The 56,655-nt window shown below is 71.4% G+C and carries 48 protein-coding genes, 2 tRNA genes and 1 pseudogene (1 of these 51 only partly in view); 25 read left to right on the top strand and 26 right to left on the bottom strand.

Translation table 11 applies throughout. The features are described from left to right. The 4 genes in view from ABZ810_RS00255 to ABZ810_RS00240 are tightly spaced (at most 1 nt apart) and all read right to left on the bottom strand, a layout consistent with a single transcriptional unit that may run on beyond the window. On the bottom strand, positions 1–447 hold the beginning of the coding sequence (locus ABZ810_RS00255; protein ID WP_358397248.1) for a VWA domain-containing protein. It extends 885 nt beyond the left edge of the window; only the first 447 of its 1,332 coding nucleotides appear in the window; it begins with the start codon at positions 445–447; its stop codon lies beyond the left edge, outside the window. After that, positions 444–1,619: a protein phosphatase 2C domain-containing protein gene (locus ABZ810_RS00250; protein WP_358397246.1), complete on the bottom strand. Its 1,176-nt coding sequence runs from the start codon at positions 1,617–1,619 to the stop codon at positions 444–446. Before ABZ810_RS00250 ends, ABZ810_RS00255 begins: the two co-directional genes overlap by 4 nt. Position 1,620: 1 nt before the next feature. Beyond that, positions 1,621–4,158: a tetratricopeptide repeat protein gene (locus ABZ810_RS00245; RefSeq protein ID WP_358397244.1), complete on the bottom strand. Its 2,538-nt coding sequence runs from the start codon at positions 4,156–4,158 to the stop codon at positions 1,621–1,623. Further along, complete coding sequence (locus ABZ810_RS00240; RefSeq protein ID WP_358397242.1) at positions 4,158–5,366, bottom strand: hypothetical protein; 1,209 nt, start codon at positions 5,364–5,366, stop codon at positions 4,158–4,160. The genes ABZ810_RS00245 and ABZ810_RS00240 overlap by 1 nt, the downstream gene beginning before the upstream one ends. A gap of 310 nt (positions 5,367–5,676) precedes the next feature. On the opposite strand from ABZ810_RS00240, the gene ABZ810_RS00235 reads away from it, so the two are divergent. The 3 genes from ABZ810_RS00235 to ABZ810_RS00225 all read left to right on the top strand — a co-directional run bounded on the left by ABZ810_RS00235 (position 5,677) and on the right by ABZ810_RS00225 (position 11,001). Further along, complete coding sequence (locus ABZ810_RS00235) at positions 5,677–7,041, top strand: hemolysin family protein (protein WP_358397240.1); 1,365 nt, start codon at positions 5,677–5,679, stop codon at positions 7,039–7,041. After that, positions 7,029–8,042, top strand: a complete 1,014-nt coding sequence (locus ABZ810_RS00230) for a hemolysin family protein (RefSeq protein ID WP_358397238.1) — start codon at positions 7,029–7,031, stop codon at positions 8,040–8,042. The genes ABZ810_RS00235 and ABZ810_RS00230 overlap by 13 nt, the downstream gene beginning before the upstream one ends. 904 nt (positions 8,043–8,946) lie before the next feature. Beyond that, positions 8,947–11,001 (top strand): hypothetical protein, encoded by a 2,055-nt coding sequence (locus tag ABZ810_RS00225; RefSeq protein ID WP_358397235.1) that lies wholly within the window; start codon positions 8,947–8,949, stop codon positions 10,999–11,001. A gap of 71 nt (positions 11,002–11,072) precedes the next feature. On the opposite strand, the gene ABZ810_RS00220 is transcribed toward ABZ810_RS00225, so the two are convergent. Beyond that, positions 11,073–11,456 carry a phage holin family protein gene (locus ABZ810_RS00220; RefSeq protein ID WP_358397232.1) on the bottom strand — a complete coding sequence of 128 codons (384 nt, stop codon included), beginning with the start codon at positions 11,454–11,456 and terminating at the stop codon, positions 11,073–11,075. A 101-nt stretch (positions 11,457–11,557) separates the two neighbouring features. Beyond that, entirely contained in the window at positions 11,558–12,058 is a 501-nt protein-coding gene (locus tag ABZ810_RS00215) for a hypothetical protein (protein ID WP_358397229.1), read from the bottom strand. 215 nt (positions 12,059–12,273) lie between these two features. On the opposite strand from ABZ810_RS00215, the gene ABZ810_RS00210 reads away from it, so the two are divergent. Beyond that, positions 12,274–12,957 carry an HAD family phosphatase gene (locus ABZ810_RS00210; protein WP_358397227.1) on the top strand — a complete coding sequence of 228 codons (684 nt, stop codon included), beginning with the start codon at positions 12,274–12,276 and terminating at the stop codon, positions 12,955–12,957. 95 nt (positions 12,958–13,052) lie between these two features. Here ABZ810_RS00210 and ABZ810_RS00205 read toward each other — a convergent pair whose 3' ends face one another. Both ABZ810_RS00205 and ABZ810_RS00200 read right to left on the bottom strand, forming a co-directional pair. After that, positions 13,053–13,712, bottom strand: a complete 660-nt coding sequence (locus ABZ810_RS00205; protein ID WP_358397225.1) for a response regulator transcription factor — start codon at positions 13,710–13,712, stop codon at positions 13,053–13,055. Next, positions 13,709–14,824 carry a histidine kinase gene (locus tag ABZ810_RS00200; RefSeq protein ID WP_358397223.1) on the bottom strand — a complete coding sequence of 372 codons (1,116 nt, stop codon included), beginning with the start codon at positions 14,822–14,824 and terminating at the stop codon, positions 13,709–13,711. The genes ABZ810_RS00205 and ABZ810_RS00200 overlap by 4 nt, the downstream gene beginning before the upstream one ends. Before the next feature lie 229 nt (positions 14,825–15,053). Between ABZ810_RS00200 and ABZ810_RS00195 the strand changes: the two genes are divergently transcribed. From ABZ810_RS00195 to recQ, 5 genes are all read left to right on the top strand, one after another. Next, positions 15,054–15,818: an SPFH domain-containing protein gene (locus ABZ810_RS00195; RefSeq protein ID WP_358397220.1), complete on the top strand. Its 765-nt coding sequence runs from the start codon at positions 15,054–15,056 to the stop codon at positions 15,816–15,818. 3 nt (positions 15,819–15,821) lie between these two features. Continuing rightward, positions 15,822–16,196, top strand: coding sequence for a hypothetical protein (locus ABZ810_RS00190; RefSeq protein ID WP_358397218.1), 375 nt, complete (start codon positions 15,822–15,824; stop codon positions 16,194–16,196). Positions 16,197–16,267: 71 nt separating this feature from the next. Beyond that, positions 16,268–16,750 carry a CBS domain-containing protein gene (locus ABZ810_RS00185; protein WP_358397215.1) on the top strand — a complete coding sequence of 161 codons (483 nt, stop codon included), beginning with the start codon at positions 16,268–16,270 and terminating at the stop codon, positions 16,748–16,750. 385 nt (positions 16,751–17,135) lie between these two features. Beyond that, positions 17,136–18,422: an ArsB/NhaD family transporter gene (locus ABZ810_RS00180; RefSeq protein WP_358397213.1), complete on the top strand. Its 1,287-nt coding sequence runs from the start codon at positions 17,136–17,138 to the stop codon at positions 18,420–18,422. A 62-nt stretch (positions 18,423–18,484) separates the two neighbouring features. Continuing rightward, positions 18,485–20,470 carry a DNA helicase RecQ gene (gene recQ / locus ABZ810_RS00175; protein WP_358397210.1) on the top strand — a complete coding sequence of 662 codons (1,986 nt, stop codon included), beginning with the start codon at positions 18,485–18,487 and terminating at the stop codon, positions 20,468–20,470. A gap of 179 nt (positions 20,471–20,649) precedes the next feature. Here recQ and ABZ810_RS00170 read toward each other — a convergent pair whose 3' ends face one another. Both ABZ810_RS00170 and ABZ810_RS00165 read right to left on the bottom strand, forming a co-directional pair. After that, positions 20,650–21,408 (bottom strand): MBL fold metallo-hydrolase, encoded by a 759-nt coding sequence (locus ABZ810_RS00170; protein WP_358397208.1) that lies wholly within the window; start codon positions 21,406–21,408, stop codon positions 20,650–20,652. Continuing rightward, complete coding sequence (locus tag ABZ810_RS00165; RefSeq protein WP_358397205.1) at positions 21,405–23,552, bottom strand: alkaline phosphatase family protein; 2,148 nt, start codon at positions 23,550–23,552, stop codon at positions 21,405–21,407. Before ABZ810_RS00165 ends, ABZ810_RS00170 begins: the two co-directional genes overlap by 4 nt. A gap of 38 nt (positions 23,553–23,590) precedes the next feature. Here ABZ810_RS00165 and ABZ810_RS00160 point away from each other — a divergent pair, with 38 nt between their 5' ends. Continuing rightward, on the top strand, positions 23,591–24,046 hold the full coding sequence (locus ABZ810_RS00160) for a hypothetical protein (protein ID WP_358397202.1): 456 nt from the start codon (positions 23,591–23,593) through the stop codon (positions 24,044–24,046). A 12-nt stretch (positions 24,047–24,058) separates the two neighbouring features. Here ABZ810_RS00160 and ABZ810_RS00155 read toward each other — a convergent pair whose 3' ends face one another. Then, positions 24,059–24,604, bottom strand: a complete 546-nt coding sequence (locus tag ABZ810_RS00155; RefSeq protein ID WP_358397201.1) for a DUF4241 domain-containing protein — start codon at positions 24,602–24,604, stop codon at positions 24,059–24,061. A 136-nt stretch (positions 24,605–24,740) separates the two neighbouring features. After that, positions 24,741–25,496: an AfsR/SARP family transcriptional regulator gene (locus ABZ810_RS00150; RefSeq protein WP_358397198.1), complete on the bottom strand. Its 756-nt coding sequence runs from the start codon at positions 25,494–25,496 to the stop codon at positions 24,741–24,743. A 252-nt stretch (positions 25,497–25,748) separates the two neighbouring features. Between ABZ810_RS00150 and ABZ810_RS00145 the strand changes: the two genes are divergently transcribed. Continuing rightward, the gene (locus ABZ810_RS00145; RefSeq protein ID WP_358397196.1) at positions 25,749–26,717 is read left to right on the top strand and encodes a hypothetical protein; all 969 of its coding nucleotides are present in this window, start codon (positions 25,749–25,751) and stop codon (positions 26,715–26,717) included. Positions 26,718–26,849: 132 nt separating this feature from the next. Further along, positions 26,850–30,905: a helix-turn-helix domain-containing protein gene (locus ABZ810_RS00140; protein ID WP_358397194.1), complete on the top strand. Its 4,056-nt coding sequence runs from the start codon at positions 26,850–26,852 to the stop codon at positions 30,903–30,905. A 3-nt stretch (positions 30,906–30,908) separates the two neighbouring features. Here ABZ810_RS00140 and ABZ810_RS00135 read toward each other — a convergent pair whose 3' ends face one another. Both ABZ810_RS00135 and ABZ810_RS00130 read right to left on the bottom strand, forming a co-directional pair. Next, a complete protein-coding gene (locus ABZ810_RS00135; protein ID WP_358397192.1) occupies positions 30,909–31,979 on the bottom strand; it encodes a Rieske 2Fe-2S domain-containing protein in 1,071 nt (356 codons plus the stop codon). Beyond that, positions 31,976–33,121 carry a hypothetical protein gene (locus ABZ810_RS00130; protein ID WP_358397190.1) on the bottom strand — a complete coding sequence of 382 codons (1,146 nt, stop codon included), beginning with the start codon at positions 33,119–33,121 and terminating at the stop codon, positions 31,976–31,978. Before ABZ810_RS00130 ends, ABZ810_RS00135 begins: the two co-directional genes overlap by 4 nt. 118 nt (positions 33,122–33,239) lie before the next feature. Between ABZ810_RS00130 and ABZ810_RS00125 the strand changes: the two genes are divergently transcribed. The 3 genes from ABZ810_RS00125 to ABZ810_RS00115 all read left to right on the top strand — a co-directional run bounded on the left by ABZ810_RS00125 (position 33,240) and on the right by ABZ810_RS00115 (position 34,885). Next, positions 33,240–33,434, top strand: coding sequence for a helix-turn-helix domain-containing protein (locus tag ABZ810_RS00125; RefSeq protein WP_358397188.1), 195 nt, complete (start codon positions 33,240–33,242; stop codon positions 33,432–33,434). Positions 33,435–33,684: 250 nt separating this feature from the next. Beyond that, positions 33,685–34,062 (top strand): VOC family protein, encoded by a 378-nt coding sequence (locus ABZ810_RS00120; RefSeq protein ID WP_358397185.1) that lies wholly within the window; start codon positions 33,685–33,687, stop codon positions 34,060–34,062. Positions 34,063–34,174: 112 nt separating this feature from the next. Continuing rightward, the gene (locus tag ABZ810_RS00115) at positions 34,175–34,885 is read left to right on the top strand and encodes a helix-turn-helix domain-containing protein (RefSeq protein ID WP_358397183.1); all 711 of its coding nucleotides are present in this window, start codon (positions 34,175–34,177) and stop codon (positions 34,883–34,885) included. Here the strand turns inward: ABZ810_RS00115 and ABZ810_RS00110 are convergent. The 4 genes from ABZ810_RS00110 to ABZ810_RS00095 form a co-directional block, all read right to left on the bottom strand. Beyond that, positions 34,867–35,451: a dihydrofolate reductase family protein gene (locus ABZ810_RS00110; RefSeq protein ID WP_358397180.1), complete on the bottom strand. Its 585-nt coding sequence runs from the start codon at positions 35,449–35,451 to the stop codon at positions 34,867–34,869. The two genes, ABZ810_RS00115 and ABZ810_RS00110, sit on opposite strands and share 19 nt — an antisense overlap. A 107-nt stretch (positions 35,452–35,558) precedes the next feature. Beyond that, entirely contained in the window at positions 35,559–36,125 is a 567-nt protein-coding gene (locus ABZ810_RS00105) for a dihydrofolate reductase family protein (RefSeq protein WP_358397178.1), read from the bottom strand. Positions 36,126–36,215: 90 nt separating this feature from the next. Next, positions 36,216–36,728 (bottom strand): pyridoxamine 5'-phosphate oxidase family protein, encoded by a 513-nt coding sequence (locus tag ABZ810_RS00100; protein WP_358397175.1) that lies wholly within the window; start codon positions 36,726–36,728, stop codon positions 36,216–36,218. Between the two features lie 18 nt (positions 36,729–36,746). Continuing rightward, positions 36,747–37,298, bottom strand: a complete 552-nt coding sequence (locus ABZ810_RS00095) for a cysteine dioxygenase family protein (protein ID WP_358397173.1) — start codon at positions 37,296–37,298, stop codon at positions 36,747–36,749. 110 nt (positions 37,299–37,408) lie between these two features. On the opposite strand from ABZ810_RS00095, the gene ABZ810_RS00090 reads away from it, so the two are divergent. Beyond that, positions 37,409–40,069: a LuxR C-terminal-related transcriptional regulator gene (locus ABZ810_RS00090; protein ID WP_358397170.1), complete on the top strand. Its 2,661-nt coding sequence runs from the start codon at positions 37,409–37,411 to the stop codon at positions 40,067–40,069. 45 nt (positions 40,070–40,114) lie between these two features. Here the strand turns inward: ABZ810_RS00090 and ABZ810_RS00085 are convergent. Further along, positions 40,115–40,187: transfer RNA gene (locus tag ABZ810_RS00085), tRNA-Arg, on the bottom strand. Between the two features lie 207 nt (positions 40,188–40,394). Between ABZ810_RS00085 and ABZ810_RS00080 the strand changes: the two genes are divergently transcribed. Together ABZ810_RS00080 and ABZ810_RS00075 are read left to right on the top strand one after the other, a co-directional pair. Beyond that, positions 40,395–40,829 carry a hypothetical protein gene (locus ABZ810_RS00080; protein ID WP_358397169.1) on the top strand — a complete coding sequence of 145 codons (435 nt, stop codon included), beginning with the start codon at positions 40,395–40,397 and terminating at the stop codon, positions 40,827–40,829. Positions 40,830–40,946: 117 nt separating this feature from the next. After that, positions 40,947–41,038: transfer RNA gene (locus ABZ810_RS00075), tRNA-Ser, on the top strand. Between the two features lie 374 nt (positions 41,039–41,412). Here the strand turns inward: ABZ810_RS00075 and ABZ810_RS00070 are convergent. Next, the gene (locus ABZ810_RS00070) at positions 41,413–44,286 is read right to left on the bottom strand and encodes a hypothetical protein (protein ID WP_358397167.1); all 2,874 of its coding nucleotides are present in this window, start codon (positions 44,284–44,286) and stop codon (positions 41,413–41,415) included. Between the two features lie 1,052 nt (positions 44,287–45,338). Between ABZ810_RS00070 and ABZ810_RS00065 the strand changes: the two genes are divergently transcribed. After that, the gene (locus ABZ810_RS00065) at positions 45,339–46,205 is read left to right on the top strand and encodes a hypothetical protein (RefSeq protein WP_358397165.1); all 867 of its coding nucleotides are present in this window, start codon (positions 45,339–45,341) and stop codon (positions 46,203–46,205) included. 126 nt (positions 46,206–46,331) lie between these two features. Here ABZ810_RS00065 and ABZ810_RS00060 read toward each other — a convergent pair whose 3' ends face one another. After that, positions 46,332–46,733, bottom strand: coding sequence for an ATP-binding protein (locus ABZ810_RS00060; protein WP_358397163.1), 402 nt, complete (start codon positions 46,731–46,733; stop codon positions 46,332–46,334). Between ABZ810_RS00060 and ABZ810_RS00055 the strand changes: the two genes are divergently transcribed. The 5 genes from ABZ810_RS00055 to ABZ810_RS00035 all read left to right on the top strand — a co-directional run bounded on the left by ABZ810_RS00055 (position 46,732) and on the right by ABZ810_RS00035 (position 50,339). Continuing rightward, positions 46,732–47,673: a helix-turn-helix transcriptional regulator gene (locus ABZ810_RS00055; protein ID WP_358397161.1), complete on the top strand. Its 942-nt coding sequence runs from the start codon at positions 46,732–46,734 to the stop codon at positions 47,671–47,673. The genes ABZ810_RS00060 and ABZ810_RS00055 overlap by 2 nt on opposite strands. Further along, positions 47,664–47,852: a DUF397 domain-containing protein gene (locus ABZ810_RS00050; protein WP_358397159.1), complete on the top strand. Its 189-nt coding sequence runs from the start codon at positions 47,664–47,666 to the stop codon at positions 47,850–47,852. Before ABZ810_RS00055 ends, ABZ810_RS00050 begins: the two co-directional genes overlap by 10 nt. Positions 47,853–48,207: 355 nt before the next feature. Then, positions 48,208–48,396, top strand: coding sequence for a DUF397 domain-containing protein (locus ABZ810_RS00045; protein ID WP_358397158.1), 189 nt, complete (start codon positions 48,208–48,210; stop codon positions 48,394–48,396). A 561-nt stretch (positions 48,397–48,957) separates the two neighbouring features. Further along, positions 48,958–49,830, top strand: coding sequence for a metalloregulator ArsR/SmtB family transcription factor (locus tag ABZ810_RS00040; protein ID WP_358397157.1), 873 nt, complete (start codon positions 48,958–48,960; stop codon positions 49,828–49,830). Then, positions 49,827–50,339, top strand: coding sequence for a pyridoxamine 5'-phosphate oxidase family protein (locus ABZ810_RS00035; protein ID WP_358397155.1), 513 nt, complete (start codon positions 49,827–49,829; stop codon positions 50,337–50,339). Before ABZ810_RS00040 ends, ABZ810_RS00035 begins: the two co-directional genes overlap by 4 nt. 436 nt (positions 50,340–50,775) lie before the next feature. Here the strand turns inward: ABZ810_RS00035 and ABZ810_RS00030 are convergent, their stop codons facing one another. The 3 genes from ABZ810_RS00030 to ABZ810_RS00020 form a co-directional block, all read right to left on the bottom strand. Beyond that, positions 50,776–53,079 (bottom strand): ATP-dependent RecD-like DNA helicase, encoded by a 2,304-nt coding sequence (locus ABZ810_RS00030; protein WP_358397152.1) that lies wholly within the window; start codon positions 53,077–53,079, stop codon positions 50,776–50,778. A gap of 196 nt (positions 53,080–53,275) precedes the next feature. After that, complete coding sequence (locus ABZ810_RS00025; protein WP_358397150.1) at positions 53,276–53,932, bottom strand: hypothetical protein; 657 nt, start codon at positions 53,930–53,932, stop codon at positions 53,276–53,278. 94 nt (positions 53,933–54,026) lie between these two features. Next, a complete protein-coding gene (locus ABZ810_RS00020; RefSeq protein ID WP_358397147.1) occupies positions 54,027–54,683 on the bottom strand; it encodes a class I SAM-dependent methyltransferase in 657 nt (218 codons plus the stop codon). Positions 54,684–54,826: 143 nt separating this feature from the next. Between ABZ810_RS00020 and ABZ810_RS00015 the strand changes: the two genes are divergently transcribed. Further along, on the top strand, positions 54,827–55,360 hold the full coding sequence (locus ABZ810_RS00015; protein WP_358397146.1) for a hypothetical protein: 534 nt from the start codon (positions 54,827–54,829) through the stop codon (positions 55,358–55,360). Positions 55,361–55,484: 124 nt separating this feature from the next. On the opposite strand, the pseudogene ABZ810_RS00010 reads toward ABZ810_RS00015, so the two are convergent. Together ABZ810_RS00010 and ABZ810_RS00005 are read right to left on the bottom strand one after the other, a co-directional pair. After that, positions 55,485–55,610, bottom strand: a pseudogene (locus ABZ810_RS00010) (IS481 family transposase); the annotation flags it as partial. Positions 55,611–55,747: 137 nt separating this feature from the next. Then, a complete protein-coding gene (locus tag ABZ810_RS00005; RefSeq protein ID WP_358397144.1) occupies positions 55,748–56,521 on the bottom strand; it encodes an ABC transporter permease in 774 nt (257 codons plus the stop codon). Positions 56,522–56,655: the final 134 nt, after the last annotated feature.

Here is a 56,655-nt window from a genome sequence, read left to right as displayed (position 1 = left end):
CCGGATCGTGTCGCGGTGTTCGGCGAAGAGCCGGTCGGCCATCCGCAGCCAGGTCCCGATGGCGGTGCCGCCCGCCGCGTCCAGCCTGGTCACCGCGTTCTGCGCGTCGTGCCGGGTCCGGTCGCTCACCCGGACGAGGCGCTCGCCCGCGGGGTAGACCATGCGCGGCTGGTTGGCGCCGGCGACGACCGCGAAGTGCACGCCGTCGCGCAGCACGTTGATCGCGGCCTTGGCGGCGCGCTTGGCCGCGGCCATCTTGCCGGAGTACGACATCGATCCGGACGTGTCGATGATGATGATCTCGGCGGCCTCGGCGGCGGGCGGGCCCGGGAGCCCGGACGCCGCCCCGGTCGCCTCGACGGTCACGACGGCGTGCATCTCGCGTCCACCGGCCGGGAGGAAGTGGTTCTGGTCGACTTTGATCGTGAACTCGGGAAGGTCGCTCATCTGAGTGTCTCCCTGGAGGGTTCCGGTGGGAACGGGATGAGGGCGACCGTGACGTTGTCGTGGCCGCCGGCGTCCAGCGCCGCCTGGACGAGGCGCCGCGCACCGCTGAGCGGGTCGGCAGCGCTCCCCGTCGCGGCGTCGGGGCTGGTGGCGTCGGGGCTGGTGCCGCCGCTCGCGGTGGCGGCGAGAGCGCCCGGCTCGGGCAGGTGGTGCCACAACCCGTCGCTGCAGGCCATGACCATTCCCGGCCCGTCGGGCGTGAAGCTGGTGACGTGCGGCTCGATCGTGCCCGCGTCCGCCCCCAGCCACGCGGTCAGCAGATGGGCCCGCGAGTCGGCGAACGCGGTGCCGGCGTCGAGCGCGCCGCGCGCGACCATCCGCACCGCCCACGAGTCGTCCAGCGTGAGCAGCGACGGCGCGGCACGGCCCGGCACGCCGGCCAGCCAGTAGGCGCGGCTGTCGCCGACCCAGCCGATCGTGACGGTCCGCGGGCCGACGACGACCGACACGTACGTGCAGGCGGGGGCGTTGCGGTGCGCGCCGGGCAGGTCCGCGACCGCGCGGGCGGCCCTGGACACCGCGACGCGCGTCGCGGCCTCGGGCTCGGCGCCGTTGGCGAGCCGCCGGACGAGCGTGGCGACGCCGGTGTCGGCGGCGAGCTGCGCGGCGGCCTCGGAGCCGGGGGCGGTGGCGACCCCGTCGCAGACGACCGCGCAGACCAGCCGTTCGGGGGTGTCCGGAGGCTGGACCGGGGCGGCGGCGCAGGCCAGGGCGAGCGCGTCCTCGTTGCGGCTGCGCCGCAGGCCGCGGTCGCTGATCCCGGCCGCGGGCATGCCGCGGGAGACCGGCGCCGCCGCGACCGTGCCGTCGGCCGTCAGCGCGAGCTCGACGTGCTCGCGGTCGCCGGCCTGGCGGAGCCCGCATTCGTCGCAGTAGTCGTCCGGGCCGACGGCCATCGCGCCGCAGTCCTTGCAGGTGCGCCGGGCCTCGGGGCGGCGGCGGGCGGCGGCCCCGGCGACGAGGAGGTCGCTCGGCCGGCCGCAGGCCTCGCAGAACCGGTCGCGGGCGCTCAGCGGCTCACCGCACTCGCGGCAGGCGTGCCGTCCCGCGGGGCCCGGCGCCGTGCCCCCGTGCTCGTCGCCGTCCTCGGCGCGCGTTCTCCCGGCGCCCATCTCAGAACAGCGTCCTCGGCCGTACGGAGTTGGCCCGTTTGACGAGCTCGTGGCGTTCGTCCGTGCCGTCGGCGAGCTTGGCCAGCAGGCGGTACGTCGCCTCGAGCTTGCGGCGCAGGGTGTTCTCGGCGAGCGGGGCGCCGAGCAGCGTGGTGTGCCCTCTGACGGCCCCGCCCGCGCCCGGCGCCGGGGCCGTGGTGGCGCGTGCCGGTGAGACCGCGGTCGTGGCGGGGGAGGCGAGCGCGGCGGGCGAGGCGGTGCCCACCCGCGCCGGCTCGGAACGTACCCAGCCGAGCCCCGCCTCCAGCACCTCCGCCGCGAACCGCGCGTAACGTTCGGTGTCCAGGCGCAACGTCTCCAGCCGGCGCCCCGCCTCGACCAGCTCGTCGCCGCCGAGGTCGCCCGCGGCCCGGCCGCGCACGGCCGCCGCGACCGCGGCGAGCTGCGCGGTCAGGTAGTTGCTGGAGATCGACGGGACCGCGTCCAGCGCCTGCTCGGCGCCCGTCCGGTCACCGGCGGCCAGGCGGACGCGCGCCAGCCCGAACGCCGCGCTCACGTACGTCGGGTCGGTCCGCCACACCAGCTCGTAGAAGTGCGCGGCCGAGTCGGCGGCGCCCTTGCACTCGTTGGCGAACGCGAGCGCGAGCTTGGGCGCCGTCTCCCCCGGCATCAGGTCGTACAGCCGGTTGAACGTCCGCACCGCCTCGTCGTACCGGCGGCCGGTCAGCGCGGCGACGCCGCGGTACCAGGTGACGCGCCAGTCGTCGGGATCCTCGTCGGCGATCCCGTCCAGCGCACGCGCGGCCTCGTCCAGCTCGCCGAGCTCGATCCGGACGCGGGCGAGCGCGAGCGTCACCTCCAGCGACGGGACGGACGGGGTCGCCAGCGCGACGGCCAGCTCCCCCGGGTCACGTCCGGTCATGCCGGTCAGGAAACCCGCCGCCGGGTCGGCGCCGTCGACGAGCGGCGCGGGCAGCGCGGCGGCCGCCGCGGCCGGGTCGAGCGGCGCCAGCACGCCCTCGCCCGTCATCGCGTCGACGATCTCGGTGCCCGCCACCGCCTGCTCCGGCCCGAACACCGTGGACGGCGCGGGACGCGCCCGCCCGTCCTCGGTGGCGAGGACCTCGCGCAGCACGCCGGTCAGCTGCTCGGCCATCTCCGGCGCGCTCTGGAAACGCCCGGCCGGATCGGGGTGCGTGGCCCTGCGCAGCAGCCGGTGGAACGACTCGTGCCGTTGCAGCACCGGGACCTCGTGCCGCGGCGGCATGCTGCGCAGGTGCCGCCCGGTGTAACCGCGGAACGGGAAGCTGAGGACGGCGAGCGTCCGGCCCACCGTGTAGAGGTCGGACGTGACCGACGGGCCCTGGTCGGAGATCTCGGGCGCCTGGTAGCCGGGCGTGCCGAAGATCGGGCTGTTGACGTCGAACGCGCGCCGCACGCCGCCGAGGTCGATCAGCTTGAGCTGCTCCTCGGACTGGATGGCGTTGTCCGGCTTGAAGTCGCAGTAGATCAGGCCCACGCCGTGCAGGTAGCCGAGGGCGCGCAGGACCTCCAGGCCGTAGGCGATGACCTGGCCGAGGGGGAGCGCCGCGTCGTCCCCGGCGTCCTGCCGGCGGCGGACCAGGATGTCCTTGAGCGACTGCCCGCCGACGTACTCCATGACGATGTAGCCGGTGCCGCCGTGCTGCACGAAGTTGTAGATCTTGACGATGTTGGGGTGCTCGACCTCGGCGAGGAACGCGCGCTCGGCGGTCGCGGCGGCCATCGAGTCGGCGTCGCCGGTGTCGAGCAGGCCCTTCAGCACCACCCAGCGCGCGCTCACGTTGTGGTCGCGGGCGAGGTAGATCCAGCCGAGGCCGCCGTGCGCGAGACAGCCGAGGACCTCGTACTGCCCGCCGATCAGCTCGCCCTCGTGGAGCTTGGGCGTGAACGAGAACGGATGGCCGCAACTCCGGCAGAAGCCCTCCGTACGGCCGGGACGCCCCTCGCGGCCACGGCCGACCGGCTCGTCGCAGCGGCTGCAGAACCGGCGGCTCTCGGGCACCTCGGGCTTGTCCATGACCGCCGACGCCGGATCGCGGTAGGGGACCGGCGGCACCTCGACGAGCCCGGCGCCGAGCATGCCGCGCCTGGACGAGCCGGTGGAGCCCGTCCCGCGCGTCGCCCACGAGCCGCCGCTGCCGCCCGAGCCCGTCGACCCGGTCGGCCCCGAAGGCCCCGAGGGGCCGGACGGGCCCGACGGGCCGGTGGCGCCGCCCCCGGTGCCCGCGGGGCCTCCGACGAGACCACCGATGTCGGGGATCGTGCTGCCCGCCGCCACCGAATAGGGCTTGGGGGAGGACGGGATGAACGCCGGGCGGGTGGGGGCGTGCCCCGTCCCCCCGGCCGCCCCTGACGGATCCGGTGGCGGGACCGGCGTGAGGCTCGGGTTGGCGGGCGGCGGCTCGGGGAGCGGCGCCATACCGCAGACGTCGCAGAAACCGTCGTCGCCCACGGTGCCGCCGTCACAGGCGGACTGGGTGCACGGTGTCGTCGTCATCAGGCCCTCCGCGTCTCGCTCTCGCACGCTCGGATCGCACGCTGGTACTCCGCCACCGCCGCGGTGGCCCGCCGCAGGTCGCAGGGCGCCGTCCACAGAAGCTCGCGCGCCTCCCCGTACAGTCGCGTCAGCAGCTCGTCCTCGGCGAAACCCAGCCGCGCCGCCTTGGCCCGGTAGGCCTCCACCCGGCCGCGCAGCTCGCCCCGCCGGTCGAGCAGTCCGCTACTGAGACGCAGGTGGTCGCGAGCCTGTTCCAGTGCCGTGACGGCCGCCAGTTCGAGCTCGGCGGCCCGTTCGGCCAGGTCGAGCCACCGGCACTCCGCGCGCAGCCCGGCCAGCGCGGCCAGGCGGCGCCGCAGCCCGTCGGCCTGCGCCGGCGACTCGGGCAGCACGGCGTTCTCGATCTTGACCAGGACGGTGGTCCGGACCTTCCCGGCCTCCCGTTCGGCCGCCTCGACCGCGGCGATCGACTCCCCCAGCCGGGCGATGTGCGCGTCGTAGCCGTCACGGATCCGCGCCACGTCCGCCAGCCCGTCCCGCAGCACGCGCAGGGCGGTCCGCAGCTCGTCGAGCCGGGCGGTGTCGGGGGCGCCGCCCCGGACGAGCGACAGCGGATCGGTCCGCACGAGCTGGCCGAGAGCGGTCAGCTCCCGGCCGAGCCGGTCGAGCTCGGCATGCCGGACGTCCTCCAGCTCCTGGACGAGGCGGGCCGTCTCGCGCCAGCTCTCCTCCGCCTCCTCCAGCGGGACGAGGAGCGCCTCCCAGGCCGCGTCGGCCGCGGCGACCACGTCGGCGGCCTTGTCGTAGGCGGCGGCCATCATCGCGACCGTCTCGTCCAGGGTGAGGCGTTCGCGGACGGGCCCGAGCAGCGAACGTTTCTCCAGCGGGATCTCGCCCGGCAGCTCCACCGAGGGCCCCGACAGCAGGCGGGTCAGCTCCGCCAGCGACTCGTGATCGGGACGTCGGCCGAGCCGCTCGCGGCGCACCTCCGCCGCGTCCAGCGTCTGGTTGTAGGAGTCGAAGAGGCGCCACAACAGCGCGATCCGCTCCTGCGCCTCGTTCCACTGCCGCCACGTGCCCCCGGCCAGCCGGGCGCCCTTCAGCAGCCGGTAACCCTCGTGGCCGTCCAGGGCCAGCAGAGCCGCCGCGATCCGGTCCTTCTCGTCGCGCAGCCCTTCGAGGGCGTGGTCGATGCCTTCCCGACTCATGGGCGCGGTCGCCCCAGCCCCGCTCTCACTCACTTCGGCCCGCTCTTGTCATCGCCTCGCAGCCGTCACCTGTCCCCCGTCTGCCCGGCGCGAACCACCCCAGGATCGTCCGTACGCAATGGAAACAGTGTGATCGGTGACACTTTCCGCGACAAGACGCACTGAGGCGATCATCACGCGGTCGGGTCTTGTGCTCCGGGAACGTCCTGGTGTGAGGTGACGTTGCTTCAGGTTGAAGCGGAACCCTGCCGTCGATCAGAAGGAGATGAGAGTCCGCGGTGTCGGACCCCAGTCATAGACCCGGTGCGCCATGCTGACCGCCGTCCTCGGCGTTCTCGCCGTCGTCCTCCTGACGGCCGCCACCGGATACTTCGTGGCCCAGGAATTCTCCTTCGTGGCCGCCGACCGGGCCAAGCTCACGCAGGCCGCCGAGCAGGGCGACGCCAACGCCCGCCGCGCGGTCAAGGTGATCGGCCGGCTCTCGTTCATGTTGTCGGGCGCGCAGCTCGGCATCACCATGACCACGCTCGTCGTCGGCTTCATCGCCAAGCCGGCGCTGGCCGAGCTGATCGAACCGCTCCTCGACCTGCTGGGCGTGCCCGCGGGCGCCACCGGCGCGATCGCGCTGGCCACCGGCTTCGTGCTGGCCACGCTGATCCAGATGGTGCTGGGCGAGCTGTTCCCCAAGAACCTGGCGCTGGCGCGGGCCGAATGGCTGGCCCGCCTCCTCGCGCCGTCGACCCTCCTTTACCTGACCGTCGCCGGGCCGCTGATCAGGCTGTTCGACCTGTCCGCCGAACGCCTGCTGCGCGCGCTCGGCGTCGAACCCGTCCAGGAGCTCCACAACGGCGCGACCCTCGAGGACCTCGGCGAGATCATCGGCCGTTCGCAGAGCTCCGGGCACCTGCCCGCCGACCTGTCGGGCCTGCTGGAGCGCGCCCTGTCGTTCGGCGACCTCACCGCCGACGAGATCATGGTGCCGCGCCCGCAGGTGCGCACCGTGCCCGCGAGCGCCCCGGTCGCCGACCTGGTGGCGCTGATCCGCGAGTCCGGCCACACCACCTACCCGGTGTACGGGCAGGACGTCGACGACATCGTCGGCGTGGCCGGCGTCCGCGAGGTCGCCGACGACACCCTCGACCAGGACGCGGCGATCCGGCGGTTCGCCCGGCCCGCGCTGCTCGTGCCGGGCAGCCAGCCGCTGTACGGCGTCATCGAGCAGATGCGCGACTCCGGCGAGGAGTTCGCCTGCGTGGTCGACGAGTACGGCGGGCTGGCCGGCATCCTCACGTTCGAGGACATCGCCGAGGAGCTCGTCGGCGAGATCACCGACGAGGTCGACGTGCGCGACGCCGTCCCGTGCACCGAGGCCGACGGCTCCTGGCTGCTGGACGCCGGTCTCCGCATCGACGAGGTCGGCCGGATGACCCGGCTGCCGCTCCCCGAGAGCGACGCCTACGACACGATCGGCGGCCTTGTCATGGCCGAGCTGCGCCGCCTCCCGGCGCCCGGCGACCGGCTCGTCGTCGACGTCGACGCCGGTCAGGTCGAGATCGAGGTCGTCAGCGTCGTCCGCCGCGTCGCCGCCCAGGTGCGGCTGCGCGCCCTGGAGACCGGGGACTCTCCCGAGCTCCCCGCCTGCGAACCCGTCGAGGCGGCGTCATGGACCCGTTGACCACCCTGCTGATCACGGTCCTGCTCCTGGTCGGCAACGGCTTCTTCGTGGCCGCCGAGTTCGCCCTCGTCGCGGCCAACCGTCCCCAGCTCGAACGCCTGGCGGCCCGCGGCAGCAGGCCCGCCGGAGCCGCCGTCGCCGGCGTCCGCGAGCTCTCCCTCATGCTCGCCGGCGCCCAGTTCGGCATCACCATGTGCTCCCTGGGCCTGGCGATCGTCACCGAGCCCGCGTTCGAGCACCTCCTCGAACCACCGCTGCACGCCATCGGCATGCCCGAGGCGGGCACCAAGGCCATCGCCCTCGCGACCGCCCTCGCCGTCGTCACGTTCCTGCACATGGTCGTGGGCGAGATGGCGCCCAAGTCGTGGGCCATCACGCACCCGGAACGTTCGGCGCTGATCCTCGCGCTCCCGTTCCGCGCGTTCGCCAAGGTCTCCCGGCCGATCCTGTCGGCCCTCAACATCACCACCAACGCCCTGCTGCGCCTCATCGGCGTGACGCCCCGCGACGAGCTCGACAGCCACGCCGACGCGCAGGGCCTCAACCATCTCGTCGGCGAGTCCCGCCGCCTCGGCCTGATCGGCCGCCACGACCACGAACTGCTGCGCCGCGCCATCTCCGCCCGGGAGGCCACCGTCGGCCGCCTCATCGTCCCGGCCACCGACGTGACCACGGTCGACGCCGACGCGACGGCCGCCCAGATCCGCCGCACCGGCACCGCCAGCGGCCACAGCCGCCTGATCGTCCGCGACCGTTCCGGCGCCGTCGTCGGCATCGTCCACGTCCGCGCCGCCATCACCGCCGACGGCGACCAGAACGCGCTCGAACTCGCCACCCCGGCCCCCGCCATCACGCCGGGCACCACCATCCTCGACGCCGTCAGCCGCCTCCGCCGCGCCCACGCGCAACTCGCCGCGGTCACCGGCGCCGACGGCGAGTTCGCCGGGATCGTCACCCTGGACGACCTCCTCGCCGAACTCCTCGCCACCAACCCGCACTGACCCCCGGACCGCGATCCGATGATCGCTGACCTGTGAGACGTTAGTCCTGGGAAGAAAAGGAGACGACGGCCACAAAGCGCCGGACGTAGGAACGAGGGTGGCCGCGGTGCAGCGTGATTCCAACGGAACGGGCGAAGAGACCGAGTCGACCCGCCCGAAGCCTCCCCTGCGCCTCCCCCCAGGCCGAGCCGACACCGCCGAACTGGTCATCCCGCCCCTGCCCGAGCCCGAGACGCCCCCCACCGCCACAACGGCCCCGGACCCGTCGGCCATAACCGCCCCCGCCGACGTAGAAGCCACCCGAGCCCTCCCCACCCCAAGCGCAGCCACCGGGCCGCCCGTGGACGAGACGAACACGACCGAGCCCAGCACGGGCGTGGATGAGGCAGCCGCGGACAAGACCGAAACGGACGCCGGCACCGCCACGCGGGCGCTTCCCACGCTGCCCGAGGACGCCGCCGGGGCGGACGAGACAGACCCGGTGGAGGCGCCAGAGGCCAGCGAGCCCGCTGAAGTTACGCCCGTCCTCCCCACGCTGCCGGGGGACGGGGTGGGGACGGACGAGGCGGACGTAGGTGAGGCGCCGGAGGTCGGGGCGTTCGCTGAGACTACGCCGGTCCTGCCCGTCCAGCCGCCCGCGATGGACGAGGCGGGTGCGGGCGCGGCTGAGCCTGGTGTGGACGAGCCGGACGTGGGTGCGACGAGCACGACTGAGCCGGGTTCGGGCATCGGGGCGGACGAGGCGAGTGCGGCTGGGCCGGGGGTTGTTGCCGGGGCGGGGGGTGGGTTGGCCGACGCTGGGTCTGTTCTGCCCGTTCCGGCGGGTGAGTCGGGTGTGGGTGATGAGGAGGAGGCTCGGGGGACTGAGGGCCTTCCGGTTCTGGTCGAGTCGGATCAGGAGCTGGTGGACGGGGTCTATGGGCCGCTGATCGGGATTTACGAGCGGCTGGAGGGTGTGCTGCGGGAGCGGTCGGGGGCGGGGGCTCGGCCGGTGGGGTGGGCGGCGCATCTGGAGGCGATGCGTTCGTTCCGGGAGCGGCGGGTCGCGGGTGACTGGGAGGCGCTGGTCCGGCTGATGGTCGATCCTTCTGAGGCTCGGGCCCGGGTGGTCGAGGTCGCGGGCGGGGGGGCGGAGGTCGCGGCGGCGCGGGAGGCGGTGCTGGCGGACGAGGGGCGGGTGCTGCTGCTGGCGCCGAACGCCGAGACGGTCGACCAGGTGCTGCGTGACCTGGGGGACGAGGTGCTGGCCGTACGGGTGGACGGGGTCGTTCCGCAGGCGGACATGGCGACCGTCATGGACATCGAGCCGCCGACCAGGCCGGAGGCGGAGCCCGCGCCCGCCGGGGTGTTCAGGGGTGCCGTGGTGCGGCCCGGCGACGCGTGGCGCAAGGTGTGGAAGGCCGAGGCCAAGAACCTCCAGCGCGAGCTTCTCCTCCTGGAGCAGTGGCCTCGTGACCGCATGGCGTTCGCTCATCTTCAGGAGCAGCACGAACGGCTCGGCGAGCGGCTGGCCGCCGAGATCGAAGGCCTGACAGCCGAACTCCAGCGGACGCGGGAGGAGGCGGCGGCCGCCGAGGACGCCATCGGCGGGATCCACGCCGACCGGGACCGGCTGGCGGCCGAGGAGGCGCGGCTGGCCGAGGAGGCCGCCGGGCCCCGGGCGGAGGCGGCGCGGCTCCATGGCCTGGCGGAGGCCGCGGCGGGCGAGGCGGGCGAGCACACCCGTGTCGCGGACGAGGCGTACGCGCGTTGTGCGGCGATCGACCAGCAGACCGCCCGTTCGCAGGGCGAGTTGCAGGAGGCGCGGCGGGCCGAGGAGTCCCTGGGCGACGAGCTCACCAAGGCCCGCGCCGAGCTTCCGCGGGCGACCGAGGAGACCGAACGGCTGAACGCCGCCGCGACGGACGCGGAGGCCCGGTGGCACACCGGTTACTACCGCCTCAAGTCGGCCGAGTCGGCGCTGGCGGCGCAGCGCCGCAAGCTCACGCTGGGGCAGCGCCTGCACGTCTCCTCGATGCCGCCCAGGATCGAGGAGTTGCGCGCGGAGGTGAAGGCGCAGTCGCGCCAGGCGGACGAGGCCGCCAAGCAGGCCCGGGAGGCGAACGAGGCGGCCGAGCGGGCCGTGACCAACCGTGCGGGCCTGGTCAGGTTCATCTCCGAGGGCGGTTCCGGGCTCGCGGCGGCGCAGGCGGCCCAGGAACGGCTGAACGCCGAGATCCACCGTCTGGCCGGTGAACGTGAGGCGGCGGTCGCCGCGCACCGGGAGCAGGCGCACCGGGCGGCCGAGTCGGTCGACCGGGCCACCCAGGCGAGCATGGCGGCCCGGCACGCGCATCAGGTCTTCCGCCAGGCGGAGGAACGGCTGGCGGCGGCGCAGCGGTCGCACCAGGGCGCCGTGGCGGCGGCGGAGCAGGCGGAGGCCCAGGCCGCCACGGCCGCGGGGCGGGCGGCGGAGATCGCGGGCGTCCTCGACCGGCGTAGCGGCGAGTCCGAGACCGAGCTCGCCGCGCTCCGTGCCGAGGTGGACGCGGCGGCCGAGACCGAGGCCAGGTCGCGCGAGATGGCGCGGCGGATCTGCGGCGCGGAGCCGGACGACGAGGTCCTCGCGGGCCATCAGCGCACGGTCATGCGCCGGATCGAGCAGCTGTCGGCGGCCGACGCGGGTCCGGCCGCGCAGGCGCTGCTCGACGAGTCCCGGCTGGTCTGCGGGACGCCCGAGGCGGTCGGCGCCTCGCCGGTGTCGACGTCCGGCTTCGACACTCTGGTGGTCGTGGGCGCCGGGCGCCTGAACGACGCCGACGTCCTGGTCGGCGCCGTTCACGCGAGCGACTGGGTGCTGATCGGCGTCCCCGGTGAGCGGCCTCCGGAGTACGCGGAGTACGCGGCCGTGCTGACCGAGCGGGACGACACCGGGCACCTGCTGCGCGGCCCGTTCGACCGTGCCGTCGCGGGCGTCTGACGTCCCGGCGGGAGTCCGACAGCCTGGTCGGCGGGTGTGGCGAGCTGGTCGGCGGGTGTGGCGAGCCTGGGTCAGTCGTCGTTGAGGAGGAGGTTGAGGGTCCAGCCGACGACTCCGACGACGATCGCTCCCCAGAACGCCGGCCAGAAGCCGGTGACGTGGAAGGGGAGTTCGAGGCGTTCGGCGATGGTGCTGCTCAGCCACAGCAGCAGGGCGTTCACGACGAGCCCGATCAGGCCCAGTGTGAGCACGTAGAACGCGCAGCCCAGCGTCTTGACGATCGGCTTGATGACGGCGTTGACGAGGCCGAAGATCACCGCGACACCGAGGAGCGTGGCCACCCGGCGCAGGTCGGTGTCCCCGGTGACCGTGATGCCGTCGATCAGGATGGTGGCCGCCCACAACGCCACCGCGATGATGCCTGTCTTGAGGAGTATCCGCACATCAACGATCATGCGTTCCGGTCCGGTGGCCCTCCATCCCTCTGCGCGGGGATATCTCCCGCGCCGGACTCATCACCGAGAACCACCGAGGGCCACCGGAGAAGCGGCCGGGTTCAGTCCGCGCGGTCGAAGAACGACGAGTTGGCGGTGACCTGGGAACGGCTGGTGGCCGCACCGCCGCCTCGGGTGGCCGCCGGCGCCGGGGCGGGCGCGACGGGCGCGACGGGGGCGGGCGCGGGGGCGCGGCGCTGCGAGCGGCGCGGGGCGGCGGGAGCGCCCGGGGCGCCGCCGCCCTGGCGGGCGCGGGCGAGCTCACGCTGGAGCTCGCGCTTCTCCATCTCGAGCGTGGTGAGCGACTCCTCGTGCTCTTCGCGCAGGTAGCGCAGGTCACGGCGGGTGCGGAACATCCGGCCCATCCCGACGAAGGTGAGCATCAGGCCGACGATGAACACCACGGCCACGGCGGCGCCGGCGAAGAACACCTGCCAGACGTTGGTGACGCCCGGCACGGTCTCACCGAAGACCACCAGTTCGGCGGGTCCTGCGTTCTCCATCGCGATGCCGACGCCGCAGACGGCGGCGGCGACGGCCAGGGCCAGTCCAAGGAACACCATGAGCAGTCTCCTCTCCAGTACTCCGGAGGCGGGGGTCGGAGCGATCACCACCTTGCCAGACCTTTGCGGGGTTTTGCCTCTTTTGTCGGATAACCGCAGGTCAGCCAGGGTTCACCCGAGAGCGATATGAGGGTTCCGTCCCGTTTCGTCGGGGTATTGATCGTTGCCAGAGGGTCACCATCCCCGGCGTCCACGGCGCTTCGAGGAGGAAAGCCATGTCCATCAGGGCGGTCGTCTTCGACCTCGACGGGGTGCTCATCGACACCGAGCCGGTCTGGGAGGACGTGCGCCGCTCGTTCGTCGCCGACAACGGCGGACGCTGGCTGCCCGACACCCAGGAACGCCTCATGGGCATGAGCACCGAGGAGTGGGCCGACTACCTCGCCACCGACCTCATCGAGGGCCTCACCGCCGAGGAGGTCGCGTACGGCGTGATCGACCGCATGAGCCGGCGGTACGCCGAGCACCTCCCGCTGATGCCGGGCGCCGACGAGGCGATCCGGCGGCTCGCCGAGCAGTACCCGCTGGGCCTGAGCAGCTCGTCCCCGCGCGCCCTGATCGACCTCGTGCTCGGGCGGCTCGGGGTGGACGGCCTGTTCCGCGCGACGGTCTCGACGGAGGAGGTCGACCGCGGCAAGCCCGAGCCGGACGGCTACCTGACCGCCGCCGGGCGCCTGGAGGTACCGCCCGAGGCGTGCGCGGCGGTCGAGGACTCCAGCAACGGCCTGCGTTCGGCGTACGCGGCGGGCATGTACGTGATCGCCGTGCCGCACCCGCGCTATCCCCCGGACGAGGACGCGCTCGCGCTCGCCTCCCACGTCGCCGACGACCTCGACGCCGTCACCCCGGAGCTGCTCGCCAAGATCGGCGCCGGTCCCCCTCCCGGCGGCGGCGCCTGACGCCCCTTCACCACGGGCGCACCGACGCGAGGGCGCCTCGACGCCGTCCCCCTCATGGCGCCGACGGCCGGCGCGACCCCGCCGTCCATCAGGCGTCAGGGTTGGACGAGGCCCGCGCGGATGGCGTAGCGGGTGAGGTCGATGCGGTCGCGCAGGCCGAGCTTGGCCAGGATGTTGGCGCGGTGCCGGTCGACCGTCTTGACGCTGATCGTGAGCGTGTCGGCGATCTCGCGGGCGGTGTGGCCTTCGGCGATGAGTTTGAGGATCTCCTCTTCGCGGGGCGTGAGGATGTTGTCCGGCACACGTTCGCCGTTGCGCGCACGTTGCAGGTAGTCGCGGATCAGCGCGGTGACGGCGCCGGGATAGAGGAACGGCTCGCCGCGCACCGCCGCGCGGCACGCCTCCAGCAGGTCGCGGTCGGCGACCGACTTCAGGACGTAGCCCGACGCGCCCGCCTTGAGGGACTCGAAGAAGTACTGCTCGTTGTCGAACATCGACAACATCAGGATCGGCAGGTTCGGGTGGGTGCGGGAGATCTCGCGGGCGGCCTGGATGCCCGTCATCCGCGGCATCGCGATGTCGAGGATCGCCAGGTCGACGCCGGTGCCTACGGCCTGGACGGCCTCCGCCCCGTCGGCGGCCTCGGCGACCACCTCGAGGTCGGGCTCGGCGTCCAGGATCAGCCGCAGGCCGTGCCTGACCAGCGCGTGGTCGTCGGCCAGCAGGATCCTGATCGGGTTCGGGACGGCGTTCACGCGTCACCTGCCTTCGTCGAGCCCGGCGGAGCCGTGGCAGGTGGGGAGGCCGCTACCGGCGGGGTGGGAATGGTCAGCGTCAGATGGGTGCCGCGGCCGGGCGGCGAGTCGATCCGCAGCTGCCCGCCGATGAGCAGTGCCCGCTCGCGCATGCCGCGGATGCCCGCCCCCTCGGTGGTCGCGCCGCCGTCCCCATCGTCCTGAACGTTCAGGATCACGGCGCCGTCACGCGCGGTCAACGACATCGCGACCTCGGTCGCCCGGGAGTGGCGGGCCACGTTGGTGAGGCCCTCCTGCGCGATCCGGTACAGGACCAACTCGACCTCGCCGCTGAGCTCGGGCAGGTCGTCGTCCATGGTCAGCGTGACCGGGATGCGGCTGCCGTCGCGGACGTCCGACCCGAGCGAGTTGAGGGCGCTGCGCAGCCCGAGGTCCTCCAGCACGCCCGGCCGGAGGCGGCGCGCGACCTGGCGGACCTCGTCGAGGCTGCCGCGTACGGTCTCCTGCACGGTGTGCAGCTCGTCCCGCAGGTCGGCGGGTGCCCGGTCGACGGCGCGCTTGAGGCTCAGCAGCACCACGGTGAGGCTCTGCCCGATCTCGTCGTGCAGCTCGCGGGCGATGCGCTGCCGTTCCTCCTCCTGGGCGGCGAGCGCGTAGGCGCTGCTGGCGGTGCGTTCGGCGACCAGGCGGTCGAGCATGGCGTTGAACGTGTCGATGAGGTGGGTGAGGTCGCCGTTCCCGTTGTCGGTCAGCCGATCACCGCGGGGCAGCAGTTCGACCCGCTGCATCACCGTCTCCAGGGAGTCCAGCGGCGTCAGGCTGGAGCGCAGCGACCAGGCCGTGGTGGTGAGGATCAGCCCCAGTCCCACGATCAGCACCGGGATCTCGGCCAGCAGGACCGGCGAGGACACGGTGGCGGGCGACAGCGCGAGCACCAGCGTGCCGACGGTGAACACGAGTCCATTGATCATGAAGAGCCGCCGGAACAGGGCCTGCGCCGGTGTCCGGGCGGGCCTGCGCCGCCCGCCTCGCCAGGGGAACGCCCACCCGCCGGGGCCTTGGCCGGGGCGCCGGTCAGACCGGTGGCCGGGCCGGGCACGCTGATCGCTCATCCTTCCAGCGTGGAGACGCCACCCCGGGTTTGTCCATGAGGGCCGCACAGCATTTTCCCAGGTCCCCCTACATGTCATGCCCCCCGGTAAATGGGTGCCGCACCCGATGGTGACCCCGCCTGGCGTTGCGCAGACTGGAGGTCACACCGCCCGGAGGACCCCTTCCGCAGGGCGGTGCGGACCCCCGGAACCGGGTCCCGGACAGCGTCGCGCGAGGGGAGACCAGCCCATGATCGGAGCAACTGATCCGCTTCTGGCGCCGGTGCCCCTGCTCGCCGGCGGGCACACCCGGGAACCCGAGGGCACCGGCCCGGCCGCGATCGCGGGGCGGTTCGGAGAGGCGGGCCAGCTCTCGTCCGGGGAATGGCGGACCATGGGGGTGGTCGGCCTCGTGATGCTGGTGGGCGGCCTGGTGGCCTGGGCGGTACGGGTCGTCCCCGCCCACCAGCGCATGGTCGTCTTCCGGGCCGGGAAGCCGCCGGTGGTGAAGGACTCGAGGCTGGTGTTCGCGCCCCCGATGCTGAGCCGCTCCGTCCGCGTCCCGCGCGAGGATAGCGCCCTGGACGTGTTGTGGCTGCGCGGCGTCACCGCCGACGGGGTCGCGGTCACGGTGAACGCCGCCGCACGGGTCAGGGTGAACGACCCGGTCCGCTACGCGCGGGCGCCGCGCCCCCTGGGGGCGGCCCTGCTCACCGCGGCCGAGTCCGAGATCCGTACGTACATCGCCACGCACGAGCTGGTCGAGCTGTCGGCGCTGCTGCGGGAACCGCCCGGAGCGGGACGGCGCGACCTGTCGAGGCGGATCAGCGACCGCGTCGCCGGCTGGGGAGCGCAGATCACCGTCGTCGAGTTCTCCCGCGTGCAGGTACGGCTGGACTCCGACCTCCTCCGCTGGGCCGAATCCATCGAGCCGCGACCCGGGCCGCGATCAGGGCAGGCGCCGGGGCCGCGACCCGCGTTCCACGACAACGTTCACTCCAACAGGCGGGACTGACACATGGAACTCGTTCCGAGCACCATCCCTGGCGTCGGCGTCCTGCACCACTGCCGGACCCGGCGCGGGCAGCGCCTCAGCGTTCTCGTCGAGCACAGCGGCACGCGCAGCCTGCTCGTCGATCCGCGACCGGGCCCCGATCGCCGGCCCGGCCCCGGAGGGCACGGCCCACCGGGCGCCGCCGCACCACCGGGCCCCTCCAGGTCGCCCAGCCCGTACGGGGCCGATGACGGAGACGACGTCCCGTCCGTCCGGCTGATCCTGGAGCCGGACGAGGCGGACCAGATCGCCGACCTGCTGCACACCCGGCCCATCCCGGACCGGCTGGCCGTCCTCGAGGACCGCATCACGCGGCTGACCGAGGAGCTGCGCTCATGAGCCCGCCGTTGCCCACGCCCCTGTCCGGTACTGCCCTGCCGCAACGCGGCCCCGCCCCTCAGGATGGTGCCATGCAAGCACGTGAGATCGCGGTGAACGTGCCGACGGTGACCGCCGCCGATCCGGCCGTTCACGCCGTGCGGGTCATGGCGGTCAACCGGCTGCCCGGCCTGATCGTCGTCGACGACGAGCGGCGTCCCCGCACCGTGCTGCCGGGCAGCCAGGTGCTGCGGCTGGCGATCCCCGGCTCCTATCAGGAGGACCCGGCGCTGGCGCGCGTCGTCGACGAGGCCCACGCGGACCTGTTCTGGCAGGAGCTGGGCGAGCTGACGGTGGGCGACTGCCTGCCGCGTTCACCGGCCCGGCCCGCGACCGTCACCGCGGACGCCAACCTGCTGGAGGTGGCGGCCGAGATGGCCCGGCTGCGCAGCCCGATCATCGCGGTCGTCGACCGGCGGGGCGTGCTGACCGGGGCCATCACGCTGGAACGGCTGCTCACCAGCCTCGCCGTGATCGGCCCCGGGCCCGGCCCTGGAGACCAGACCGCCACCTGAGCGGCACCTGACCGACAGGGCGGCTTGGCTCCTCTGCCGGACGTCCGCCTTCGACGGTGCCGCGACCGTCCGCGGCGCCGCGCAGCCCCCTTCCCTGACCAGCCCCCTTCGTAGCTCGTCCCCTTTCCGTTTCCGTAGCGCAGCACCTTCCGTGGCGCCGCGCTTTCGCAGCGCAGCCACCACCGCAGCGCAGCCGCCTGCTTCCGCCTCCCGCGGTGTCCCGCCGGCCGGCCACCTGACAACACCTGTGAGGCGAATCGACCATGCCCGCGTGCCTGCGATCACCCGTCCGCCCCCTGCCGGGACCGCCCGTACCGACGGGACCGCCCCACCCGTCCGTGCCGCTCGGTGCGTCCGTGCCGCCGGGGCCGCCGGGAGCACGTCGATGACGGGACTCCTCGCGCTGGCGATCTTCGTCGTGGCGTTCTTCTTCATCGCCACGGAGAAGGCCGACAAGGTCAAGGTCGTGCTCGTCGCCGCCGGTGCGATGGTCGTGCTGGGCCTGGCCCCCGGCGCCGAGGTGTTCTTCTCCGAGCACGAGGGCATCGACTGGAACGTCATCTTCCTGCTCTTCGGAATGATGATCATCGTCGGGATCGTCCGCCAGACCGGCCTGTTCGACTATCTGGCGATCTGGGCGGCCAAACGTTCGGGGGGCCGGCCGTACCGGCTGATGGTCATGCTGATGTCCATCACCGCGCTGGCCTCGCCGGTGCTGGACAACGTCACGACGATCATGCTGGTCGTCCCGGTCACCGTGGTGGTCTGCGACCGCCTGCGCATCCCGGCCCAGCCGTACATCATCGCCGAGGTCCTCGCCTCCAACATCGGCGGCGCGGCCACCCTGATCGGCGACCCGCCCAACATCATCATCGGCAGTCGCGCCGGCCTGAGCTTCACCGACTTCCTGGTGCACATGGCGCCCGTCGTGGTCATCGTGTACGTGCTGTTCGTCCTGCTCACCCGGGTGCTGTTCCGCGGGGCGATGCGCTTCGACCCCAGCCACGTCGAGGAGGTGATGGCGCTGCAGGAACGCCGCGCCATCACCGACACCAGGCTCCTGGTGCGCAGCCTGGCGGTGCTGGGCGTCGTCATCGTCGCGTTCTCGCTGCACGCCGTCCTGCCCCTGGAGCCGTCGATCGTGGCCCTGGTCGGCGCCGGCGTCATGATCCTGGTGACCCGGGTCGAGGTCGGCACCGTGCTCCGCGAGGTCGAGTGGCCCACGCTGGTGTTCTTCATGGGCCTCTTCGTGATGGTGTCCGGGCTGGTGCACACCGGCATGATCGAGACGCTCGGCGAGCAGGCCATCAGCGTGTTCGGCGACGACTACTTCGCCGCCGCCACCGCGCTGCTGTTCGGCTCCGCCGCGCTCGGGGCCTTCTTCGACAACATCCCGTACGTCGCGACGATGGCCCCCGTGGTGGAGGACATGGCCGCCCAGGCCCCGAACGCCACCACGTCCGAGTCGCTCTGGTGGTCGTTCGCCCTCGGCGCCGACTTCGGTGGCAACGGCACGGCGGTCGCCGCCAGCGCCAACGTGGTCGCCATCGGCATCGCGGCCCGCAGCGGGCACCCGATCACGTTCTGGCAGTTCACCCGCTACGGCATCGTGGTCACCGTGCTCAGCACCCTCGCCGCCTGGGCCTACGTCTGGCTCCGCTACTTCACCTGAGCCGGCCGCCCGGGCCTGTGGACAACGGGACCGGGCTCGGGGGAAGTCACTAGGATGAACCGGTGGCTTCCCCCGAGAGCGGACCCGGACCGGACGAGGCGTACACGCTGCCCGACGAGCCGCCGCCGGATCCGTGGTTCGAGGACGATCTTCCTCCGGACGACCTCTACGAGACCGGTCACGCTCCGCACGAGGCGGGCGGGCCGGCTCCGGTGGCGCTCGCGCAGCCGCCGGCGTCCGCGATCGAGGCGTTGCAGCGCGTCTTCGGCTACGACTCGTTCCGCGACGGGCAGCAGGAGATCATCGACCACGTCGTCGAGGGCAACGACGCGCTCGTCCTCATGCCGACCGGCGGCGGCAAGTCGCTCTGCTACCAGATCCCCGCGCTCGTACGTCCGGGCGTCGGCGTCGTGATCTCGCCGCTGATCGCCCTGATGCAGGATCAGGTGGACGCGTTGCAGGCGCTGGGCGTGCGCGCCGGGTTCCTCAACTCCACCCAGGACCTCGACGAGCGCCGGGTGGTCGAGGCGCAGTTCGCGTCCGGCGACCTCGACCTGCTCTACCTGGCCCCCGAGCGCCTGCGCGTCGAGTCGACCGTGCGGCTGCTCGAACGCGGCACGATCGCGCTGTTCGCCATCGACGAGGCCCACTGCGTCTCGCAGTGGGGGCACGACTTCCGGCCCGACTACCTGATGTTGTCGGAGCTGCACAAACGCTGGCCGGACGTGCCGCGCGTCGCGCTCACCGCCACGGCGACCCAGGAGACCCGCGCCGACATCGCGCGGCGGCTCGACCTGGACGACGCGCGCCACTTCGTGGCGAGCTTCGACCGGCCCAACATCCAATACCGGATCGAGCCCAAGACCGACCCCAAGCGCCAGCTGCTGCACCTGATCCGCAACGAGCACGCGGGCGAGGCGGGCATCGTCTACTGCCTGTCCCGCAACTCGGTCGAGAAGACGGCCGAATGGCTGGTCCAGAACGGCGTCGCGGCCGTCCCCTACCACGCGGGCCTCGACGCACCGGTCCGCGCGACCAACCAGTCGCGGTTCCTGCGCGAGGACGGCCTGGTCGTCGTCGCGACGATCGCGTTCGGCATGGGCATCGACAAGCCCGACGTACGTTTCGTCGCGCACCTCGACCTGCCCAAGTCGGTCGAGGGCTACTACCAGGAGACCGGACGCGCCGGGCGTGACGGCATGCCCTCCACCGCCTGGCTGGCGTATGGCCTCCAGGACGTCGTCAACCTGCGCAAGCTGATCGACTCCTCCGAGGGCGACGACGCGCACCAGCGCCGCCTCAGCATGCACCTCGACGCCATGCTCGCCCTCTGCGAGACGGTCGAGTGCCGCCGCGTCCAGCTGCTCAACTACTTCGGCCAGTCCGGCGAGGCGTGCGGCAACTGCGACACCTGCCTGACGCCGCCCGAGTCGTGGGACGGCACGGTCGCCGCGCAGAAGGTGCTGTCCGCCGTCGTCCGCCTCGACCGCGAACGCCGCCAGAAGTTCGGTGCCGGCCACATCATCGACATCCTCGTCGGCAAGAAGACACCGAAGGTCATCCAGTTCGACCACGACGCGCTCAGCGTCTTCGGCGTCGGCGGCGACCTGCGCGACACCGAATGGCGCGGCGTCATCCGGCAACTCCTGGCCCAGGGCCTGCTGGCGGTGGAGAGCAACTACGGCGCGCTCGTCCTCACCGAGCACAGCAACGGCGTCCTGCGCAAGGAACGCGAGGTCAGACTCCGCCGCGAGCCCGAACGCCCCGCAGCGGCCGCCAAGACCGCCAAATCGCGCAGCAAGTCCGCCCCCGTCGACATGACCGCCGAAGCCCAGCCCGTCTTCGAACGGCTGCGCGCCTGGCGTGCCGCCACCGCCAAGGAGCAGGGCGTCCCCGCGTACGTCATCTTCCACGACGCCACCCTCCGCGAGATCGCCACCCGAGGCCCGTCGTCCCTGTCCGAGCTGGGCAAGGTGAGCGGCGTCGGCGAGAACAAGCTCGCCAAGTACGGCGAGCAAGTCCTGGAAACCCTCGCCGCCGACACCTGACCCTTCGTCCACAACCGCGATCGGCCCACGGCGGCCGCATCGTCCACAAACCTGTGGACCACGCGGCCACGGCCGCGCGCCCAGAGGCGGCGGGCCACGCCGGACGTGGGACATATCCACAGGCTGTGAGCCGCTACGGCTCGATATCCACAGGGTGTGAGGCGACACGGCGCGGTCGTTCACAGGGTTGTGGAGGCGCCCACTTCCAGGACGCGGACGTCGGTGTCCGGGGCGGTGGTCTTGGCGCGGGTGGCGAATTCGCGTTCTGGGCCGAGGAAGAGGTACGGGCGGACGGGGTCCAGGCCGGTCGGCCAGTACGTTCCGTAGTGGATGGGGACGGCGATGCCGGGGGCGGCCCTGCGGACGGCTTCGGCGGCGCGTTCGGGGTCGAGGTGGCCGGGGCCGAGTGTCGGGCCCCAACCGCCGACCGGCACCAGGGCCAGGTCGATCCTGCCCAGGCGCCCCATCCCGTCGAAGAGGTCGGTGTCGCCCGCGAACCACGTGATGTGGTGTCGCGTGGTCAGGATGTAGCCGAGCGCCGGGCCCCGGTGGCGCGACCACGGGTGGCGGCGGCCGCTGTGCTTCGCCGGTACGGCCCGTACGCTCGTGCCCGCCACCTCGACCTCGTCTCCGGCGACGACCTCGGTGCACCGGTCGGCGAGATCGCGTTCGCCGGCCGAGGCCAGCAGGGCGCGTGTCCCGCGGGGCGCCACCACCGGGGCGGTCGCGGACACCTGCCGCAGCGACGGCAGGTGCAGGTGGTCGACGTGCAGATGGGAGATCAGCACCGCGTCCGCCTCCCGGGCCGCGGGCCCCGGCACCTGGCCGCGCCGCCGCCGCAGGTGGCCGACCCGGTAGGCGAACAGCGGGTCGGTGATGATCCGAACGTCGTCGTCGATCGTGACGGTGCTGTGCCCCCACCAGGTGACCTCGGTCATCCGGCCTTCTCTCTCAGGCCCTCCCGGTGCCCCAGCCTTTCCAGCCACTCGACGAGCTGCCGGTGCACGGCCTCGGCGCCGATCAGCGGTTCCGGGCCGAGGGGCCAGGCGGCGGGGTGGACGAGCATCGCCTGCGTCTGCCAGCCGCCCAGGCCGCCGTGGCAGCCGACCAGCTCCTCGAACGCGGCGACCTCGCCCGTCGCCGGGTCGACCATGCTGTTCACGTAGATGTCCGGGGCGTTCTTCAGGTGCGCGACGTGCAGCAGATCCGATGCCGCGTTGTCCGCCAGGCCTGCCAGCGGGTCGGAACCGTCGACCCGGCCGTTCTCCAGGTGGCGGATGCCGTCGCGCCCCACCGCGATCGGCCCCCACTCCTCGGAGGTGACCACGGCGAACGCGATGCCCGGGTGGTTGGCCAGGGCGCCCACCAGGTCGGGCCAGTTCCGTTCGATCTCCTCGTACGTCAGCCGCCCGGGGTACTGCGGGAAGTAGACGATCCCGAGGTTGCCGGAGGCTGCGACGACCAGGTCGGCCTTGCCGTTCTCCGCCATCTGGGCGCCGAGCTCCCGGTCCTTCAGCACGCGCCGCGCGATGCCCGCGCTCACGCTCTCCTGCTCGATGAGCTGCCGCAGGAAGGTGTTGACCGGTCCCCATTCCTCGACCGTCGACGTCGCCGACGCCACTTCGGTCGTGCCGCCCATGAGCTCCCGGACGATCTCTTCGAGCGGCTTGCCGAACCGCTGCAGGAAGGTGGCCCCCTGGCTCTGCCCGTGATCGGAGAGGATCACGAACTCGTACGGGCGCGGCGCCTGCTGGGTCACCCGCTCCAGCTGGCCGATCACCTTGTCGAGCCCTTCGAGGGCCGAGAGCGACTCGGGCCGCACCGGGCCCGCGTGGTGCGCGATCTCGTCGTAGTCCACGAAGTCCACGTAGATCGAGTTCGCGCCGCGCATGATCTGCTCGATCACCAGTGCCACGTTGAGGTCGCGCAACATCACGTTCGTGACGCCGCGCAGCAGCACGTACGTCCCGCGCCTGCTGATGCGCGGCTCGATCCCCCGCACCCGCTGCCGCCGCGCCTGCCACAACTCCTTGATCATCTCGCCGATCGTCAGGATCAGCGCCCGGCTGAACCCGAACGGATGCGTGAAGAACGACGCGTAGGAGGACGAGGGGCCGATGCCGCCGCCCTTGGCGCCGCTCATCGACAGCAGGCGCACGGCCGCGTCCCCCGAGAAGAGGTTGGCGATGCTCACGCCGCCGTCCGCCAGCAGTCCCTTCCCGTCCGAGATCCGCGACTCGATCTCCGCCGCGTCCGACGGGCGGTTGGCGACCAGCATCCGGCCGGCGTCCTTCTCGTACCACCGGAACGCCGGGATCCCCTCGGTCGTCCCGTGCAGCAGCCCGGCCTGCGAGACCGGCGTCGTCGACGGCACCCGCGCCGTCCAGCCGCGCACCACGTGATCACCCGAGCGCACCCACCGCGACAACGTGGGCAGGTTGCCCGCGTTCAGCGCCCACTGGAGCACCGGCAGCGGCACCCCGTCGAGCTGGACGAAGATGACGCCCGGCACCTCGGACCGCTCGACCTTCGCCCGGCCCCTGGTCGCCTGCCGCATGCAGTGGCTGATGAACGCGTCGTCGCCGTCGACCGACAGCAGCCAGCCCAGCGTGGTCGCGATCAGTGCGTACAACCACGCCGCCAGCAGCGCGTCCCAGAAGTCGTCCACGGTCACGCCGGGCGCCAGCATCAGCCCGACGTACACCACCACGGCCTGGGCGAACAGCCCGATCGCGAAGACGCCGAACCAGGACAGCGCGACCGCCAGAGCCGTCAGCACCGGCCGCAACACCGCGTCCACGATCGCCACCACGAGGACCGCGATCGCGACGCTGATCGCCCCGGTCGCCGCGAGCCCCGCGTGCACGGCGATGATCAGCCCGAGCACCAGGATGCCGGCCAGCCATTCCCAGAGCAGGTCGAACACCTGCCGCCACCGGGGCCGCCAGCCACGCAACAGCCACCGGGCCAGCAGATGCCGTCTTCCCTGCCCGGACACCGGGACCATGCTCTCGATCAGAACAGATCGATCACTCGAAGTAAAGCAGCCGCCCGGCCGGAACAGGCCGCGCCTGAACTGCATAAACGGAGGATGATGCGAACAACGGGCGGGGAGGCGTCATGCACTCGGACACTCTGATCATCGTCGGGTTCATGGGCGGGGCGACGGTGCTCTTCTTCGTGTGCGCGCTCGCGACCCAGCGGTTCGTCGTCCGGGATCGGCCGGACGATCGCGAGCCTCGCGGGCCGGGCCTCGCTTTGCGGTACCTGTTCGCTGACCTGCACTCCAACCCCAACAACGGCATCCTGCAGAACGTCGTGTTCGTCTGCGTGCCCGCGGCCTTCGTGGCAGCCCTGGTCATCCCGCCCTCGTTGCACACCGTGATCGCGCCTGTCGACCGAAGCGCGTGGATGCTCCTCGATCTGCTCTACTTCGTCGCGATCTGGCCGGGCGTCATCATCTACCGGCGTCTCCGGTACGGCGTGCCCGACGAGAAGAAGCCCCGGTGGCTCCTCAACGATCCCCGAATCCGCGCCGCCGGGCCCGTTGACGGCGGTCAGAGGCCGCCGAGCTGAGGTCCTCGGCGTTCAGGAGACCTTGGGCAGCACCATGAAGTCGATGACGAACCGGGTGACCCCGCCGCCGGCGTCGCGGCCGATGAACGCCGGATAGACCCCGTCGCCCCAACCGGACGAGACCACGGAGTAGGTGGCTCCGGTCGCCGGATCGACCACGGCCGTCACATAGCCCGGGACGGGATTTCGCGGAGGCAGCGGCCTGGGCATGTAGACCGACTCGAAGCGGCTGAAGTCCCATTGCAGAACGGCCTCGCACGATGCGACGTCCGCGATGGCCGCGGCACCGGCGTCGACCGGGAAACCGCAGTAATCGTTCTTGCCCTTGAGGTCGGTCATCGGCACGTCCTCGGTGAAGGCCATTTCCCACGCCGTGGTCGGGGCGTCGCCGATCCGCAGTTCCAGCGCCGCATTGCGGCGATCGATCTCTTCGCCTCGTCTGCGGATGACCGCGACCCACGCGTACATCGGATAGGTGCCCGGAGGGATCGTCACGGCGACCGGACCGTCATCGCGGGAGGGGTACATGTCACTGGCGACCATGCGTCCGGTCGGCATCACCGCCGGGGCGAGTTCCCTGGACTCGATGACGAACTCGGTACGCCACTTTCTCTGGCGGTGCCCATCGACCAGGAGCTTGGTGAGGTCGGGTGCGTAGGCCATTCTCGGGTGCCTGTCTGTGATGTCCGGCGCGTCAGCGGGAGGTGGCGTAGATGGAGGAGGTGTCGTGGACGAGAATGGCCTGCTCCAACTGCCGGAGGGCGGGGCTGGGTTCGAGGCCGAGCTCGTCGGCGAGCGCCTGCTGTCCCGCCCGTCCGACCTCGAGCGCCTCGGCGGTGCGGCCCAGCGCGTAGAGGGCGCGCATGAGCTGAGCCCGGGGACGTTCGTGGAACGGGTGGTCGGCGACGATCCCGTACAGCTCGCCGGCGACCTCCGCAGGGCGGCCGAGGGCGAGCTCGGCGTCCGCCCAGTCTCCGGCGGCGGCGAGCCTGAGCTCGGCCAGGCGGCACGCCTCCGCCCGCGTCGCCGACAGATGTTCCTGCCCCTCGTACGGCACGCCCCGCCACAGGACGAGGGCCTCGCGGATCACCGCCGCCCCCTGCTCGACCCGGCCGGCGGCGACGGCCGCGCGTCCCTCCTTGCCGGCGGCGGCGAACGACTCGGCGTCGAGCTCGCCCGGATGGACGACGATGGCGTAACCGGGACGGCGCGACTCGAGCCTGTTCGCCCCCAGCAGTCCGCGCAGGTGGTGCACGTAGCCGTGCAGCGTCTTGGCCGCGGTGCGCGGCTGGCCGCAGGGCCAGAGCGCGTCGATCAGGCGGTCCGCGGGGACCGTCCGGTTGGGGCTGCAGAGCAGGACCGTCAGCAGGTCCCGCAACTTGGGCCGCATCGAGACGACCGCCCCGTTCTGCGTGTGGATCTCCAGCGGTCCCAGCACGTGAAATTTCATGTCCCCGTCCTCTGGCCTGGGTGTTCAGGTACGCCGGATCGGACCGGCGTCATCCAGTTCTAGGGCGGGGTGACGTTGTCCGAAATGAGCCGCCCGGGGGCTCCGGACAACGGCGCACGAGATCCGGACAAGCTGGTCACAGAGGATTTGCCACTTCACCCCAACCCGGCCGCAACCGCGGGCCAACCGCGCTTGCTCAGCCTTCTGGTGTCGATGTCGGCAGCAGCCGGCACCAGAAGGAGGAGTCCGCCGATGGAACTCAGGACCTCACGCAGATCGCGGTTGACGGCCCGGATCATCGCGGTGGCGGCCGTCGCCCCCACCCTCGCCGCCACTCTCCAGGCCGCCCCGGCGCACGCCGCCCCCGCGACGGCGACCACCCGGACGGCCACCGCCGCCCCGACCATCGCCACCGCCGCAGCAGCCGCGGCCGCCGTCCCCAAGCGCGAGAACAAGAAGAACCGAGCGGTCATCTTCATCCACGGCTACCAGTGGGACGGTGGGGCCGACTGCACTCAGTGGAACAAGGCCAAGAGCTTCTTCAAGGACGTCGGCTGGACCGGGAAGCTGATCACCTGGGGCTACTACAAGAAGGACAAGAACTGCTCCGTCGAGTACGGCGGCGACACCGGAACCGACCTGAAATACGTCTCCAAGTCGCTCGCCTGGCACATTTACAACAACTACACCTCGAAGGGCAAGACGGTCGACGTCGTCGGCCATTCGATGGGCGGGCTCATCATCCGCAACGCCATCGCGCGGGTGAAGCGCGGACACGCGGGCTTCCCGTCCAAGCTGTACGTCGAGGACGTCGTCACCCTGGGAACACCGCACAGTGGGGCGACGCACTGGTGGCAGAACGGTTGCCGTAGCACGCAGTGCAAGCAGATCAACTCGGGGAGCGGCCATCTCGAGTGGCTCAACGGCCTTCCCTCCAGCAATTTCCAGGCGACCGGCGGCACCAACTGGACGGCGCTCGGTTCGCACGACGACGAGGTCATCTCGGTGAACTCGGCGACGTCCTTCAAGGCCCAGCACAAGATCCGCTACCCCACGGCGGAAAAGGTCGGGCACAGCGACTACTACCAGACGGGCACCGGCACCAGTTGGACCTACTGGCGTAGCTCCAACTACGGCAAGGACTACACGAAGTACACCAACCGCGGTTCGGGCCCGCTTCGCTCCGCGTACCTCGCCGTCTACTACCACTCCGTCCGCTGACGGCGCATGACGGAGAACCAGGGACCGTCCGGGTGCCCGGCACCCGGGCGGTTCGCCGGTTGTGCCTGGGATGATCTCCTGTCTAGGGTCGTCGGGCACGGCGCCGGTGACCTGGACGACGGGAGCGGGACGTTGGGGCGACCTGAGCAACCGGTGGACCCGCAGGCCGGTCCGGTCGAGCGGCTCGCCTGGGAACTGCGTCGGCTTCGTGACCAGGCCGGACGTCCGAGCTACCGCGATCTGGCGCAGCGCGCGCACTTCTCCCGCAGCACCCTCGCGGAGGCGGCGACCGGCGTACGGCTGCCGACGCTCGAGGCGACGCTGGCGTACGCGACCGCGTGCGGGGGCGACCGCGCCGAGTGGGAACGCCGGTGGCATCTGGCGGCGGACGAGCTCGAACGCACGCACCGGCGCAGCCCGTACCCGGGCTTGTTCGCGCTCGGCGTCGACGACGCGGACCTCTTCTTCGGCCGCGGCCTCCTGCTGGAGGACCTGCTGAAGGCCGTCCAGCGAGCACCCTTGACCGTGGTGACCGGCGCCTCCGGCAGCGGCAAGTCGTCCCTGCTCGGCGCCGGCCTGCTGGCCAAGCTGACCGCCGACGGCACGGCCGCCAAGATGATCACGCCGGGCGCGCACCCCTCGTACGACGCCGGCGACGTCTCCGTCCTGATCATCGACCAGTTCGAAGAGGTCTTCACCCTCTGCGCCGAGGCTGAGCGGAACGCGTTCCTCGACCGGCTGAGCACCGCGGTCACCACCGGGGAAGGTCCGGCGGTGGTGATGGGGGTCCGTGCCGACTTCTACGAGAAGTGCGTCCAGCACCCCGGGCTGGTCACCGCCTTCCGCGACAGCGTGCACGTACCGGTCGGGCCGATGAACGAGCAGGAACTGCGCGCCGCCGTCACCGAGCCCGCGGCGCAGGTCGGGCTGAACGTGGACCCCGATCTGGTCGCCGCCGTGCTGACCGAGGCCACCGACCAGGTGGGAGCGCTTCCCATGGTCGCCCACGCGTTGCGGGAGACATGGAGCCGTCAGCGAGGCCTCAGCCTGCGCCTGATCGACTACCGTTCCGCGGGCGGCGTGACCGGCGCGATCGCCCGGACCGCCGAGGACCTCTACACGGACCTGGACGAGGACCAGCGCGAGCTGCTCCGCGCCGTTCTTCTGCGCATGGCCACCCCGGGCGAAGGCACGGCCGCCGTCCGCCGCCGGATCAGCCGCGACGAACTGACGGGCATCGAGCAAGCACGGGGCCGGACCAACCCCGCCCCCGCAGGCGACCAACCCGCCAGCAAGCGACCCACCACCGGGCGCCCAGGTGAGCGATCGGACTCCCAGCCCGCAGGCAAGGAACGCGACACCGAGCGTGCGGGCGGGCACCCCAGCAACAGGTCCGCGAGCCGGCGGCCAGGCACCGGGCGGCCCGGCGAGCGATCCGGCTCCAAGCCCGGTGGCGAGCAACTCGGCACCGAGCATGCAGGCGAGCGATCGGTCTTCGAGTCCACAGGCGAGCAACGCGACGGCGAGCTCGAGGGCGAGCGGCCCGGCACCATGGCCACGGACCGGCAGCACGGCGCCGAGCAGTACGGCGTCGAGCGTGCGGGCGGGCAGTTCGGCGGCGAGTACGCAGGCGGGCGGCCTGGCGCCGAGTCCACGGGCGGGCGGGGCGGGGCTGGGCGGGCGGGTGAGTTGGACACGGTGCTCGAGCGGCTGGCCGCCGCGCGGCTCATCGTCCTCGATCACGACACCATCGACATCGCGCACGAAGCGCTCATCACCGGGTGGCCCAGGTTGCGGAACTGGCTCGACGACGACCGGGAGACGCTGCTCCGTCACCAGCGGCTCACCAACGACGCGGCCGACTGGGAGCGGCACGGGCACGGCAAGGACTACCTGTATCGGGGCGAGCGGCTCACCGCCTGGGACACCGCGGACTTCGCGCCGCTGAACGACCTCGAACGTTCGTTCCTCATGGCGTGCCGCACGAACGCGGACGCCGAGCGGTCCGGTGCCCGGTGCCGGAAGGTCCTCACCATCGGCGGGTCGTCCTTCGCCGCCGTCGCGGTGAGCGTGCTGGTCGTCCTCACCCTGATCCAGACGGGCAACGCCGGCGGCGACCGCGACCGCGCCGAGTCCGTGCGCCTGGCCGGGGAGGCCCGTCGCCAGCTCCAGCAGGACCCGGAGCTGGCGCTGCTGCTGGCGATCGAGGCGTACGAGGCCGGACCCACGCCGGAGGCCGACATCGTCCTCCGGCAGGCCACCGTGGACGCCCGGCTGCGCGGTTCCCAGCCCGCCGGTCTGCGCCGGGTCGAGGGCATGGCCGCCGGCCCGGACGGCCGGAAGGTCGCGATCTGGGGTTCCGGCACGGCACCGGCCGGCCTGGAGATCTGGAACCTGGACGCCACGACGGCGCGCCGGGATCGCCTGACCCTTCCGCGTGCGCATACCCAGGGCCTGACCAGTGCCGACTTCAGCAAGGACGGCACCCGGCTGGCCACGGGAAACACCTCCGGTGAGGTCGTGCTGTGGGACCTCGCGACGGCCTCGCCGACCGTGCTGGGCACCGTCGACGGCGGTGTCCGCGACGTCAGTCTCGGCCCGGACGGCCGGGTGGCGACCGCGCACGGTGACGGCGTCCGGATCTGGGATCCGGACGGGAACACCGAGCCGGTCAAGCTGGGGCCCGCCGCGCGGAGCGTCGCGTTCAGCCCGAGCGGGCAGCGGCTCGCCGCCGGCGGGGACGGCTCCCCGCTCCGCGTGTGGTTGTTGACCGGCGACCGCCCCCGGCTGGAACGTGCGGCCCCGCGCGGTGCGCCGGAACACGTGGCGTTCAGCCCCGCCGGCCCCTGGGCCGCGACCGTCGAGGGCGACGTACCGCAGGTCTGGAACGTCCGGGACTCGCGCGCCGGCGAGTGGGCTCCGCAGGTCGAGCTGGCCGATCACGCGCCCCGGCTGAACGGGCTGGCGTTCAGCCAGGCGGGTGAACGTATGGCGACCTTCGGCGCGGACGGCCTGATCCGCGTCTGGACGACGGCCAGCGACGCCGACCCCCTGGTGTTGCGCACGCCCCGCGGCGATCCGCGCGGCGTGGCGTTCGCTCCCGGCGGCAGATCCCTGGTCGGCATCGACGCCGACGGCACGCTGCGCCGGTGGGACATCACGTCCGCCGAGCCCACGTCGGCCAGGGGAAGCCTCCTGGCGGTCAGCGCGGACGGCGGGACGACGGCGACGACCACCGACGCCATGTCGATCACCGTCCCCCGGAGCGTCGTCGTCCAGATTCGCCGTCCCTCGGAGCCCACCGAGGTGCGCGGGCCCAGCGACGCCGCCTACAAGGTCGCGCTGAGCCCGGACGGGCGGCGCATGGCGGGTCTCGGCCAGGCCGGAACGCTCACCCTCTGGGACCTGACCACCGGCACGGCGACCAGCGCGCCGGCCGGGCTCCGCGGCCTCCCCTCGAACCTGGCGTTCAGCTCCGACGGAAGCCGCCTCGCCGCCGGCGCCGCCGCCACGGAGCCACGGGTCTGGCAGGTCTCCGCGGACAACCGGCTGACCCCCGTCACCGGCTGGGCCGCCCCTCCGACCGGCAAGGCGGACGGCACCGTCGCGCTCAGCCCGGACGGCACCCTCCTGGCCGACGCCCGCAACGACGACACCGTCGTGGTCTGGGACCTGACCGGACGATCCGAGCCGAGGATCATGCGCGGGCATCAGGACGACATCACGGACCTGGCCTTCAGCCCCGACGGGCGGCGCCTGGCCGGCGCTGCCGCCGACGGCGCGATCCGGCTCTGGGACCCCCGCGGCAAGGGCGACCCGACGACGTTCCTGCGCGGCGCCGAGGACTCCGTCCGCAAGCTGCGCTTCAGCCCCGACGGCGGCTGGCTCCTCACCAACGAACCCACCGGGCACATGCGGCTCTGGCGCACCACCGGCGGCGAGCCGGTGGAGCTGTCCGGATGGGGGGCGACGGGCGGCGTCACGGCGTTCAGCGGCGACGGCCGGCAGATCACCCGCGGATTCAGCCCGCAGATCACCGGGCCGACCGGCTTGCGCGACGCCCTCACCCGTACCCGCGCCTGCGAGGTCTGCGGCCCCGCCGAACAGGTCCTCGACCTCGCCAAGTCACGCCGCACCCGGACCCTGACGGCCGAGGAACGCCGCAACCACCTCGCCTCCCGCGGCTGACCCCTAACCGAACACCTCGGACTGCGCGGCGGCAGTGTCGCGCCCGGTGGCGGCGGAGTCGGGCCGGGGGCCGGCGGCGGGCGGAGCGTCCGCCGTCCGGTCCGGGCGTTCCGCTCCGTGCGAGGGCTCCCAGGTGGAGTAGAACTGGCGGAACCAGCGGCGGTAGCGCGCGATGGGGCCGTCCATCGCGGTGAGCCGGGGGCGGTCGCGGTAGACCTTGTTCTCCCAGATCGGGATGTCCTGGGTGAACTGCAGGTTGGTGATCCGGGCGTTCAGCTCGGCGATCGACGCCGTGGCCCGCTCGTCGTCCAGGGCCTTCATGGAGAAGCAGATGGTGATCTCGGTGTGCTCCTCGTCCACCGGGGTCTGGGTGATGTAGGTGAGCATGTCGAGCGGGCCCTCCCGCACCTCGACCGCGACGATGCCCGGCCCGCAGACCGTGGTGCGGGTCCGCACCTCGACGCCCTCCTCGGCGATCGCGGTGACCTTGATGTTCTGGTCGACGACCATGACGTGACCGTCGAACGCCACGTCGAGCCGTTCGTCGTCGGGCGGCACCATGTCGTGCACCTCGTAGAAGTGCGACTGGTCGATGATGTTCTCCGAGAGCTCCTGCACGTGGGTGCGGACGCGGTAGCCGTCCACCCGCCAGGGCGTCCAGGTCCCGTCGCCGCGGTAGGTCGCGAGGTCGTAGGACGGCGGCGCGCCATTGGCGTGGTGCCAGACGAAGACGCGGCCGTTGCGTTCGCGGACCTCCCACGTCCGCGCCGAGACCTGGGGCGGACGCCGGTCGAGGCGGGGCACCTCGGCGAGCCGCCCGTCGCCGTCGAAGCGCCAGCCGTGGAACGGGCAGACGATCCCGTCGCCGCACACGCGGCCGCCGACACCCAGGTGAGCGCCCAGATGCGGGCAGTAGGCGTCGAACACGCGGACGCGGCCGTCCTCACCGCGGAAGGCGACGAGCTCGCGGTCGAGGAGGCGCACCGTCGAGACCTGGCCGGCGCCGATGTCGTCCGAGGCGGCGATCGCGAACCAGCCGTCGGGAACGGCGGGGAACGGATACCGGCCGCTCACGACACCGCCCCCTTCGCCGCGTCCGCGTCCTCGGTGCTCACGTCCTCCGCGAAGCGGCCGGCGAAGGCGCGCAGGGGCAGGTCGGCGCTGGTGACGCAGCCGGGTCCGGCGTTCACGACCGAACGGATCGCGTTGAGCGCGGGCATGCCGGTCACCGTCATGCCGACCGACGCGAACGCCGCGGGCGAGGAGAAGTCGGTGCCGGGCTTGGGGAAGATCATGTGCTTGCTGTAGATGCACGGATCCCCCTCGATCTTGGTGATGTAGCACGCCTGGATGTCCCAGTGCGGGTCCGTGGACGGCGTCATCTGCCATTCGAGGTGCATCTCGACCCTGGGCGTGCCCGCGGCCAGGCCGACGTACTTGAGGAAACAGCCCCCGAGGGAGCCCTTGGGCAGCCGGTACCAGCCCAGGTCGACGTCCTTGGTGCACGCGCCGAGCTCGTACTCGAACCTGACCTCGTCGAGTCGCAGGTCAAGGCAGTCGGCCATGAGCCGTACGGCGTCCTCGAAGACCCGGGTGTACCGCTCGAGCATGCCCGGCAGCCGCGGGTCGTCGACGGGCAGGCCGAAGCCGACGGCCTTCCAGGTGTCCACGGAGTGATGGCAGGACACGTCGACCGACTCGGTGCACAGCACGTGCTCGATGTCGGCGACGTCATTGGAGTGCACGATCGTGAGGATCTGCGCGAGGCCGGGGTTCATCCCGGTGCCGTAGAACGTCGACCCGCCCCGCCGGCAGGCCGCCTCCAGCACCTCCGACTCCCTGCGCCCCGACGGGAGCCGGTGGTTGGCGTCCCGATGATGCCCGGTGACCCAGTCGGCCGTGGTCACGACGTTGATCCCCGCCTCCAGGACCCGTTCGTACAACTCCAGGTCAGGGAAGACGCCGTGGAAGGTCACGCAGTCGGGCCGGGCCGCGATGATCTCCTCGATCGTGCCGGTCGCGGTGACGCCGACCGGCGGCAGCCCCGCCAGCTCGCCCGCGTCCACGCCGATCTTCTCCGGCGAGTAGCAGTGCAGCCCGACCAGCTCCAGATCCGGATGCCGGCCGATCCGCCTGATCATCTCGGTGCCGACGTTGCCCGTCGCGACCTGGAACACCCGGATCTTGCGGTCGAGAACGTTTCCTGGGGAACCCACACGTACCTCCGACGCACCTCGGTCACCCAGGCCCCCGCCGGGAGACAGCCCGACTCAGCAAAACTAGACTAGTGTCCAGACGACTGTCTTACCAGAGCGCTCCGGTGGAATGGGGACCATGCGCACACGCGGGTGGCGGGGGCGCCCGCCACGCACCGACGACGAGGCCCGCGCCCGAATCATCGAGGCCACGACCAGGTGCGTCGAACGGTTCGGCCCGCACAAGACCGGCCTCACCGACGTGGCGGAGGAGCTGGGCGTCACCCGGGCGACCGTCTACCGCTACTTCGGCACCATCGAGGAACTGTTCTAGGCGACCTCGCTGGCGGTGGTCGACGAGTTCCTCGGCCGCCTGACCGTGCACGTCGCACCCCTGCGCGACCCGGCCGGAAGGAGGGTGGGGTCACGGGATTCTGCCGACTCCGAGACGTATCCGGGAGCGGTTCCGTACCCACCCTCCCTGAGCCGCGGACCCTGATGGGTGCTCAGACCGGTCTCCAACTAAAGGCAGACTAACGACCCCCACCGACAGTCTCGGCCCGCCGCGAGGTAAGACTGATCGCATGGCATGTCGAATCACCGAGCTGATCCTGGATTGCCGCGACCCCGAGCGGCTGGCCGCGTTCTGGGCCGAGGTCCTCGGCTACGTGGAGATCGGCCGCGAGGGCGACGACATCGAGATCGGCCCTCCCCAGGGCTTCGGCGGCCCGCAGCCGACCATGATCCTCTCGAAGACCGCCGACCCCAAGACCGGCAAACTCCCGCTGCACATCGACGTCAACCCCACCGACCGCGACCAGGACGCCGAACTCGAACGCCTCCTCGCCATCGGAGCCACCAAAGCCGACGTAGGCCAAACCGGCGAAGAGTCCTGGCACGTCCTGGCCGACCCCGAAGGCAACGAATTCTGCCTGCTCCGCAAACGCCTGAACCCAGCCTAGAAGCCCCGCGCACCTGATCCTCAGGACGCCACCTCGCACTCCAGTCTGGTTCCGTGGCTTGGCCGGTTGGTTCGCCGGGGGGCGTGGTGCCGGCGCGGCGTATTCTTCGCGCGTGGAGTTGCGGTTTGAGACGCGCCGGTCCGACTCGCCGTGGGTCGACATCGTGTGGACCTGCACGAGCGCGCGGGTCACGGCGATGACGTCGGTCGCGGCGGTGCGCTGGGGCCTGGTGTTCTGGGAGCAGGACGGCCGGGCGTACGCGACGATCACCGGGCCCGAGACCCGGACCGGGACGGCGCCGGTGCCGGAGGGCGCGGCCTTCACGGGCATCGAGTTCGCGCTGGGCACCTCACTGCGGGCCGTGCCCACGCCGGCGCTGGTCGACGGCGGCATCGAACTCCCCGACACCACGCGCCGGACGTTCCGGCTGGACGGCGCGCGCTGGGAGACGCCCGGCGCCGACGACGCCGAGGGCCTGGTGGAGCGTCTCGTCCGGGCCGGGATCGTGGTCCGTGACCCGCTCGTCGCCGAGGTGCTGCGGGGCCACAGCCCGGACGTCTCGGGACGTACGGTCGAACGCCGGTTCCGTGCGGCGACCGGGCTGACGCGGGGCGGCATCCGGCAGATCGAGCGGGCCCGCAGGGCGGCGGAGCTGCTGGCGGCCGGCGAACCGGCCACCGACGTCGTCACCAAGCTCGGCTACTTCGACGAGTCGCACCTGGCTCGGGCGCTGCGTTCGTTCGTCGGGCGCACCGCCGGGCAGTTGCACGACGGCGCCGGCGGTGCGATCGCCCTTGACCTGGATCAGCGCCTGACGTCGTAGACGAGCTTCACGATCCCGTTCGAGTAGCTCTCCGACTCCCGCAGCGTCATCATGTGCTTGTCGCGGTCGGCGCGGCCGAACAGGCTCTTCCCGGCGCCGAGCAGCACGGGGAAGACGAGCAGGTTGTACTGGTCGATCAGGCCCGCGTCCGACAACCGCCGCGCCAGCTCGGCGCTCCCGTGGATGAAGATCGCGCCACCCTCGCCCTCCTTGAGCGCGGCGACGTCCTCGGTCGAGCGCAGGATCGTCGTCGGCCCCCACCCGTCGACCAGGGCGTCATCGGACAGCGTGCTCGACACCACGTACTTGGGCAGTTCCTTGTAGGCGGCGTGGTCCTCCGAGCCGGGCCAGACCGGCGCGAACGCCTCGTAGCTGCGGCGGCCGAACATCAGCGCCGTCGTGTCGGTGAGCTCCTCGCCCTTCAGCGACCAGGCCTCGGGAACGAACTCCAGGTCCTTGACCACCCAGCCGCCGCTGCGGTGCTCTTCCCCCGGCCCGCCCCCAGGCGAGTCCACGACGCCGTCGAGCGACATGAAGCCGGTGTAGACCAGGTCACGCATTGTCATCTCCTCATGATCAGGCAAGCCGCCGCGACCACCCTAGTCGCGACCGCACCGGCCGTCTTGGACGAAAACGACAGCCGTCGGCGAGCAGACGATCATGGGCGCCCCGCCTATTGCTTGATCGCGTAGCGCAGGAGCAGCAGGCCGTTGCCGAAGCCGGTGGCCTCGAGCAGCTCCAGGTCGTGGCGGTCGGTGAAGACGCGCGTCCCCTTGCCGCGTGTCACCGGGCAGACCAGCAGCTGGACTTCGTCGACGAGGCCGGCGTCCAGCAGGGAGCGCATGAGCGTCAGGCTCCCCCACAGCCAGATGTCCTTGCCGTCCTGCTGCTTGAGCTCCCGGACGGTGGCGGCCGGGTCGCGCGTCACGGTCGCGGCGGGAAAGTCGCCCCAGGGGGCCTCTTCCAGCGTCGAGGAGGCGACGTACTTGGTGAGGTTGTTGAGCTTCTCGCCGTACTCGCCCTGGTCTTCGGCGTACGGCCAGTAGCCCTTGCTCGCGGCGTAGGTGTTCGCGCCGAGGATCAGCGTGTCGACCGCGTCGACGAGCCCCATCACGCGCTCCTTGAACGCGGGGTCGGACTTGTCGGAGAACGGCTCCACCGACACGAAGCCGAGCCCGCCGTCCTCCTCCGCGGCGATGTTGTCGAAGGTCACCCACTGCTGGACTCTGAGCTTCCGCATTCTCGTACTCCTTCTCGTTCGGATCCACGGAGGGCCTCCAGGCAGGTCGCGGCGCTGAAGGCCCGGGGAGCCGTCTGTGACAGCGTCCGGTCAGGCGCGCCGGCGTTCCTCCTGCTTCCGGATCAGCTCCTCGACCGCGCTGGGGAGGGTGGTCTCGAAGTCGATCAGCTTCGCCCAGGTCGGGGTCACGACGATGCGGACCATGCTCTCGTAGAGCGAACGCACCCCGGCCTCCCATTCGACCCGCTGCTCGGCCGTCATCGTGAGCGCGCCGTTCATCCGCAGGTACTCCTCCGGGATGCCCTCGACGACGTCCAGCTCGGCGCGGCCGCGGATCAGCAGGATCTTCGGCGGGTGCACCTCGGTGTCGATCGTCAGGGCCACGGCGGGGTTGTGGCGCAGCGCCGGGAGCTTCGGGGCGTTCGTCGCGGTGCACATGACGATCTCCGAGCCGTTCCAGGAGAACCCGATCGGGATCGTCCGAGGGGTCCCGTCCTTGGCGACGTACGCGAGGCGGGTCAGGTCGCGGTCCAGGAGTTCGCGGCTCAGAGGACGGTTCAGGACCTCGCTGACCTCGTCCGGTCGCATGGTCGGCTTGCTCATCTCAAGGCTCCTGTCGGTTCAGTGGGCGGGGCGGACGGGGAGATCGTAGAAGCGTCGGACGCTGGATCCGACGCGGTCGAGGTCGGTGCCGTAGATGTGCAGGGAGACGGCGATGTCGTCGCCGGCGTTGCGGACGCGGTGGATGTCGCCGGGCGGGGCGAAGCCGGTGACCTCACCGGTCAGGTTCCGGTTGCGTCCGGCCTCGATCAGGGCGGTGCCGTCGTCGGAGAGCGTGTAGAGGTCCTCGTCCTCGACGCCGGCGAGGCCGCCGAAAACGCACCAGGTCACGTGGTCGTGGACGCGGGTCACGGCGCCCGGCCGCCAGACGATCGCCACCATCGAGAACGAGCCGTCCGGCTCCACGTGCAGGCGGTGGCCGCTGGAGGTGCCGCGCTCACCGGGGAGCAGGTCGGCGGGGAGCAGGTCCGGCGACGGCAGGTGGTCGCGTAGCGCGTCGGCCACATAGGCCGCGGTGTCGCGCGGGCCGGCGTCGCGGGCGACGGCCGCGCGCACGGCGATGACCAGTTCGTCCAGCTCGGTGGCGGGGTGCGAGGTTAGGGTGGTGTTCATGGTGTCCTCCTCCTTTCGAGGTGCCTCCAGCGTCCCTCCGGAGAGGCCGGGCGGTCATCCGTGCCGTCCGCAGACCACCACGGACACCACCACGGAGAAGGGGGTCCGCGGTGGCGGAACGGATATCTGAGCGGGAGGCCGAGGTGCTGGCCGCGCTGGGCGCGCGGCTGACCAACGCCCAGATCGCGCATCGGCTGCACATCTCCGTACGCACCGTCGAAAGCCACGTGTCGTCGTTACTGCGCAAGCACGGGGTGACCGACCGGTGGGCGCTGGCGGAGCTGGCCCGCGCGGGGACACGGGAGCCGGCCCGCATCGTCGGCCTGCCCGCGACCGGAACGACGTTCGTCGGCCGCGACGCCGAGCGCGCGGCCGTGCTGGCCGCGATCGAGGAGGCCCGGCTGGTGACCCTGCTGGGTCCGGGCGGCGTGGGCAAGACCCGGCTGGCCGCCGTGGTGGCGGAGGACGCCATCGCGATGTTCCCGTCCGGCGGCGCGTTCGTGGACCTGGTGCCGGTACGCGAGGGCTTCGTCGCCCGGGCGGTCGCGACCACGCTGGGGGTGACCGAGGGCTCGCACCAGCCGCTGGCCGAGGCGGTCGCGGCCCGGCTGGGCACCGGGCGGTGGCTGCTCGTCCTGGACAACTGCGAGCACGTGATCGACGAGGCGACGGCGTTCGCCGAGCAGATCCTGGCCGCCTGCCCGGGCACCCGTGCGCTGGTGACCAGCCGCGAACGGGTGGGCATCCCGTGCGAGCGCAGCGTTCCGATCTCGCCGCTGCCGCTGGGCTCGGACGCCGAACGGCTGTTCTACGACCGGGCGCTGGCCGGGGACCCGGAGTTCGTGGCGGAGCCCGCGGTGATCGCGGAACTGTGCGCGCGGCTGGACGGGCTGCCCCTGGCGATCGAGCTGGCCGCGGCCCGCGGCGCGTCGCTGGGCCCCACGGGCCTGCTCGCGGCGCTCGACGACGCCCTGCGGCTGCTGTCCGGCGTCCGCGGCGGCGACGAGCGGCATCGTTCCCTGCGCGCCGTGCTGTCCTGGAGCTACGACCTGCTCGACGAGGAGGAGCAGGCGCTCTTCCGGCAGCTCGGGGTGTTCGTCGGGGCGTTCGACCTGGACGCCGCGGCGGCGGTCGGCGGGGACCGGGCGAGCGTCGCGGATCTGCTCGGCCGGCTGGTGGACAAGAGCCTCGTGGTGCACCTGCGCGGGCGGGTCAGCAGGTGGCGGCTGCTGGAGACGGTCCGGGCGTTCGCGCTGGCCCAGATGTCCGCCACCGGTGAGGAGGACAAGACGCGGGCGCGCCACCTGCGGTGGGCCACCGACGCGGCGGACGCCGTGGAGGCCCGGCTCGACGATCCCGCGTGGCGGGAGGACTTCGACGCCATGGCCGCCGACCTGCGGGCCGCGCTGGCCGCGTCCGGAGGGCCGGGCGAGGTGCCGCACCGGCTGGCGCGTGCCCTGGCGCACCTGACGTTCGCCCGCCGGCACCTGCTGGAGTCCTTCGCGCACCACCGGACCGCCGCCGCGGTCGCGACCAGCGCCGCCTCGGCCGCGCGCGACCTGCGGGCGGGAGCCGGGTGCGCGCACGTGAGCACCACGTCCAACCTGCACGTGTACGAGCTGCTGCTGGAGGCGGCCGAACAGGCCCGGCGGGCCGGGGACGACCGCGGCCGGGCGATCGACCTGGCGCGCGCGGTGGAGACCGCCTGCCGGTTCCCCGAGGCGTTCGAGACCGAGGTTCCGCGCGAACGCCTCCTCGGTCTCTTCGACGACGCGGTCGCGGCCGGGCCCGCCGACGATCCGGAGGTGGCGGCCTCCATGGCCCTGGCCAGGGCGTGGCTGGCCGGCCCCGGCCGGGGCGCGCCGGACAGCGAACTCTCCTCGGCCGCCGTCACCGCCACCCGCGCGACCGCGGACCCGGTCTTGATCAGTTCGGGGCTGTGTGCGGCGGCGACCGCGGCGCTGCACGCCGGCCGGCTGCGCGAGGCCAACCGCATCACCCGCGAACGCCTGCGGCTGCTGCCCTCCATGGACCGCGACGACCCGTACTGCGGGCCGGAGATCTGCAACACCTACGGCCGGGCCTGCATCTACGCGATCATGGCCGGTGACCTGCCCGGCGCGATGGCCGCGGCGCGGGCCGGCATCGAGGACGACCTGCTGCGCGACACCCACATCACGGCCAGCCGCCTGGTCCAGCCGCTCGCGCTGACCGGCCGGTTCCACGACGCGATCGACTACGCCGAACGCATGTGGGACCAGTGGGAGCGGGCCGGGCGCCCGGCCCCCCTCTGGATGTTGCCGGCGGTGAGCACGACCGTGCTGGCCTGCGCGATGCTCGAGGAGCCTGAGGGCGTCGCGCTGTGGAGGTCCCGGGCCGAGGAGGTGGCCGGCGGCACCCTCGGTACGGCACCGGTCGCGGTCTTCGTCGACGCCCGCCTCGCCGTCCATTCCGGCCGTTTCGACGACGCCGCCTCCCTCGTGCGCACAGCGTTCGCCCTCGATGCCCCGCTGGACCCGTACCTGCCGTACGCGCGAGCCGCGAGCACCGAACTGGCCGTAGCCGCAGGCCTCCCCGACGCGCCCGTCCTCCTCACAGCCACCGCCCCCCTGGCCGCCGAGAACGAGTGGGTCGCCGCCTGCCTAGCCCGCGCACGCGCCCGCCTGCACAAGGACCCCGCCGACCTAACGCGCGCCCTCAAGACCTGGGGCCGCCTGGACGCCCAAGCAGAACACGCCCAAACCCAGGCCCTGCAAACCCAGCTCCAGTAATCACAAAGGCCCCTCGCGATGATCGCGAGGGGCCTTTGACCTGGGCGCACCCGAAGGGATTCGAACCCCTAACCTTCTGATCCGTAGTCAGATGCTCTATCCGTTGAGCTACGGGTGCCTGCCGAGGTAACTGTACCGGCTGTTCGGACCTAACCGCGAATCGGTTCCGGGAACAGCGCGTCCGGCCAAGTCGATCGGCCGGGTGACGTGCGTCATGGAACCGTTCGCCAGGCTGGAGCGCCAAAGGGGTAACTGAGACGTAAGTGACCCGAGAGGTCTACTCTCGTCCGGATCAACCCCCCTCAGAAGGAGACCCCCTATGCGCATGTCTGCCACCAAGCTGGTCGGCGTCCTCGCCATCGGTGGCGCGATGCTCACGTCCACCGGGTGTGTTGGGCCTCTCGCCGGCGGAGACAAGAAGGCGGCCTGCGAGAACATCGAGACCGCCGCCAACAAGCTGGCCAGCTCCAGCACCACGCAGCCGAACCCCAGCAACCCGATGGCCAGCGTGTCCGCCAGTGCGCAGAAGTTCAGCGACTTCGCGAGCACGGTGCGCAGCGAGGGCAAGAACGCCGGTGGGGACGTCGAGACGGCTGCCAACAAGTTCGCGGCCGACATCGACACCACCGCCAACGCCATGCGCCAGGCGGCGTCCAACCCCAGCAGCGCCTCGGGCATCATGTCCAGCGTCGGCAACCTGCGGCAGAGCGGCGAGGCCCTGAGCAAGGCCTGCGGCATCAGCGGCTTCCGCCTCGGCTAACGGCACGGTGCGGCCGTCCCCCAGCCTGCGGGGACGGCCCGCCGTCGCTATGCTGGTCCTGCGCTTTGCCGGGTGATGCAAACACCCGGTAACCTGTTCTCGGCCTGCGGGCCTTCTGGAGGATTCGCCTAGTCCGGTCTATGGCGCCGCACTGCTAATGCGGTTTGGGTTCACGCCCATCCGGGGTTCAAATCCCCGATCCTCCGCCACCTGATCAGCCGGGTCACGTCACCGTACGCGACCCGGCTGATTTTGTTTGTGGGAGATCCCGAAGGTTCGAAGGGCACCCGGATCGTCTACGGCTCGCAGTCGGCGGCCGGCAGGCGAGTGGCGACCTCGGCGGCCGTCGTCACCGCGGGCGGCGCGCAGGGCCACCCCGAACCTGAGCGAGAAGTGGGTGACGGCCGCGGCAGGGGTCCGCCGGAACCTTGGGCTCCTTCTCTGCCCCCGCTCGGGTCACCACGCAGGACGAGGGGAGGCGACGATCGGGGAGAAGCCCAAGATGGGCCGCGGTGACTGAACGAACGAAGCCGCGCCGCCGATACCTAGGTGCGGCGCGGCCTCGGTGTTTCATCGTGCGGGGTCAGACCCGCGTGGACGGATCGGCACCGCCGCCGCCTCCACCGGACGGCTTGTCGGAGTCGAGCTTGTTGAGCTCGCCGGGCCCGCGTTCGTCCGTGGGACCGTTGCCGGTGGGCGGGCCCCCGGCACCGGGCGCGGCACCGCCGGACGGGGCACCACCACCGCTGGGCGCACCGGCGGAGGGAGCACCGCCGCCGCTGGGCGGAGGGCTGGAGGGAGCACCACCGGAGGGAGCACCGCCGGACGAACCGCTGTCGTTGTGCGAGTCGTAGCCGTCATTGCGGTTGTTCTGCCGCGTCCGGGACTGCGACTCGCGACCGGTGTTGCCGTAGTCCGGGTCGACGGTGTTGGCGCTGGGACCCTGCCTTCCGTAGGTCTTGGGCTCGTCGTCGAGGTGGCTGCCCACCTTGCCCTTGGTGACCTTGCCCGCCTTGATCCGCGACCGCGGCTCGTCCTCGTCCCGGTCCTTCTTCGGGTCGGCCTTGGGAGCCGGCGCCGGCTCCGCCCTCTGGTCGCGCAGCATCTGGTCCCGGTACGGGGGCTCCTCCCCGAGCCGATACCGCAGCACGGCCTGACGGTCACGGGTTTGGGCCTGGTCCTGCGGCGTCATCACGCCGTATCTGGTGTTGCCGTCGTCCGGAGCGGGCGGCGATGTCTCCTGCGGCGTCGTGGGAGTCCGGGGATCCTCCGGTGCCGCGCCGCGCCAGTTCGGCCCCAGGTTCAGGAAGCCGTTGGGGAGGGTCTCCCGGAGTATCCCCTCGACCACCTCCGCCATCTGCTGGATCCTCTCGATGACCTTGCCTGCCGGCAGGGGGAGCCGTTTGCGCATCGGCAGAGGGATGCGGACTCCCTTGCGCGAGATCTTGGGCATCTCCCGGGGGACCCGCTTGGTGGACGTACCGCCGCTGCTGCCCTTCGAGCCCTGCGCGTTCGGCTTGGTCCCGCCGGTACCGGGCTTGGTGGGGCCGGTGCTGGGACCGGTTCCACGGGTGGTGCCCGGGTTGGTGCCGGGGCTTGTGGGGCTGGTGGGGTTCGTGCCGGGTTGGGCCGGGCTGGGGCCGCGGTTGGCGCCCGGATTGGTGCCGGGACCCGTTCCCGGGCTGGCGCCAGGGCTGGTTCCCGGGCCGGCGCCGGGACTCGTTCCCGGGGCGGTGGTGCGTGGGCCCGGTCCGTTTCCGCCGCCCGTGCCACCGGTGCCGGTTCGGGTTCCGACAGGGGAACGTCCGTCACCGGGCCGCGTGGATGGCCGGCCGTCGTCGCCCGGACGGGATCCCGGCGAACGTCCCGTACCCGGGCGGGTGTCCGAGGGGCGCGGGGTCCCGGACCGGTTGCCGGACGTACCTGACGGCCCGGCCGACGTGGGAGTCCGGGGGCGTTCGGTCACCCGTCCGGGCAGGTCCGAACGGGTCGGACCGGTCGGACGGCGCGGGTCCGGCCGCGTCGCCGGCGGCTGCTCCCGCCCTGGGGTCCGGGGCGGGTTCGGGTCTGGGCGGACGCCGGGGAGCGTCAGCGGACGGCGGTTCGGGTCTGGGCGGAAGCTGGGGAACAGGGGCGGAAGGCGGAACGGTTCGTCCTCGGGGCCGGCATCGGGCTGGTCGCCTGTAACTCCGGGGTCGCCGGGCCGTTCGGGGATCTCTGGTGTCTCGGGCAGGCCGGGGACCTCGGGGTCATCCGGCTGTCCCGGGATGTCCGGCTCCGCGGGCGTGCCGGGGATGTCTGGGTCTGTGGGGAGGCCGGGGATGTCCGGGTCCGCAGGCGGGCCGGGGATGTCCGGCTGTCCTGGGGCCTCCGGCTGTCCGGGCCGTCCGGGGATCTCGGGGGTTCCGGGCCCGCCGGGAAACTCGGGGACACCGGGAGCTCCGGGAAACTCGGGGACACCGGGAGCTCCGGGAAACTCGGAACCGGGCACCTCGGGGTTTCCCGGCTGCTCGGGTTGTGCCGGGCTCTCAGGGCGGCCGGGCACTCCAGGCGCCTCCGGCGTTCCGGGTGCTCCGGGCGCAGGGCCGGGGGTCGGCTGCACCGGTTCGGGCGTCGGAACCGCTGGCGGGGGTACTGGGGAGGGCCGGCCCGGCGCGGGCTCGGGAGTCGGCGGGTTCGGCATCCGGATCGGCTGGGTCCCGTCGAACCGGTTCGTCGGGTCCTGGCCGCCCTCGCCGCCCTGACCCTCCTGCCCTTCCTGCCCTTCCTGGCCGCTCTGACCCTCCTGGTCTCCTTCGCCGCTGCCGGGCTCGGGGGGCTGCTGGTCGCCTGCCTGCGGGTTGGCGGCGGGCAGCGCCGGATTCCCCTCGTTCCGGGTGGGCCTGTTTCGGACGGCCTCGGACCTCGCCCGCAGGTACTCCTGGTACGCCCACTCGGCCTGCTGCCAGAGCTCCTTCGCAATGGCGCGGGCGCGCTCCGCGTCGGCGATGGCGTCCTGATCGGCCGCCCGTCTCGCGGCCTCCAGTGCGGCCCGAGCCTCGGCCCCGGCGGCGAGCGCCCTCCCCGTCCGCGCGCGGAGCTGTTCCTGCGTTAGCCCCACCACGTCCCCCCAGGACGTCATGGGCTGGTCCATCTCCAGGGACGCCTGGTACTCGCGGTAGAGCTTCTCCACCCCTTCGAGGTTGGTCTTCGCCCTGGCGAGAGCTGCCTGCGCCTTGTCAATCGCCTTCGGGTCGCCCGACTGCCGCGCGTCGGCCAGCGCCTTCTGCGCGGCGGCCTCCGCCCGTCCGGCACGCGGCAGATTCCACCTGATCCCCTCCGGCGTCTTGAGCATGCCGGAGTAGACGCCGTAGGAGAATTCGATGCCGTACTTGGCGTAGGAGAAGACCTTCTCCCACTTCGGGTCCGGAAGGGTGTTCGGTCCGGACTTCTGGCCCATGTCCTCGAACCGCTTCATGACCTCGTCCCAGACGAGCCTCTTGCGGTAGTGCCTGCCCGTCGGGAGCAGGGATTCGCCGGTCCGCGTCTGGGTGAGCGTGTACCAGTACCTGACCAGGTCGCCGGGATGCCAGTTCCGCCTGAGGAAGCCGTCCGGCGCCTCGGGATCAGGGTTGGCGACACCGCGACGCGGCGGAGGCGAGGTTGGAACCAGGGGCGGAGGACGATAGCCCGGCGGGGGTGGAGGCGGAAGCACCGGACGACTCGGCGGCTTGGGCGGGAGCACCGGGCGGCGGCCCGACGGCGGGGTCGGAGGCGTCGGACGGCGGTCCAACGGCGGCCGGACCCGGTCCGGGGGAACGGGCCAAGGCGGTTCCGCAGAGGGCGGGTTCCTGTCCGGCTGCTCCGCCGACGGGCGCCCGGTCCTGTCCCGGGGAGCCTTCGCACGCTGCTTCGGCGCCTCCGGCCGGCCCACCCGCTGCGTGGGGGGCTGGCCGCTGAAGCGCTTGCGCATCGCCTGGATCTGCCGCTCGAGCGCCGACGGGCCAAAGCCGGGCGTCGTCTTCTCGGTGCCGGACGGGTCGCACCCCGTCATCCGGATGTATGGGGAGCCGTACGGCGGGCACCACCGCTGCTCCGGCGACGGCGCCGCAGCCACGGCTGCATGCGCGGGCGCGGCCGTCAACGCCTCAAACGCGAGACCGCCCGCGGTGGCGAAGAAGACCCCACCCACCACGGTCAGGCCCACCCGAATCGAAGGGTTCATGGGAACCCATGCCAACCGTCCGGCGCGGCGTCCGGCAACCGATCAAGCCGTCCGGACACGTCTGGACCTAACAAATCGCGCGATGAAAGCCTGAGGACCGTTCCCGTACACCGATGGTTCACCTGTCATCGACCCGGCCGTGACCGGGGCGTGACACAGCGGCCCGGCAGCCCGCTCCACCCGCTCTGACCAGGCCGGACACCACCGGACGGCCATCCGAACATTTCCCCTCAACCGCGCGTCCCAGGACATGACACTGTTGTACAAACATTGCTGTACACATGAACGGCCCTGGAGACATTCAGATGCAGAATCGGCCTGAACCACGGTCTGCGACCACACCCGAGGAGTTCCTCGACGCGCTCCGGCAGCTCCGCGCCTGGGCCGGACAGCCCTCGCTCCGCACCCTGAACGCGCTCGCCGGCGCGGACCCGAACCCGGCGTCCGGCAGCAGGTCCACCAGCGCGCTCCCGGTCAGCACCCTGTCGGACAACCTCTCGGGCAAGCGCCTGCCGCGCCTCCCCTTCGTCACCGCCTTCGTCACCGCGTGCATGCACGCCGGCGGCGAGCACTCCGACGAGGCGATCGCGATCGAGACGGAGCGCTGGAACGAGGCATGGCACGCGCTCGCCGAGCCCGATGCCCTCCGACCCGTTCCGGCCCCGGCCACCCTGTCGTTGGACGAGCAGCCCGCGCCGTCCGAGGACCGGCCCGCGCGACACCGCCTTCAGGCACCGTCGCGCAAGAGAAGGAAGCGATTGCCCCTCCTGGCCTGGACCATCGGCATGGTGACCGGCGCCGCCCTCGTCTGGCTCGTGCTGCCGAACGACGCGTCACCGTCGCGCCGGACGCCCCCCGAGGCCGGGTCGGCCGACGGCGCCCCGTCGAGTTCGCCGCCGTTTTCGACCAACCCCACGCGAAGCCCCTCGCGATCCGAAACCCCGCAGCCCGAGCCCGGGCCGACGCAGCCGAGCACCCGCGTCGGCGCCGGCTCCACCCCGAAGCCCCGGTCCGGTACCGAGCCCAAGCGCGAGCCGTCCACGCCGGCCAAGAAGACCCCGGCCCCGACCCCGGCCACGACCTCCCCGAACCCGTACTACAACCCGGACTGGACCAAGTACGCCAGCCCGGGGTTCTACCTCAGATTCGGCCCGCCCACACAGTCTCCCTAGAAGGCCGGAACGAGATGTCATGATGCCCGCGCGGGAAACGGCCCCCTTACCCCCTCGGTGGTCGAGTCAGGGGTTGTTCTGTCGGAGATCAACGGAGAACGGCTCGCAGGGATTCGCGCGTGGTGTTCATGAGCGGTCGATGACCGCGAAGACGACCTTGCCGACGTTGTCGGCCAAGGCGCGGACACCCCAGCAACGGACGTACCGGTCGACGATGAAGAGGCCGCGGCCGGTTTCGCTGGTCGTGTCCGCCGCCAGCATGCGCGGGAGGTCGCGGGCGGCGTCCTGAACCTCCATCCACAGGGCGCCGTCCTCGGTACGGCTCAACCGCAGGATCACTTCGTCGTCCGGCACGGACGAGGCGTGCTGGAGGGCATTGGTGACCAGTTCGCTCGCCACCAGGCACGGAACGAAGTCGTCCATGCCCCACTGGCCCGTGACCAGCCGCACGAACCGCCGCACCTCCGCGACCACCTTGAGGTCCTGCTTCACCACCATCTCGTTCTCGTGACGCGCCGCCTCGCCCATGATCTACATCTCCTCACCGTGTGTGTTCTACAGCACACAGTGCGCCATTTTCTGGCTACGATGCGTCTACCGCTTCAAGGTGGCAGACAGCGGTAGACGTGATATCCGGCTCGACAGATACCGCCGAGAGGTAAGGGTCATGCCTCCACGACGCCAACGCCCCCGGGAGTCCCCCGCCCTCATCGCTTTCGGCCGCCAGATGCGGCGGATGCGCGAGGCCAAGGGCATCAAGCAGGAGACCATCGCCCACATCACCAAGGTGAGCGGTCCTCAGGTGAGCAGGATCGAGGCAGGGAAGAAGCGAGCTACACGATCGTTCGTAGAGATCGTGGACGTTTATCTGGAGGCTGCCGGAGCACTGATCAGCCTTTGGGAGGACCTGAACAAGGATGGCCATCCTGTCCCGATCTGGTTCGACTGGCCGCAAATAGAGGCCGATGCGATCGAGTTGACGTACTACCAGCTATGCGTCATCGCCGGTATGGCGCAGTCTCCGTCTTATGCAGCCGCAATTCTGAACGGCAACGATGAAGCGGTGGCCGCCCGGCTCGAACGACAGAAGATCATCCACAAGGAGGGCGCGCCCACGATCGTCTTCCTGATAGACGAGCAGGCGCTCTACCGGCAGGTTGGTACCGCCGAAACGATGAGGGAGCAACTCGAGCACCTACTGGCACAGAGCGAGCACCCGAACGTGACAGTCCAGATCGTGCTCAGCAGCGGCGAACATGGAGGAAACGGCAGCAGCTTCGTGATCGCTACGATGGCCGACATGAGCCAGGTAGCCTACGTGGAAACGGCTATACGAGGGCTCACGACTGATGACCCCACAGACCTGGCAGCGGCATCGCGCGTCCTAGCCGATCTTCGAAACAGAGCGCTTCCAGGCAGCATGTCGCGCGACCTCATGAGGAAGGTGGCCGAAGAACGATGGACCTGAGCAAGGCCGAGTGGCGTAAAGCGACTCGAAGCCTGAACAACGGCGGCGAGTGCGTCGAGTTGGCTGGGGCAGCCGCGATGGTGGCGGTGCGGGACAGCAAGGACCCGGACGGGCCCGTCCTCCTGCTGACCCGCGCGACCCTGCGGACCGCCGTCCAGTCCGCCGCCGAGACGCACTGACGCCATCTGGCAAGCCGCAGATCGATGGTCGCGGCGCTGTCCTACGCGACATCCAGGGCGTTCCGGGCCGTATGGGCCCTTTGGGGAGCCCATAGTCGCTGATCTGCTCCTGCGCGCCTTCTCGCGGTGTCACCATCGGAGTTGTCCTGGCGTCTGGGGCAAGAGGCGGGCAGCCGACCGGCGGCGCCGTTGAGAATGCGGTGGGTCAGGGTGGTATCGAGACAGCCACCCGTCCGCTCACGACCAACGACCCCGCAGACCTGTCTGCGGTTGCGCGGACCCTGGTCGCTCTTCGTTCGCAGGCACTCACGAAACAGATGTCGTGTGAACTGATCAGGAAGGTGGCTGAAGAGAGATGGACCTAACGAACGCGAGGTGGCGTAAGAGCAGCCACAGCGGCTCGAACGCGGCCGAGTGCATCGAGCTGGCGGACGCGTTCGGGGCGGTGGCGGTGCGGGACAGCAAGGACCCGGACGGGCCCGTCCTCCTGCTGACCCGCGCGGCCCTGCGGACCGCCGTCCAGTCCGCCGCCGAGACGCACTGACGCCATCTGGCAAGCCGCAGATCGATGGTCACGGTGCTGTCCAACGCGGCATCAAGGCGTTCCCGGGCCATACGTATGGGTCTGGGGAGTCGACGATCGCTGATCACTTCCAGCGCGCCTCCTCGTGCTGGAGTTCACCATCGGAGTTAGCCGCCTGGCGGCTGGGCACAGGGGGCGGGCAGCCCACCGGCTGCGCCGTTGAGGATGCGGCAGGTCAGGGCGGTGCGGCGACGTTCGATGGAACCGCTACAGAGGGCTCACGATAGATGACCCCACAGACCTGGCAGCGGCATCGCGCGTCCTAGCCGATCCTCGGAACAGAGCGCTTCCAGGCAACATGTCGCGCGACCTCATTGAGAAGCTTCCATCCTGAAGTTGCAGGTGAGCGGGCTGGTGTGGCGTTGGTCGGTCGTGCTCATGCTCGTGGGCAGCCGGTTCCAGATTTCATGATCATCTGTCTATGGTGCTGACCTTTCTGGGGTGAGAGTCGCCATCAGTCGCCGGCAGGAAGGCGATGCCGGTGGCCAGATCAGTAGTGGTCTGCGGCCATGAGATGTGCTGATGGGTGGCTGGGAGGGGGCTCGTGGTCACGGCCGACTGGTGGCTGCTCCCGGCCTGAGAGCGTGGCGGCCCACTTCTTTGTTCACCATATGGTGTACAGTTCACCGTATGGTGAACGATCCGTTCCGGGCTCTGGCCCACCCGATCCGCCGCAGGATCGTCGAACGCCTCGGGAGCGGCCCCGCGACGGTCGGCGAGGTGACCTCGGACCTGGGCGTCTCCAAGCCGGCGATCACCAAGCATCTGAAGATCCTCGAAGACACCGGCGTCGTCGCACGGCGCGTCGTCGGCCGAACCCATCGGCTGGTGCTGAACCCGTCGGCGCTCATCGACGCGGTCGACTGGGCTGCCCGCCAGCGCGCTCTGTGGGAGCGCATGTTTGACACCGTCGAGGCCCACCTCGCTGACAAGGAGAACACCACCGTGACCGACACGACCACACCAGCCGCCGTCATGCGTATCGAGCGCACCTACCGGGCGCCCGCAGAGGTCATCTTCGACGCCTGGACCGACCCGGAGGTGATCAAGAAGTGGTGGCATGCCGGACCCGATTGGGAGACCGCAACCGCCGAGGTCGATCTGCGCGTCGGCGGGCGCCTTCTGGTCGTCATGCGCGACACCGACGGCGTCGAGTACACCGCAACCGGTGTCTACACGCGGATCGAACGGCCCGGGCGCCTCGGCTGGGTATGGCATGGCCAGGACGGTGAGGCGGCCGCCGGGTCGCGGTGCGACCTGGAGATCACCGAGCTCGGAGGTGTCACCACGGTGGTCCTGACTCACAGCGGGCTGCCCGACCAGCACTCGTCCGATGAATTCCGCCAAGGCTGGGGCCTGTGCCTGGACAACCTCGCCAAGGTGGTCGCCTCATGACCCACCTCGCTGATCCGATGCCCCTGCCGCAGGGCGATCTGCGCCTGCTGGAGACCGACGTCGCCCAACAGCTGCTCCACTCCACCGAACTCGCCCGCGTCGCCTATGTGGCAAAGAACGGAACGCCACGCGTGTTCCCCATGCTGTTCCACTGGACCGGCAGCGAGGTCGTGCTGTCCACGTTCGGAGGACTCAAGGTCAACGCCCTACGGGCCCGTCCCGACATCGCGATCACGATCGACGCCCCGACCACCCCGCCCGCAGCACTGCTCATCCGAGGCAGGGCCGAGGTCACCGACGTCGACGGCATCGTCGACGAATACGTCCTGGCCCAGCGCCGCTACGCCGGTGAGGAACAGGGCACGGCGAACATCGCCGCAGTTGACCGGCCCGGCACGACAATGTTCCGCATCGCCGTCCGGCCGACCTGGGTCGGCGTCCTTGACTTCGTCACCCGGTTCCCCGGCGGAACGGCCCCGGAGGAGTTCGCTCAGCGGGGCCGGTCGTGAACCGAATCCTGGACCTGAACCTTCCCTGTACGCCTACCGACCACATCGCAACAGCCAGTCCCGCCAAGTGGCCCGCCCGGCGCGTTTAATCGCCCGGGTCTCGGCACAGCCCAACGCGATCCGGCGGCCAGCAAGGGGGGTGTGGCTGCGGCCGCCGCTCGCCTGGCACCTACGATCCGCGTTGGATCGATCATCGGATGTGCGGGAGGTGGGACGGTCGAGCCAGATCGGGTGACAGCCGCCGAGCAGGTCGTCACACAGTCGCTGGCCGACCCGGTGAACAAGCAGGACGGCGCCGCTGACGCGGTCCGGCAAGCCGCAGATCGACGCGGGGACCGGTCGCGGCGTCGGCTCACGCGACATCAAGGCGTTCCGGGCCGTAGAGGTCTTGGGGAGCCGATGTCGCTGAGCTGCTCCAGCGTGCCTTCTCGCGGTGTCACCAGCGGAGCTGGCCTGGTGGCTGGGGGCGAGAGGCGGGCAGTCGACCGGCGGTGCCGTTGAGGATGCGGTGGGTCAGGGCGGTGCGGCGGCGTTCGGTGCGGTTGGTGGTCACGGCCCGCTGCACGGCGTCCGGGTGGCCGATGATCATTACGCCCTTTCGGGCTCTGGTGACGGCGGTGTAGAGCAGGTTCCGCTGCAGCATGATGCCTGCCCCGCTGAGCATGGGCACGATCACGTACGGATATTCGCTGCCCTGGGAGCGGTGCACGGTGAGTGCGTAGGCATGGATGAGCTCATCGAGTTCGGTGAGCGGGTAGTCGGCCTCATCGCCGTCGGTGAAGGTGACCGTGAGGTTGCCGGATTCGGGGTCGAGGGCGGAGATGGTGCCGCTGGAGCCGTTGAAGATGCCGCCTTCGCCGCGGTGGGGGTTGTTGCGGATCTGCTGCACGCGGTCGTGGAGGCGGAACGGGATGCCTTCGTAGTAGATCTCGGGCTTGCCGCCCGCGGGTGGGTTGAGACGTTCCTGAAGCCGCAGGTTCAGGTCGATCATGCCCGCCACGTCCTTCCTTCGGGGGCAGAGGACCTGGATGTCGGAGGGAAGGACGCCCAGATGGCTGGGCATGAGCTCGGCCACGAGGTGCACCACGCGTTCCGCGACGGTCCCGGCGTCGGCCATTTCGCGCAGCCAGAACGATGCGGGGTCGTCCTGTGGCATCTGGCCGCGCAGGATCCGGTGGGCGTTGGTGACGATGGCGCTGCCGGTGCCGTCCTGGCGGAACACCCGGGTCAGCCGGGTTCGGGGAACGTGCTCGACGGCGAGCAGATCGCGAAGCACCAGGCCGGGGCCGACGCTCGGCAGCTGGTCGATGTCGCCGACCAGCAGCAGGTGGCAGCCGTCCCTGATGGCGGCCGCCAGCCGGCGGGCCAAGCCGAGGTCGAGCATCGAGGTCTCGTCGATGACGACCAGGTCGGCCGTCTCGAGCAGCCCGGCGTGGTCGAACAGCGAGTCGCCCAGGGCCGGCTTGATCAGGCGGTGGATCGTGGTGGCCGCCAACCCGGTGGTCTCCTCAAGGCGTTTGGCGGCCTTGCCGGTGGGGGCGGCCAGGGCCACGACCGCGTCGACGTCGTCGGCGAGCTCGACCAGGGTGCGCAGGGTGTGGGTCTTGCCGCAGCCGGGTCCGCCGGTCAGGACCGACAGCGGTCGGGTCAGCGCGGTGTGCACGGCCTGCCGTTGTTCGTCGGTGAGCCCCGCGGTCTCCTGGGAGGTCAGAGCCGCGCAGGCCGCGTCCCAGTCGGCCAGTCCCGCGAGCAGGGAGGGGGCTGCCGAGATGCGGCGGAGGTGCTCGGCCAGTTTGGTCTCGTCGTAATGCCACTGCGGCAGCATGACGATCTCGGTGTCGGGGTGCACGGCGGATCCGTCCGTCACCGGCAGCGTCTCGGTCACGACCTCTCCGGCCTCGCGCAACAGATCCAGCGCGTGCCGCAGGACGGAGGTGGAGACCAGGTCGGCGGTCGCCGGGTCGTCGTCGGTGAGCAACTGGCGGGTGCGGGTGAGCAGGACGGGCGCCGGCAGATGGCAGTCGCCGGTACGTCCGGCCTGGTCGAGCACGTGGAGAAGTGCCGCTTGCAGTCGCGCGCCTGAATGCTTGGGCACGCCGACCGTCAGAGCGATCCGGTCGGCTTGGACGAAGCCCACGCCGCGTACCTCCCGGCTCAAGCGGTACGGCGTGGTCCGGACGACCTCCATCGGATCGTCGTCGGTCTCGGCGTAGGTGGTGTAGATCTTCACGGCGAGCGCGGGGGTGATGCCGAGGCCCTGCAGGAACACCATGATCTCGGCGATCGCCTTCTGCTGCTGCCACGCGGCGGCGATCGCCCGGAGCCGCTTGGCGCCGATCAGATAGACGTCCAGCAGCCGATCGGGTTCCTCATCGATGACCCTCAGGGTGTCGGCGCCGAAGACGTCCACGATCGCGCCGGCCAGGACCGGGCCGATCCCGCCGACCATCCCGGACGCGAGGTAAAGCCGGATCGCCCGTTCGTCCGCGGGCATGGTCCGCTCGCACTCGTCGACCCGGAACTGCTCCCCGTACCGGGCATGCCGCACCCAGTGACCACGGAGCCGCAGGCTCTCCCCAGGGCGTACGCCGAACACCGCTTTGCCCACCGCGGTGACCTCTTTCTCACCGCCGCCCGTGGCCAGCCGCAGCACCGTGCTCTCGTCGAAGCTGACATGCAAGATGTGGTCGACGACGCCCTCGACCGTCTCCCCGGCGGTCGCCGTCACTCCCTCGGACAATGAGCCCCCCTCTGGTGCCGGTCTCGTCGAGGCCGCCGGTGCGGCCGTGCCGGTGTCCCCATCGAGGACTGAGCCGCTGATCTGCGCCGCGTACAGCTCATCAGAGAGTCACGACAGTAGGAACCGGGTCGGCTCGGCGATAGTTCTCGATCATGCCCGTTCCGTGACGGCCTGGGCTCAGCCTGGCGGATGGGGGTCAGTACCACCTGGTGAAGGCTGCGAGGCCCTGGCCGGAGGCGACGGCCTGGCGCATGACGTGCAGGGGGCCGTCAACGAGGGAGGCCGCGTCGAACTCGGGGGCGTCTCCCATCTCGCGCATCCATGTGCTGATCCGCTGAAGCACCTGGTCCCGCCGGGCGCCGGAGAGGTCGAGTGCCTGGTCGATGGCGGACGCGTACGTGGTGAGATCGCCGTTCGTCAGGAGGAAGGTGCCGAAGCGCCCGGGCAGGGGGCGGGTGGTCACCGCGCCGAGTGCGTAGTACAGGGCCGCGGCCGGGCTGGCCTTGCGGGCGGCTGACGTGAACAGATGATCAGGGCCGGTGCCGTCCAGGAGGTTCAGGAGGACGTCCCAGAGTTCTTCGGTTCTGCTGGTCTCCGGGTGGGCGAGGTGGGCGAGGTCGGCGAACCGGTCAGCGGCATCGGTCGGCTGTCGCCACGTTCGGCCGGGAACCTCTTCGAAGAAGACCTCGGTGTCGCCGCCGTTCTCCCACCAGGACAGGGACTCCGCGTAGTCGTCCGGGTCGCTGACCGCGGGCTGAAGGTGCTGCGGCACGACATCGGAGAAACGGGCGATCAGGTCACGTGAGTCGGCGTCGGATATCGCGCCGACCACCCATACGCCATGCACGCTCATCGGCTTGCCTCTCCTGCCCTCGCCGTGCGGCCACGCTCCGCATGTCCAACCCAAGGGACTCGGCCGGGCGTCCCTCGGCCTGCTCCGACCGGACCTACGGCTTCGCCGGCTTGCGGGCCAGGAGACGGCCGTGCTTGAACCTCTCGTTCTCGCCTGGCTCGCGGCGCAGCCGGCCGATCTCCGTGAACCCGGCCTTGGACGCTAGGTCCGCGATGTGGTCGATGGAGAGCCGGTAGGCGAGGGAGACCTTGTGATCGAACGGCTCGGCGGCCGGGTGCGGCGAGTCGTCGTCGGTTGCGAAGAAGCCGACGAGCAGGTGACCGCCCGGTGCCAGGACCCGTGCGAACTCCGCGAAGATCACCGGCAGGTCCTCGGGGGGCGTGTGGATGATGGAGTACCAGGCCAGAACGCCGCCCAGCGTGCCGTCCTCGATGTCCAGCGCGTACATCGACCCCTCGTCGAACCGCAGGTCCGGGTACTCCTGGCGGGCCAGCTCGATCATCGCCGGTGAGGCGTCGACACCGAAGGCGGTCACGCCGAGGGAGGCCAGGCGCGCCGTCGTGCCGCCGGGGCCGCATCCGAGGTCGGCCACCGGCCCGGCGTCCGCCGCTCGTACGTACTCGGCGAGCGCGGTGACCAGGGCGCGGTCCAGCGGATGGCCTTCGACCGAGTCGCGGAACAGCTCGGCGTAAAGGGTGGCGACGGCGTCGTAGGCCGCCCGGGTGTGGTCCAGGGAGGAAGACTCGATCACGGTTGACGACCCTAGTCCGCGTAGTCCGGCAGGCGGAGTCGGCGCCGTGTTCGTGCGTCGAGGTCTCCTCCGTCAGGAGGGTCGGATGCCACTGCGGGACTTTTCGCACGGAGGGTGATCGCATTGTCGGACATACTGTCGGCATGACCCACTCCGCCGACGTCCTGCTGGCCGCCGCGCGCGAACTACGGCTGCGCCGTTACATGGGGCCTCTGCCCTTCGACGTGGATGCTTGGATGAGCAAGCGGCCGGAGTGCGATCTGCCCAGGCTGGAGACCGAGACCGAGTACCACTTCGAGGTGCGTGACCCCACCTACTACGGCGGTACGGCGTTCAAGCTGCGCTGCGATCAAGGCGAACCGTATCTGGTGGTCGGCAATCCCTCCGTTGGCAACTACGGGCCCCATCCGGCGACGCTGGAGGGCTGGCGAGCGGTGGTCAGCGAGTTCAACCAGTCCGCCCCGACGACCGCCCTGGCGCCGAGGAGGTATATCTGGCTTCACGGCCATGTGGACCTCGTCCGCCCGGTGGATCGTGAATACCAGTCCATGCTGGAAGAGGCGAAGAGGAGAGCCGGCTTCCCCGTCGTTCCTCGGCCCGCTCCAGTCACGCCACAGCCGTCCAGCAGGGCCGAACGGCTCAGGCGCTGGCTTCGCCGCAGGTCTATCGACTGGTAGTGAGGGTGACCGGCCCGGGTGTCTTCGCGCGTGGACGAGGCGGTTCCGGCCGCCCCACGCGCATCTGGAGCACCCAAGGTGAGTCGTTTCGCTTCATCGTGGCAAGAACGGCGGTGTCACCCCGCTAGCTGTATTGGTCCGCAGGGTTGTCGACGCGGGTGATCGGTGGGTGACCGCCGAGCGTGGTGTGGCATCGATGGTGGTTGTGGATGTGCAGGAAGTCTGTCAGGGCGGCAGTTCGTTCGTCGTTCTCGGGTTATGGGGGATGGGCTCGGGGTCGCTCGACTGCGGTGGAAGGGTCTGGTCTTCCTTGCGGGGCCAGGGCGGAAAAGGGTCAGGGCCGTCAGACCGGGTGGTCTGACGGCCCTGTTCGGCCCGTTCATGGGGTCAGGCCTTGTTGAAGGTGTTCTTGGCCCAGAGGTAGGAGATGGTGAGGAGGGCGGCGCACCAGGCGAGGGCGATCCAGGCGTTGTTGTTGATGGGGGTGCCGAGGAGGAGGCCGCGGAGGGTTTCCATGATGGGGGTGAAGGGCTGGTATTCGGCGAACCAGCGCAGGGCGGTGGGCATGGTGTCGGTGGGGACGAAGCCGCTGCCCAGGAAGGGCAGGAAGACCAGGGGCATGGGGGCGCTGCTGGCGGCTTCGGGGGTGGGGGATTTCAGGCCGAGGGCGACCGACAGCCAGGTGATGGCGAGGATGAAGAAGATGAGGAGTCCGGCGGCGGCGGTCCATTCGATGAGGGTGGCGTTGGGGCGGAAGCCGATGGTGGCGGCGATGACCAGGAGGGCGATGGTGCCGAGGAGTTGCTGGATGACGCTGGCGACGACGTGGCCGGTGAGGACGCTGGCGCGGGAGATGTGCATGGTCTTGAAGCGGGCGATGATGCCTTCGGTCATGTCGGTGGCGACCATGACGGCGGTGCCGGTGGTGGCGGTGGCGGCGGCCATGAGCAGGATGCCGGGGACGACGTAGTTGACGTAGGCGTCGCGGCCGCCGCCCAGTCCGTTGCCCAGGCTGCCGCCGAAGACGTAGACGAACAGGAAGAGCAGGAGGAGGGGGGTGATGATGAGCTGGATGGTCATGGCGGGGTAGCGGACCAGGCGCTTGAGCTGGCGGCGGATCATGGTGGCCGAGTCGCGGGTGGCAAGGGTGAGGGTGCTCATCGGGAAGCCTCCATGTCCTGGTCGGCGGTGCCGGTGGTGTGGTCGGTGGTCTGGGTGGGGTTCTGGCCGGTGAGGGTGAGGAAGACGTCGTCGAGGTCGGGGGTGTGGACGGTCAGGTCGGCGGGTTCGATGCC

Source organism: Spirillospora sp. NPDC047279, from assembly GCF_040643285.1.
Classification (GTDB): Bacteria; Actinomycetota; Actinomycetes; order Streptosporangiales; family Streptosporangiaceae; genus Spirillospora.
Note: the sequence above shows the minus strand (reverse complement) of the source record. Positions and strands in the feature narration are given on the sequence as shown.

Coding starts and splice junctions, on each gene's coding strand:
- ABZ810_RS00250 (WP_358397246.1), bottom strand. CDS start 1,619: ATGGGCGCCGGGAGAACGCGCGCCGAGGACGGCGACGAGCACGGGGGC.
- ABZ810_RS00100 (WP_358397175.1), bottom strand. CDS start 36,728: ATGAGCAAGCCGACCATGCGACCGGACGAGGTCAGCGAGGTCCTGAAC.
- ABZ810_RS00210 (WP_358397227.1), top strand. CDS start 12,274: ATGTCCATCAGGGCGGTCGTCTTCGACCTCGACGGGGTGCTCATCGAC.
- ABZ810_RS00195 (WP_358397220.1), top strand. CDS start 15,054: ATGATCGGAGCAACTGATCCGCTTCTGGCGCCGGTGCCCCTGCTCGCC.
- ABZ810_RS00245 (WP_358397244.1), bottom strand. CDS start 4,158: ATGACGACGACACCGTGCACCCAGTCCGCCTGTGACGGCGGCACCGTG.
- ABZ810_RS00005 (WP_358397144.1), bottom strand. CDS start 56,521: ATGAGCACCCTCACCCTTGCCACCCGCGACTCGGCCACCATGATCCGC.
- ABZ810_RS00190 (WP_358397218.1), top strand. CDS start 15,822: ATGGAACTCGTTCCGAGCACCATCCCTGGCGTCGGCGTCCTGCACCAC.
- ABZ810_RS00155 (WP_358397201.1), bottom strand. CDS start 24,604: ATGCCGACCGGACGCATGGTCGCCAGTGACATGTACCCCTCCCGCGAT.
- ABZ810_RS00235 (WP_358397240.1), top strand. CDS start 5,677: ATGCTGACCGCCGTCCTCGGCGTTCTCGCCGTCGTCCTCCTGACGGCC.
- ABZ810_RS00215 (WP_358397229.1), bottom strand. CDS start 12,058: ATGGTGTTCCTTGGACTGGCCCTGGCCGTCGCCGCCGCCGTCTGCGGC.
- ABZ810_RS00240 (WP_358397242.1), bottom strand. CDS start 5,366: ATGAGTCGGGAAGGCATCGACCACGCCCTCGAAGGGCTGCGCGACGAG.
- ABZ810_RS00015 (WP_358397146.1), top strand. CDS start 54,827: ATGACCCACTCCGCCGACGTCCTGCTGGCCGCCGCGCGCGAACTACGG.
- ABZ810_RS00110 (WP_358397180.1), bottom strand. CDS start 35,451: ATGACAATGCGTGACCTGGTCTACACCGGCTTCATGTCGCTCGACGGC.
- ABZ810_RS00050 (WP_358397159.1), top strand. CDS start 47,664: ATGGACCTGAGCAAGGCCGAGTGGCGTAAAGCGACTCGAAGCCTGAAC.
- ABZ810_RS00230 (WP_358397238.1), top strand. CDS start 7,029: ATGGACCCGTTGACCACCCTGCTGATCACGGTCCTGCTCCTGGTCGGC.
- ABZ810_RS00035 (WP_358397155.1), top strand. CDS start 49,827: ATGACCCACCTCGCTGATCCGATGCCCCTGCCGCAGGGCGATCTGCGC.
- ABZ810_RS00145 (WP_358397196.1), top strand. CDS start 25,749: ATGGAACTCAGGACCTCACGCAGATCGCGGTTGACGGCCCGGATCATC.
- ABZ810_RS00150 (WP_358397198.1), bottom strand. CDS start 25,496: ATGAAATTTCACGTGCTGGGACCGCTGGAGATCCACACGCAGAACGGG.
- ABZ810_RS00055 (WP_358397161.1), top strand. CDS start 46,732: ATGATCTACATCTCCTCACCGTGTGTGTTCTACAGCACACAGTGCGCC.
- ABZ810_RS00180 (WP_358397213.1), top strand. CDS start 17,136: ATGACGGGACTCCTCGCGCTGGCGATCTTCGTCGTGGCGTTCTTCTTC.
- ABZ810_RS00165 (WP_358397205.1), bottom strand. CDS start 23,552: ATGCAGTTCAGGCGCGGCCTGTTCCGGCCGGGCGGCTGCTTTACTTCG.
- ABZ810_RS00105 (WP_358397178.1), bottom strand. CDS start 36,125: ATGCGGAAGCTCAGAGTCCAGCAGTGGGTGACCTTCGACAACATCGCC.
- ABZ810_RS00170 (WP_358397208.1), bottom strand. CDS start 21,408: ATGACCGAGGTCACCTGGTGGGGGCACAGCACCGTCACGATCGACGAC.
- ABZ810_RS00125 (WP_358397188.1), top strand. CDS start 33,240: ATGCGCACACGCGGGTGGCGGGGGCGCCCGCCACGCACCGACGACGAG.
- ABZ810_RS00120 (WP_358397185.1), top strand. CDS start 33,685: ATGGCATGTCGAATCACCGAGCTGATCCTGGATTGCCGCGACCCCGAG.
- ABZ810_RS00185 (WP_358397215.1), top strand. CDS start 16,268: ATGCAAGCACGTGAGATCGCGGTGAACGTGCCGACGGTGACCGCCGCC.
- ABZ810_RS00040 (WP_358397157.1), top strand. CDS start 48,958: ATGGGTGGCTGGGAGGGGGCTCGTGGTCACGGCCGACTGGTGGCTGCT.
- ABZ810_RS00045 (WP_358397158.1), top strand. CDS start 48,208: ATGGACCTAACGAACGCGAGGTGGCGTAAGAGCAGCCACAGCGGCTCG.
- ABZ810_RS00220 (WP_358397232.1), bottom strand. CDS start 11,456: ATGATCGTTGATGTGCGGATACTCCTCAAGACAGGCATCATCGCGGTG.
- ABZ810_RS00200 (WP_358397223.1), bottom strand. CDS start 14,824: ATGAGCGATCAGCGTGCCCGGCCCGGCCACCGGTCTGACCGGCGCCCC.
- ABZ810_RS00160 (WP_358397202.1), top strand. CDS start 23,591: ATGCACTCGGACACTCTGATCATCGTCGGGTTCATGGGCGGGGCGACG.
- ABZ810_RS00025 (WP_358397150.1), bottom strand. CDS start 53,932: ATGAGCGTGCATGGCGTATGGGTGGTCGGCGCGATATCCGACGCCGAC.
- ABZ810_RS00095 (WP_358397173.1), bottom strand. CDS start 37,298: ATGAACACCACCCTAACCTCGCACCCCGCCACCGAGCTGGACGAACTG.
- ABZ810_RS00065 (WP_358397165.1), top strand. CDS start 45,339: ATGCAGAATCGGCCTGAACCACGGTCTGCGACCACACCCGAGGAGTTC.
- ABZ810_RS00070 (WP_358397167.1), bottom strand. CDS start 44,286: ATGAAGCGGTTCGAGGACATGGGCCAGAAGTCCGGACCGAACACCCTT.
- ABZ810_RS00080 (WP_358397169.1), top strand. CDS start 40,395: ATGTCTGCCACCAAGCTGGTCGGCGTCCTCGCCATCGGTGGCGCGATG.
- ABZ810_RS00060 (WP_358397163.1), bottom strand. CDS start 46,733: ATGGGCGAGGCGGCGCGTCACGAGAACGAGATGGTGGTGAAGCAGGAC.